This is a genomic window from Amycolatopsis sp. MJM2582 (genome assembly GCF_000754115.1).
Classification (GTDB): Bacteria; Actinomycetota; Actinomycetes; order Mycobacteriales; family Pseudonocardiaceae; genus Amycolatopsis; species Amycolatopsis japonica.
Genome location: NZ_JPLW01000003.1, coordinates 885,483 through 943,153 on the forward strand (window position 1 = coordinate 885,483; position 57,671 = coordinate 943,153).

Below are 57,671 nucleotides of genomic sequence, written 5' to 3' on the forward strand. Positions count from 1 at the left end.
TCGCGCCAGCTGATGGAACTGGCCGAACTGACCGGCATCCCCGTCGTCACCACGCTGATGGCGCGCGGCGCGTTCCCCGATTCGCACCCGCAGCACCTCGGCATGCCGGGGATGCACGGTTCGGTCGCCGCGGTCGCCGCGATGCAGCGGGCGGATCTGCTGATCGCCCTCGGCGCCCGCTTCGACGACCGCGTCACCGGGCAGCTGTCCTCTTTCGCGCCGGACGCCGCCGTCGTCCACGCCGACATCGACCCCGCCGAGATCTCCAAGAACCGCAAGGCGGACGTGCCGATCGTCGGTGACTGCGCGGAGATCATCACCGAGCTGATCGAGGCCGTCCGCGCCGAGACCGACAAGTCCGCGAAGCCGGACCTGAAGGACTGGTGGACGCAGGCGAGCGCCTGGCGCGACGACTACCCGGCCGGTTACGAGTGGCCCGAGGACGGGACGCTCTCGCCGCAGTACGTCATCGAGCGCATCGGTTCGCTCGTCGGCCCGGACGCGGTCTACACCGCGGGCGTCGGCCAGCACCAGATGTGGGCCGCGCAGTTCGTGAAGTACGAGAACCCGCGCACCTGGATCAACTCGGGCGGCCTCGGCACGATGGGCTTCGCCGTCCCCGCCGCGATGGGCGCCAAGTTCGGCGTGCCGGACAAGCAGGTCTGGGCCATCGACGGCGACGGCTGTTTCCAGATGACGAACCAGGAACTGGCCACCTGCGCCATCGAAGGCGCGCCGATCAAGGTCGCCGTCATCAACAACGGCAACCTCGGCATGGTCCGCCAGTGGCAGAACCTCTTCTACTCCGAGCGGTACTCCAACACCGATCTCGGTACCCACAAGCACCGCATCCCCGACTTCACCCTCCTCGCGGAGGCGCTCGGCTGCGCCGGGCTCCGCTGCGAGACCAAGGAGGACGTCGACGCCACCATCCGGCGCGCCATGGAGATCAACGACCGCCCCGTCGTGATCGATTTCGTGGTGGGGAAGGATGCCCAGGTGTGGCCCATGGTGGCCGCGGGCACCGGTAACGACGAAATCATGGCCGTGCGCGGGATCCGCCCGCTCTTCGACGACGACGAGGTCGCCGCCGAGGCGGAGCTGAACGCCGCGACAGAAGGAGACGCCCGATGAGCGTGCACACCCTGAGCGTTCTGGTCGAGAACAAGCCCGGTGTCCTCGCGCGGGTTTCCGGACTGTTCTCCCGGCGGGGTTTCAACATCGAATCCCTCGCCGTCGGGCCCACGGAGAATCCCGAGGTGTCCCGGATGACGATCGTGGTCGCCGTTGAGGAGCTACCGCTCGAACAGGTGACCAAGCAGCTCAACAAGCTGGTCAACGTCATCAAGATCGTGGAATTGGAAAAGTCCACAGCCGTGCAGCGTGAACTGCTGCTCGTGAAGGTCCGGGCCGACAACACCGTGCGCAGCCAGGTCCTCGAAACAGTGCAGTTGTTCCGCGCGAAGGTGGTGGACGTGTCTCCCGAGGCGCTCACCGTCGAAGCCACCGGGACCTCGGACAAGATCGGTGCCCTGCTCCGGATGCTGGAGCCCTATGGCATCCGTGAACTGGTCCAGTCCGGCATGGTCGCGGTCGGCCGGGGCTCCCGCTCGATCACCGCCACCTCCGCTCGATAACTTTGTTCGTAAGTCAGGAAAGGAAGTAGTACCCCTCATGGCAGTGGAAATCTTTTACGACGACGACGCGGACCTTTCGATCATCCAGGGTCGCAAGGTCGCCGTGATCGGCTACGGCAGCCAGGGCCACGCGCACTCGCTGAGCCTGCGCGACTCCGGCGTCGACGTCCGCATCGGCCTGCCCGAGGGCTCGAAGTCGCGGGCCAAGGCCGAGGAGCAGGGTCTCCGCGTGCTCACCCCGGCCGAGGCCAGCGCCGAAGCCGACCTGATCATGATCCTCGCGCCGGACACGAAGCAGCGCTTCATCTACGAGCAGGACATCGCGCCGAACCTCAAGGACGGCGACGCGCTCTTCTTCGGGCACGGCTTCAACATCCGCTACGACCTGATCAAGCCGCCGGCAGGCGTCGACGTCGCCATGGTCGCCCCGAAGGGCCCGGGCCACCTGGTCCGCCGTCAGTTCGTCGACGGCAAGGGCGTCCCGGCGCTCATCGCGGTCGAGCAGGACGCCTCCGGCAACGCGCAGGCGCTCGCGCTCTCCTACGCGGCCGCCATCGGTGGCGCCCGCGCCGGTGTCATCAAGACGACCTTCACCGAGGAGACCGAGACCGACCTCTTCGGCGAGCAGGCCGTGCTCTGCGGTGGCGCCTCCGCGCTGGTGCAGACCGGTTTCGAGGTGCTCACCGAGGCCGGCTACGCCCCGGAGATCGCCTACTTCGAGGTGCTGCACGAGCTGAAGCTGATCGTCGACCTCATGTACGAGGGCGGCATCGCGCGTCAGCGCTACTCGATCTCCGACACCGCCGAGTACGGCGACCTGACCCGCGGCCCGCGCGTCATCTCGCCGGCGGTCAAGGAAGAGATGAAGAAGATCCTCGGCGAGATCCAGGACGGCACGTTCGCCCGCGAATGGGTCGCCGAGGACGAGGCCGGGCGGCCGAACTTCACCAAGCTCGAGGAGCAGGGCAACCAGCACCCGATCGAGGAGACCGGCAAGAAGCTGCGCGACCTGATGTCGTGGGTGGACCGGCCGATCACCGAAACCGCCTAGTTCTCTGGCTGAAGGGGCCCTTCACCGCATGCGATGTGGTGAAGGGCCCCTTCGTTTTGCGTACCGGAAAGCGATAGCGTGGGCACCATGAGTGAGCAGCCGGTGGACGACAAGGCGCATATCCGGCCCGACCTGGACCTGAGCGACGCGGTGTGGATCCGGGGTGAACCGGAAGGCGCGAACCTCAAGGACGCCGTCGAGTACGCGCTGGTGCCGCACGTCGACGGGGTCACCTACACCGCGATGCGCCGGGTCGTCGAACCCGACGGTCACCTGCTCGTGTTCACACCTACTGAATGGGACGCGTTCTTGAAAGGCGTCCGGGACGGCGAATTCGATCTGCCTGCCTAGACCGGATGCCCGGGGCCGCTTTCCCGTGGTCTGATCAGTCCGGGTAGTCCACGCTCATTCCCCGCAGGTTCGTGGTGTCCGCGGGACAGTTCACCTTCGATTCCTCGTTCCTGTTCGCCCACGGGCCGAAGTACCACTGGTAGGTGGGCCGGGTGTAAGTGCGGCACTCCGCCGCGGCTCGATGTGCGCGTTGAGTGCATTTCGACGAAACCGCCCAGGAACCTGTGCTCCGCCATACCTTGCAGTCGGGTGGGATGGCCTGGGTCGACGCGGACACGGCCGGTGCCGCCGTCACCAGAAGGCCGGCCGCGATCGCCATCGCCGCCGCGACCGGCCTTCCCGCGCGTGCCTTCGATCGGATTCTCTTCATCGAGTCCTCCCTCAAAGTGGTGAGTCCGGAGGATCCGGACTCACCACCGGGTTCACGCGCTTGCCGACGAGGTCGTTGCCGCCCGGCGGGCATGGTCACCCGGATGGAGCCGCCCCGTCCGGCTAGACCCGGGAAATCAGCTCGTCGAGCCGGCCGGTCGCGGCCGCGATGGCGAGATGGTCGGCGTAGTCGCGCGATTCGACGATCAGTCCGTCGCGTACGCGCAGCACGAAGATGTTGGAAACGCGGAATTCCGCGCTGCCGCCCGCCGTCCCCTGGTAGTCGAACTCGCCGATCACGACCTCAGGGTCGAGGGTTTCGTGGATCACCAGATCACGGACCTGGAACCGGACCTCGCCCCGCTCTCCGAACTTGAAATGCTCACGCAGGTCTTCCCTCGATTTCAGGGTCTCCGCGCCGGGCAGAAACGGGTGCGTGACATGGGTTTCCTCGGCGTAGAGCTCCGGCAAACCGGCCCAGTCGCCGTCCGCGACACCGTAGGCGAGCCGTTCGAAAACGCCGCGCGGGCTCTTCGGATCCGCCGTCGACGCCGGGCGCGGCGGCACCGGCGTGAGCTCGCGCTCCGCGGTTTCGAAGCCCTTCTTCAGCTTCTCCAGGCCATTCTGTGCCGCGATGAGCGGCAGGTAGTCGTGGTAGTCGCGTGAATGGACGATGAGCCCGTCGCGCACGCGGAGCAGCTGGATGTTGGCGATGTCGAAGGACTTTCCGGTGTCCAGTGCCTCGCCGACATTGCGGTACTCGGCGACGATCACCTCTGGGTCGGTTGTCCCGTGAATCAGGACATCCGCCCTGTCCATGCGCACGTTCAGGCCGCCGCCGAAGTTCTTCCGTAGAGTCTCGCGACCCTCGTACCTGGACGGTACCGGTGGTCGCTGCGGGTTTTCGACGATGGCGTCTTCGGCGTAGAGCGCGAAAATCTCGTCCCAGCGCCGAGCGGTGATGCGTTCGGAAAGCGCGTCGAAGACGTCGCGGGGTGTGGTCATGAGGGTCTCCCAGGAGAACATAAACGGAGTCTGTAGTCCGCCTTTGACGATACGGACTACAGACTCCACTTGTCCACCGGGTCATTCCACGACGGAGAGCACGACCTTCCCCGTGGTCTTGCCCGTCGCCACGAGTTCTTGGGCCTTCGCGGCCTCTTCCAGCGGGAACACCGAGTCGATGGTCGGCTTGAGCCGGCCGCTGTCGACGAGTTCGGCCAGCGCGAGCAGGCCGGTGCGGTCCGGTTCGGCGAGGGTGAACCCGGCGATGACGCCGGCGGCATCGGCCAGTTCCGGCAGCCGCTCGTCGTTCGTGCGGGTGAGCTGGACGAGCCTCCCGCCGCGGCGCAGCGTCTTGAGCGATCGGGGTCCGTACTCCAGGCCGATCGTGTCGAGCACGACGTCGACGTCGCGGACCTCGTCGGCGAAATCCGTCGTGCGGTAGTCGACGAGTTCGTCCGCGCCGAGTCCGCGGAGGAACTCGTGTTTGGCCGCGCTGGCCGTCCCGATCACGTACGCGCCGCGCGCCTTGGCGATCTGGACCGCGAGATGTCCGACCCCGCCCGCCGCCGCGTGGATCAGGACCCGTTGCCCCGGCTGGAGATCCGCCGTGTCGACGAGGCTCTGCCAGACGGTCAGCCCCGCGAGCGGGACCGCGGCCGCGTGCACGTGGTCCAAAGTGGACGGTTTACGCGCGAAGTGACGGCTCGGCGCGGCGACGTATTCGGAGTACGCGCCCGCCTGGAACGGGAACGACGGCATGCCGAAGACCTCGTCGCCGGGGGAGAAGAGGGAAGCGCCCGCGCCGACCTCCTCGACCACGCCGGACACGTCCCAGCCGAGGATGAACGGCGGATCACCCATCGGGCCGATGCCGCCGGTCTCGCGGGTCTTCCAGTCGACCGGGTTGACGCCGGCGGCGTGCACCCGGACCAGGATCTGGGTCGGGCCCGGGGTGGGTCTTGCGACGTCGACGAGTTCGAGGACTTCGGGGCCGCCCAGGCGGTTTTGGCTGATCGCTCGCATGGGTCCATTGTTCGGCGAGCGTCGTACTTTCGGCGAGGGTCCGGCGGGCCAGGGGGCGTCAGGATCGGGACACGCCTCTCGCGGATGTCATGAAAGGGCCGTTCCTGACGTTTTTCGTCCTGAACGGCCCTTTCATGACACTCGGGGGACCGGCGTCCGGTGGGCCCCAAGGCTCAGGCGCCCCGCAGCACCGCCAGGATCTCGGTCTGCCCGAAGTGCTCGGCCCACCCCAAAGCCGACGACGAGTACAGCGAATCCTCCAGCGAAGGATCCGCCCCGACCTCCAGCAACGCCCGCACGGCGTCCACGTGTCCGCCCTGCACGGCCAGGTGCAGCGCCGTGACGCCCTCCCCGTGCGACAGTCCGCCGAACGTCCCCCGGTGGTCGACCGAAGCACCCAGCTCCGCCAAGGTCTTGATCGCCGAAGCCTTCCCCTGGGCGGCGGCCCACGTCAGCGCCGTACCCCGGTAGATGTCGGCGTCCACGCGGGCACCCCGCTCCACCAAGGTGCGCACGGCGGAAGACCGGTCGTTCCGCGCCGCCCACGAAAGCGCCTCGTCGACGATCTCGGCCGGCTCGTCGCTCGGCCGCCATTCCGGGAAACCGCTGTGCGGCCGGTGGAATTCGCGATGCGCGCCCGCCGCGGGGGCGAGCGTGCCGTCCGGCGCGAGCAGTTCATCGAGCAGGTCGGCGTGACCGAGCCCCGCCGCCACCCGGAGGTTGCCGGGCGAGAGGCTGCGCGAAGCCAGCAGCTCCGCGGCCTCCCGATGGCCCCAGAACAGCGCGACCACCAGCGGGGTCCCGCCGTCGCCCCGGGCCGGGACGTCGATGGGGGCGCCCGCGTCGAGCAGCATCGTGACCAGCAGCGGCGATCCGACGTACCCGGCCTGGTGCAACGCCGTCCAGCCGTGCACGTTGGCGGACGCCGGATCGGCGCCGTGGTCGAGCAGGATCCGGCACAGCCGCTCGTCACAGGTCGCGGCGGCCATGCCGAGCAGATCGTTCCCGTTCTTCCCGTGCGCGTGGACAAGCGTGGGCAGGTCGCCGATCAGGCGCGCGAGCCCCGCCAGGTCTCGCGCGTCGATCAGTTCCCGTGCGTTCTCGAAGGCGAGCTCAGCCGGTGACGTCACGCTCCCGCACGCTACCCCCGACCCCCGACAGAACCCGCCATTCGGCCAGCGGGATCCGTTCGTCCCCGGTCAGGACCTGCAGGCACACGTGGTCGGCCCCGGCGTCCAGATGTGCCTGGACCCGCGCGGAGATCTCGTCCTCCCCGACGGCGACCAGCGCGTCCACCAGCTTGTCGGAGCCGTAGTCCGCCTCGGTGAATCCGAACCGCCGCAGATTCGCCTGATGGTGGGCCGCCAGCTCCAGGTACGTCGACACGTGCCGCCGCGCGATCTCCCGGTCCGATCGCAGCACGACGGCCTGTTCGACGGCGAGGAACGCCGAAGGCCCGATGGCCTCCCGCGCCAGCGCGGTGTGCTCGACGGGGACGAAGTACGTATGCGCCCCATCGGTGCGTTCCGCGGCCAGGGCGAGCATCTTCGGTCCCAACGCGGCCAGCACACGCCGGCGTGGGGAGTCCGGTGTGGACAGTTCGGTCCCGTCCATCTCGTCGAGGTAGCCGCGCATCCCTTCCAGCGGTTTCGCGCCCGGGAGGTGCCCGCCGAGGCCGAGGACGAACCGGCCGGGATACGCCTCGGCGAGGGTCCGCTCGGCGGCGGCCGCCGCGACGGGTGCCCGATGCGAGAACCGCGCGATGCCGGTGGCGACGGTCAGCCGCGAGGTCGCCGCGAGCAGCAGACCCGCCTGGGTGAACGCCTCCCGGCCCAGGTACTCCCCGAACCACAACGTGTCGAAGCCGAGTTCCTCGACTTCCGCGGCCGCCTCGCGCACTTCGCCGATTTCCTTGCCGTCGAAAGAAAACGTCCAGATGCCGACGCTCACCGGGTCACCGCCGTCAGTGCCGGGGCGAGCCGTTCCAGCTGGTCCACGATGGACTTGAGATCGTCCCCGACCGGATTGACGAGCACGGTGTCCGCTCCGGCGTCGACGAGTTCCTTGAGCCGCCCGGCGATCCGCTCTTCGTCGCCCCACGCGGTCAGTCCGTCCACGAGCCGGTCGCTGACGTCGTCGATGTCCGCGTCGGTGTAGCCGAGCCGCTTCCAACCCTTGAAATAGTGCGGGATGCCGTACTGCTTCATCAGCCCGATATCCCTCGCCACGCTCTTCCGCGCCTGCTCACGGTCGCCGAGCAGAACCGAATGGGTGGGGATGAGCAGCTTGTCCGGGCCGAGGATCTCGCGGGAATACGGCGTGTGCTCGAAGGGCTGGGCGAACGGATGCGCCCCGTCCGTGAGGTCCCGCGCGAGTTCGAGCATCTTCGGTCCGACGGCGGCCAGGACCCGCGGGAACGGGACCGGCGAAGGGAATTCTTCCGCCGCCGCAGCCATGGCCGTGAGGTAGTCACGGGTCTGTTCCAGCGGCCGGTAGTCCGAGCCCGCTTTCTCCGCCTGGTACGAGTGCCCGATCCCGACGCCGAGCACGAACCGGCCGGGGAACGCCTGCGCGAGTGTCCGCCCGCCGCTGTGGGCGGTGTACGCGGGCCGCGACCAGATGTTCGCGATCCCGGTGCCGACCACCACTCGCTCGGTGGCCGCGAGGGTGATGGCGCTGTAGGCGAACAATTCCCGGTTGCCGGGCCCCTCACCACCCCAAACGGTGCGGTAACCCAGCTCTTCCAGGCGCCGGATCGCCCGCCGTTCTTCGTCGGGTGTCGGCGTGAACATGCCGACCGGCAGCCAGACACCCACCGGGCCCAGCCGCTCCCGGGTTTCTTCGATCAGGTCCATCACAGTCTCCCCAGCTAACATGAGGCAGCCTCCGCTTACGTGGTCCGACTATACGGAGGCTGCCTCCGATTTGTCGAGACTAGGCTTTGGAGTGCGATGGACACCGAGAAGAAGCCGCTGCGGGCGGACGCCCGGCGCAACTACGAGCGCCTCCTCGAAGAGGCGAGGCACGCCTTCGCCGCGAACGGCGTCGAGGCGTCGCTGGAGGAGATCGCGCGCCGGGCCGGAGTCGGGATCGGAACGCTCTACCGGCACTTCCCGACGCGGGAAGCGCTGGTCGAGACGGTGCTCCGCGAAGGCTTCGACGCGCAGGCCGAAGCGGCTCGCGAGCTGCTGGGCTCCTCGGAGCCGGTGGAGGCGTTGAAGGCCTGGTTCGCCGGGATGGGTGAACAGTCGGCGCGTTACCGGGGGCTGCCCGAGCTGATGGTCGACGTCCTCAACGACGAGACCTCGCCGCTGTACGCCTCCTGCCACGCGATGCGTGACCAGGTGTCCCAACTGGTGGAAAGGGCGAAGGCCTCGGGGGAGCTCCGGGCCGACGTCACAGTGCACGAATTACTGGTGCTGCTGCACGCGCTTTCCTGGGCCAGCGAACACCTTTCGGGTGACAAGGGCCTCGAACGGCTCCTCGATCTCGTTTTCGCGGGATTACGGGCGAGTTAACAATCCCCTGTCACCAGGTCTAAACTGCGGCGCAACCGGGCACAACGGCGTGACCGTCAACAGTGAGTCGCAGGCACAGACCAGATAGTGGGAGCCGTATCGTGACCAAGCCGAACAAGCCCGTCGTCCTCATCGCCGAGAAGCTCGCGCCCTCCGTGTTGAGCGTCTTCTCCGACGAGGTCGAGGTCCAGCATGTGGACGGCACGGACCGCCCCGCGCTGCTCGAAGCCGTGAAGACGGCGGACGCGCTGCTCGTGCGGTCCGCGACGAAGGTCGACGCCGAGGTCCTCGGCGCCACCACCTCGCTCAAGGTCGTCGCCCGCGCCGGCGTCGGGCTGGACAACGTCGAGGTCCCCGCCGCCACCGAACGCGGTGTGCTGGTGGTCAACGCGCCGACCTCGAACATCGTCTCCGCCGCCGAGCACGCCGTCGCGCTGCTGCTCGCCGTCGCCCGCCGGGTCCCGGCCGCGGACCAGAGCCTCCAGGGCGGCGCGTGGAAGCGCAGCGCCTACTCCGGCGTCGAGATCCAGGGCAAGACCATCGGTGTGGTCGGCCTCGGCAAGATCGGCCAGCTGTTCGCGCAGCGGCTCGCCGCGTTCGACACCAAGATCATCGCGTACGACCCCTACGTCTCGGCCGCCCGCGCCGCGCAGCTCGGCATCGAGCTGGTCACGCTGGACGAGCTGCTGGAGCGCGCCGACGCGATCTCCATCCACCTGCCGAAGACGCCGGAGACCAAGGGCCTCATCGGCGCCGAGGCGCTGAAGAAGACCAAGCAGGGCGTCATCATCGTCAACGCCGCGCGCGGTGGCCTCATCGACGAGCAGGCGCTGGCGGACGCCGTCAGCTCCGGCCACGTCGGTGGTGCCGGTATCGACGTGTTCGTCACCGAGCCCACCACCGAAAGCCCGCTGTTCGGCCTGCCGAACGTCGTCGTCACGCCGCACCTGGGCGCGTCGACCGCCGAGGCGCAGGACCGCGCCGGCACCGACGTCGCGAAGTCCGTGCTGCTCGCGCTGCGCGGCGACTTCGTGCCGGACGCGGTGAACGTCGCGGGCGGCGGCACGGTCGGCGAGCACGTCCGGCCGTACCTCTCGCTCACCCAGAAGCTCGGCACCGTGCTGACCGCGCTGAACCCGAAGGCCCCGGCCTCGGTCACCGTCGTGGTCAAGGGCGAGCTGGCCGCCGAGGACGTCAGCGTGCTGCCGCTCGCGGCCGAGCGCGGCGTGTTCTCCGGCGTCGTCGAGGACCAGGTCACCTTCGTGAACGCGCCGCGCGTCGCCGAAGAACTGGGCGTCCAGGTCGAACTGGTCACCGAGACCGAAAGCCCCAAATTCCGCAGCCTGGTCACCGTCCGCGCGGTCCACGCCGACGGCTCGACCCTTTCGGTGTCCGGTTCGGTCACCGGCAAGGACGAGGTCGAGAAGCTGGTCGAGGTCAACGGCCGTCACTTCGACCTGCGCGCCGAGGGCAACGTGCTGCTGCTCGAGTACCCGGACCGCCCGGGCATCATGGGCCGCGTCGGCACGCTGCTCGGCGAGGCGGGCCTCAACATCGAGGCCGCGCAGATCAGCCAGACCACCGACGGCGCGGACGCGGTGATGCTGCTGCGCGTCGACCGTTCCGTCGACTCGCACCTGCTGGAGCCGATCGGCGCCACCGTCGGCGCGCACACGATCCGCGCGGTCAACTTCGGCTGACCTGCGGGAATTGCACTGACGAAAGCCGCGTCCACGGACGCGGCTTTCGTTATGTGCCAACAAGTTGTTTGCGCTCTTCGCAAGTAGTCGACCACTCGCGAAGAGCAAGATTCAATAACGGTGAAAAATGCCTACTGAAGTCGGGCTGGTCCCCGGATAGGTTCTTCCGGCGAGGCCGAACCATCGCGCCGTCAAGGGCACGGCGCGGCGCCGGGGCTCACCGTCGGGGGTGTGTTCGAGCGGCAGGCAGGTTCCGAGTCGAGGCCTCGAGTGAGGGCACTTACTCATGAACAGATCCCGCGTACCCCGGTGGGCCATCCGCTCATCGGCCGCGGTCTTCGCCGCGTTGCTCGCGACGTCCGTGACCGGGGCGACCGCAGCCGCGCAGGATGTCCCCCTCGCGGACGGTGTCACACCGGCGAAGATCGACCGTAACGGATTCCAGGGGAAGGTCGAGCCGAAGCTCAAGGCCGCCCAAGGGCAGATCACCGCCTTCGTCGAGCTGGCCAAGCAGCCCGCCGTCGACGCCTTCAACGCCGAGCAGAACAAGGGCGCGGGCAAGGAGAAGGCGAAGAAGGCCGCGAAGGACGCCAAGGCCGCCGCGGCCGCGACGGTGAACTCCGTCGTCGGTCAGCTCAAGGCCGCCGACGCCGGCACCCAGCTGGTCACCCAGACCGCCAACGCGGTCGCCGGCGCGGTCGTCACGGCCGACGCGGCGAAGATCCGCGAGCTGGCGAAGCGGCCGGACGTCGTCTCGGTCAAGAAGGTGGTCCCCAAGACCCGCACCAACTCCAGCGCGGTCCAGCTGACCAACACGCTCGCGTCGTGGCAGCAGACCGGCCGCTACGGCGACGGCATCCGCGTCGGCGTGATCGACGACGGCATCGACTACACCCACGCCGACTTCGGCGGCCCGGGCACGGCCGAGGCCTACAACGCGATCAACCGCGACCAGGCCACCCCCGCCTTCCCGACCGACAAGGTCGTCGGCGGTATCGACCTGGTCGGCGACGCCTACGACTCGGGCAGCGACGACCCGGCCCTCAAGACCCCGAAGCCGGACCCCAACCCGCTCGCCTGCGGCCACCACGGCACGCACGTCGCGGGCACGGTCGCCGGTTTCGGTGTCGACGAAGCGGGCAAGACCTTCACGGGCGACTACAAGAAGCTCAACAAGAAGAAGATCGAAGCGATGCAGATCGGCCCGGGCACCGCGCCCAAGGCCCTGCTGTACGCGATCAAGGTCTTCGGCTGCGACGGCTCGACCAACGTCACCTCGCAGGCGCTCGACTGGTCGCTCGACCCGGACGGCGACGGCGACTTCACCGACCACCTCGACGTGGTGAACCTGTCGCTGGGCGGCGACTTCGCCACCCCGGACGACCCGGACTCGCTGTTCGTGCGCAAGATCGCCGCGAACAACGTCGTCCCGGTGTTCTCCGCGGGCAACGGCGGCGACCTCAACGACGTCGGCGGCGCGCCGGGCAACACGCCCGAGGCGCTGACCGTCGCCAGCAGCCGTGACGCGTCCGTCCTCCGCGACGCCGTCGAAGCCGTCGCTCCCGACGGCGTCAAGGGTGCGAAGACCGGCCAGTTCAGCCAGAACTACGCGACCTACGACACGCTCGACGTCACCGCGCCGGTGGTCACGCTGTCGGCCGACAACGCCGCCGGCTGCAAGCCGTACTCCGAGGCCGACAAGGCCAAGGCCGCGGGCAAGATCGTGTTCCTCGAATGGGACGACAACGACGCGACCCGCGCCTGCGGTTCGGGCGCCCGGTCCAACAACGCGCAGGCGGCCGGTGCCAAGGGCGCGCTGTTCTCCTCGACGCTGGAGCACTTCTCGGCGGGTATCGCGGGCAACGCGGCGCTGCCGACGTTCCAGCTGACCGGCAGCGCGACCGCTTCGGTCCGCCCGGCGGTGGCCGCGGGCACGCTGCAGGTCCGGATGACCGGCAAGGGCCGCGTGTCCGTGCCGACCTTCGATCAGTCCATTGTGGACACCCCGAGTTCGTTCACCTCGCGTGGCGGGCGTGGCCCGGCCGTCAAGCCGGACGTCGCGGCGCCCGGTGACTCGATCTCGTCGGCGCTGGCCGGCAGTGGAGCGGGCCGCCTGGTCATCTCCGGGACGTCGATGGCGGCTCCGCACACCTCGGGTATCACCGCCCTGATCCGTCAGGCACACCCGGACTGGTCGGTCGAGGAGGTCAAGGCCTCGGTCATCAACACCGCCGGCCACGACATCCACGACGCTTCGGGCCGCGTCTACGGTCCGCAGCGCGTCGGCAGCGGCCGGATCGACGCGAAGGCCGCGCTGGACAACCAGGTCCTGGCCTACGTCGTCGACAACCCCGGCTTCGTCTCGGTCAACTTCGGCGTCGTCGAAGCGGGCGGTCCGGTCACCCTGACCAAGACGGTCAAGGTGGTCAACAAGGGCATCAAGCCGGTCGAGTACTCGGTGGGCTACGAAGCCGTGAACGCGCTCCCCGGTGTCGAGTACACAGTGGACAAGCCGACGGTGAAGCTGAGCCCGCGCGGTATCGCGCTGGTGAAGGTGACCCTGAAGATCGCCGACCCCAAGGCGCTCCGCAAGGTCATGGACCCGACCATGGCGGCCACGCAGGTCGGCCTCGCCCGGCAGTTCGTGGCGGACGCCTCCGGCCGGATCGCGTTCACCCCGAAGAGCGGCACGACCGTTCCGCTGCGGCTCTCGGTGTACTCCGCGCCGAAGCCCGTCTCGTCCATCAACACCCCGGGCAACGTCAACTTCGGCGCCGGCCAGAACCAGGCCGTGCTGAACCTGACCGGCAAGGGCGTGGACCAGGGCTCCGGTGCGCAGCGGTACCGCTCGCTGATCAGCGTGCTCGAACTGCAGGCGGAATCCCCGCAGCTGCCCGAGTGCGACGGCGACGTCACCACCGACTGCACGCTGAACCAGACCGCCAAGGGCGCCGACCTGCGCTACATCGGCGCGGCGTCGACCGCTCCGCTGGCCAAGGCGCAGGGTGAGCCGGAGAACGCGTTGCTGGCCTTCGGTCTCACCACCTGGAGCGACCTGGCCAACCTGGGCAGCAACACCTCGCCGTTCGTGGACATCGACACCACGGGCGACGGGCAGCCGGACTTCGAGACCTATGTGACCAAGGTGACGTCGACCGACGTCCTCGTGGCGGTCACCGTGGCCCTGAAGCCGGGCTTCCCGCAGGTGGACATCCAGCCGATCAACGGCCAGCTCGGCGACGTCGACACGAACGTGTACGACACCAACGTCGTCGTGCTGCCGGTGAGCATCGCCGCGCTGGGGATCGACCCCAACGCCGCGTCGCACAAGATCAGCTACACCGTCGGGACCTCCGGGTTCTACGCGGCGCCGGGTGCGGACTCGTCGACGATCGACTACGTCGGCACGCCGCTTTCGTTCGACGCCTTGGCTCCCGCGTACACGGTCCAGGGCGGCGGCGACTCCGCGCTGGGCTACGTCGCGAAGCCGGGCACGGCGCTGGTGGTCAACCGCAACGCGGCCGCGCAGGACACCGTGCTGGGCCTGCTGGCGATCGAGCACCACAACGCCTCGGGCAACCGGGCGAACGTGGTGAAGATCCAGACGAACGCGGGTGGTGGCAACGCGGGTGTCGACCGGCCGGGCAACGGCGGGCGGCACACCGGACGTCAGCCGATCGGTGTGGGCTGACGCGATAGTGCGATAACCGGCGTTCGATGAGGTGAGGGACGCCCTGGCGGCATGCTTTGCGCCAGGGCGTCCCTTCTTGTTTTCACTCTTTCGGCTGTCTCGCTCTGTGGGAGGTTCCGGCATAAGGGTGGTGCGGCTACGGCTACCGGGCTACGGCCGGTAACCTTCCGCTGCTGGCGTTTTCTTGCGGATGGGCCATCCGGACTGCCGGTGGCCTGGTCTACGGAGGTGTGTGGATGCGGCTCGCGGTGATCCCAGGAGACGGGATCGGGCCCGAAGTGGTCTCCGAGGCGCTCAAGGTGCTCGGTGAGGTCGTACCGACGGCGGAGATCACGAACTACGACCTCGGCGCCGCCCGGTGGCACTCCACCGGCGAGCTGCTCCCGGAGTCGGTACTCGGTGAACTCCGTCAGCACGACGCGATCCTGCTGGGCGCGGTGGGCGACCCGACGGTGCCGAGCGGCATCCTGGAGCGTGGCCTGTTGCTGCGGCTCAGGTTCGAACTCGACCACCACGTGAACCTGCGCCCCGCCCGGCTGTACCCGGGTGTGCGCGGACCGCTCGCCGAGGCGGGCGAGATCGACATGGTCGTCGTGCGTGAAGGCACCGAAGGCCCGTACGCGGGCAATGGCGGCCTGCTGCGCAAGGACACCGAGAACGAGATCGCGACGGAGGTCAGCGTCAACACGGCGTTCGGCGTCCGGCGCGTGGTGACCGACGCGTTCAACCGGGCCGAGGCGCGGCCCCGCAAGCACCTGACGCTCCTGCACAAGACGAACGTGCTGGAGTACGCGGGCTCGCTGTGGTCGCGGATCGTCGAAGAGGTCTCGCTGGAGCACCCGGAGGTGACGGTCGCCTATTCCCATGTGGACGCCGCGACCATCCATCTGGTGACCGACCCGTCCCGGTTCGACGTCGTGGTGACGGACAACCTGTTCGGCGACATCATCACCGACCTGGCGGCCGCCGTGACCGGCGGCATCGGGCTGGCGGCGAGCGGGAACCTCGACATCACCCGGCGGAACCCGAGCATGTTCGAGCCGGTGCACGGCAGCGCGCCGGACATCGCGGGCCAGGGTCTCGCCGACCCGACCGCCGCGGTGCTCTCGGTCTCGCTGTTGCTGGACCACTTGGGACAGAAGGAAGCGGCGCGGCGGATCGAGGCCTCGGTGGCCTTCGACCTCGCGACCCGCGACCAGGCGTCGCCCGGTGCGACGCACGCGATCGGTGACCGGTTGGCGGCCCTGGTGTCGTCGAACGTGCGCCCGGTCACTCAGTAGTTTTCTTGGGCTGAAGGGGCCCTTCGCCGCATCTGATGCGGTGAAGGGCCCCTTCGCTGTGTTCGGTCAACCTGGACCGAACGGCGGCTGCGCGTGATCCGATGGACGACACGCGTGATCCGACGGACGACACGCGTGTCCAGAGGGGCGACGCGTCCGCTGCGACGCCCCGCCGCGAGTCGTCCGTCCAGTCACGCGTGTCGTCCCTTGGCTCACGTGTGTCGTCCATCCAGTCACGCGAGACCGCCAGTCGGTATCCAAGACGCCGTGGGCTCGCGCCATGAACGGTCCGTTCCTGGCAAATTTCGCAAGGAACGGACCGTTCATGGCATCCGGGATCGATCACCGGCTCCCAGAAAGTGGGAAGTCTCGCCCGGCTTGTGGACGCCTCGCGAAGCGTGTGCGATGATGCGTCCGTGACCTCCTGCACCATCATTATCGCCGAGCGCGCCGGGTAACAGCTCCACAAGAGCCCCCGGCGCGCAACCTCTCGCACCCATGCGGGAGGTTTTTTTGTTGCCTGAACACGTTTTGCCACCACCACGAGGAGATTCCCGTGACCCGCAAGGAGCCCGCCGATACACCGCTCGGCGACGCTTTCCACCTGTACGACACGACGTTGCGCGACGGCGCGCAGCGTGAGGGGATCTCCTACTCCGTCACGGACAAACTGGCGGTGGCGAGGCTGCTCGACGATCTCGGGGTCGGGTTCATCGAAGGTGGATGGCCGGGCGCGCTGCCCAAGGACACGGAATTCTTCGCCCGCGCCGCTTCGGGCGAACTGAAACTCCGCCACGCCGCGCTCGTCGCGTTCGGCGCGACGCGGAAGGCGGGCACCAAGGCCGAGCAGGACCAGCAGGTGCGGGCCCTGCTCGACTCGCAGGCACCGGTGGTCACGCTCGTGGCCAAATCGGATCTGCGCCACATCGAACGCGCGTTGCGGGTCGACGTCGACGAGGCGTGCGAGATGGTGCGCGACACCGTCGCGTTCCTCGTCGGTGAAGGACGCCGCGTCTTCCTTGACGCGGAACACTTTTTCGACGGCTACGCGTTCTCCCCGGACACCGCGCTGAAGGTGCTCGACGCGGGAGTGAACGCGGGCGCCGACGTCGCCGTGCTGTGCGACACCAACGGCGGGCAACTGCCGCTCGGCCTCGCGGAGACCGTCCGCGAGGTCAAGGAAAGGACCGGATTCCGGCTCGGAATCCATTGTCAGGACGACACTTCCTGCGCGGTGGCGAATTCCGTCGCCGCCGTGCAGGCCGGCGTGACGCACGTCCAGTGCACCGCCAATGGTTACGGCGAGCGGGCGGGTAACGCCGATCTTTTCGCCGTGACAGGGAATTTGGTGACCAAGCTCGGAATGGAGGTCCTCCCGACCGGAGGCGCCGCCGAGCTCACCCGGGTCTCCCATGCCCTTGCCGAAATCGCGAACATCGCCCCCTACACCCACCAGGCTTACGTAGGGGCGTCGGCCTTCGCCCACAAGGCGGGACTGCACGCGAGCGCGATCAAGGTGGATCCGTTGCTGTACAACCACATCGATCCAGCTTCCGTCGGCAACGACATGCGGGTACTGGTCACCGAGATGGCCGGCAGGGCCAGCCTGGAGCTCAAGGGACGTGAGCTCGGGGTCGACCTTGCCGGCCAGCCCGAGGCGCTGACGAGCGCCGTGAAGAAGGTGAAACGCCTCGAATCCGAAGGCTGGTCCTTCGAAGCTGCGGACGCTTCACTGGAACTGCTGCTGCGGCGGGAGGTCGACGGCCCGCAGAGCGACGTCCTCGACGAACCGCCGTTCGAACTCGAGTCGTACCGGGTCGTGCTCGACCACCGGTCCGACGGCGAGGTCGTCTCCGAGGCGACGGTGAAGGTGCACGTTGCCGGGCAGCGCGTGATCGCGACCGCCGAGGGCAACGGTCCTGTGCACGCGCTCGACGCCGCCTTGCGTGAGGCGCTCAGCCCGCATCTGTCCTGGTTGGACAGTGTCGAGCTGGCCGACTACAAGGTGCGGATCCTGCCCGGCCATCCGGGCACCGACGCCGTCACCCGCGTGCTCGTCGAGACCAGCGACGGCGAGCGCGAGTGGACCACCGTCGGTGTGCACGGCAACATCGTCGAGGCGAGCTGGCTGGCGCTGTGCGACGCGCTCGTGCACAAGTCCCTCAGCGAGGGCCCGGCGTGAGGAGTCGTACAGTGGGGGAGTGCGTCTAGCCCGAATTGCTCATCCCGGCGGTGTCGCGTTCGCTTCGATCGAAGGGGACGGCGACGACGCCCAGGTACTGGAAATCGCCGAGCACCCCTTCGGCAACCCCAACTTCACCGGCAAACGCTGGCCGCTCGCCGACGTCCGGCTGCTCGCGCCGATCCTGCCGTCGAAGGTGATCGCGGTCGGCCGGAACTACGCCAAGCACGCGGCCGAGTTCGGCAACGAGGTCCCGCAGGACCCGATGCTGTTCATCAAGCCGTCGACCACGGTGATCGGGCCGAACGTGCCGATCCGCCGTCCGCGTGGTGTCGGCCGCGTCGACTTCGAGGGCGAACTGGCGATCGTCATCGGCCAGCCGGTCAAGAACGTGCCCGCCGCCCGCGCGGCGAGCGCGATCCTCGGCTACACCGTGGCGAACGACGTCAGCGCGCGTGACCTGCAGAAGTCCGACGGCCAGTGGGGCAGGGCGAAGGGTTTCGACACCTTCTGCCCGCTCGGCCCGTGGATCGAGACCTCGCTCGACGCGGCCGATCTCGCGCTCAAGTCCGAGGTGGACGGTGTGCTGAAGCAGGACGGCCGGACGTCGGACCTGGTGCACAAGATCCCCGAGCTGGTCGAATTCGTGTCCGGGGTGATGACCCTGCTGCCCGGTGACGTCATCCTGACCGGCACGCCCGAGGGCGTCGGCCCGATCGAGGACGGCCAGTCCGTGTCGATCACCATCGAGGGCATCGGCACCCTGACGAACCCGGTCCAGGACATCTGACCTCAAGTGTCATGAAAGGGTCGTTCAGGACGTTTTTCGTCCTGAACGACCCTTTCATGACATCTGGAATCTAGCTACCGGCCGGTTCCATCGCCCGCCGCGCGAAGGCCGGGGCGTGCTCAGGCCGCAGCCCCAGGCCCAGCAGCCGCGCGGGGATGTAGGACAGCGTGGGGAACCGGCTGAACAGCTTCACCATCGGCGCGGGCGGGCCGTTGCGCTCGCCCGCCATCACCGGCCCCATCACGTTCTTGTGCAACATCCGCTGCAGCCCCTGCACCAGCATCGTGGGCGCTAGGCGGCGCTTGCGGACCTTCGCCAGATCCGCCACCGACGGCCTCCCGCGGCGCAGCGGTTCGGCGAGCAGGGTGGCGGCCGCGACCGCGTCCTGCACCGCGAGGTTGATGCCGACCCCGCCGACCGGCGACATCGCGTGCGCCGCGTCACCGATGCACAGCAGCCCGTCGAGATGCCACTTCCGCAGCAGGTTCATCTTGACGTCGAGGAATTTGACGTCGTCCGTCGTCTTCAGCTCGTCCACGCGGTCGGCCAGCTCGGGCAGGATCGCGGCCACGTTCTCCCGGAACGCCTCGATGCCCTGGTCGCGCAGGTCCTGGCCCTTGGGGCTGAGGTAGGCGATCTGGAAGTAGCCCTTGCGGGGCAGCGGCACGGCGAAGCGGCGATCGCGCATCTTCGGGGTCAGCATGCCTTCGCGTTCGCCGTCCCGCCGCGAGATCCGGAACCACCACGCGTCGAACGGGATGGGGTAGTCCTTCGTCGTCAGCCCGGCCTCGCGGCGGGCCAGCGACCAGCGTCCGTCGGCGGCGATCACCAGGTCGGCGCGCAGTTCGCCGGTCTTCCCGTCGGCGTCGCGGTAGCGGACCCCGCCCACCCGGCCGTGTTCGAAGATCAGCCCGGTCATCTCGGTGCTCTGGCGCAGCGTGAACGTGGGTTCCTTCGCGCCGGCGTCGGCGAGCAGGTCCAGGAAGTCCCACTGCGGGACCATGGCGATGTACGGGTGCGCCACCTTCAGCCTGGTCAGGTCGGCGAGGCGCATCATCGTGCCGTCCTCGGCGGGGAAGCCGGCGTAGGCGATCTCGCTGTGCGGCAGGCTGAGGAATTTCTCGCTGAGGCCCAGCTCGTCCAGCAACGTCAACGTCGACGGGTGCACGGTGTCGCCGCGGAAGTCCCGCAGGAAGTCCTGGTGCTTCTCCAGCACGGTGACCTCGACCCCGGCCCTGGCCAGCAGCAATCCGGCGACCATCCCCGCGGGGCCACCGCCGACGACCACGCAGTTCGTACGTTCGTTCATCCGTCCCACCCCTTCGAACCCTTATTCATCACTTGTTGAATAAGCTCAGGATGCACCCCTCCGGCGGGCGCGTCAAGCGCCATCCGGGCGGATACGCTGTTCGGGGTATGGCCCAGGTCTCACCGGACCGTGTGAGCCGGCGAGCTCCGCGACAAGTGTCCAAAAAGGACTTGAGTGGCGTTCGACCGTCCCGGAAGGACGGCGATCGCGGAAATGCCCTTGTGGACGGTCTCGCGACGTAAGCGGCACAAGGATTTCGTTGTCATCACAGGGTGTGCGCGCCGCGAATCGGATGGCGTGCCGCGTATCGACATTTCACCCGGCCGCCCGCGTTAGCCGTTGGCCGGTAACTAAAACACGTCATCTCACCAACTGGGAGTAGAGTGCCCGCGCCGGAACAGAGCAGCCTTAATCACCTCATCGGCAGAGTCGCGATCGCGCTGAGTGCCCTAGCCTCACTTGGTGGATTTCGCTCTCGTGCCCCGGACCTCGTCACGAACCACGCCGGACGCTCCGGACGGAGCCCCGTGGGAGCCGCCGGAGTTGCGATTGGTGTGCCTCGACATCGATGACACGTTGATCGACTGCACGGCGGCGATCCGCCTCAGCCTGAGCGCCCTCACCGGCCAGAACGACCTTTGGCCGCTGTGGGATCTCATCACCGAAGAGCATGTCGCGCTGGTGGTCGCGGGCGAAATCGATTACGCGACCATGCATTACAAGCGTACGGAATGTTTCCTCGCCGAGATCGGCATTTTGGCCGACGAAGAGCAGGTCAGCGGCTTCGAAAGACGCCGCCGTGAAATTCTCACTCGTTCGTGGCAATTGTTCGAAGATGTCCTCCCGTGCCTGGAATGGCTGCGGGCCGCCGGTGTTCTCGTCGCCGCGGTCACGAACGCCTCGGGCGCGCATCAGCGCAAGAAGATCGCCGACCTCGGCCTCGCCCGGTTCTTCGATCACGTGGCCATCGCCGGTGAACTCGGAGTAGCCAAACCCGACCCGGCGATGTTCCACTCGGTCTGCCTCGGCCTCGGCTGCGACCCGGCGCAGGCCGTCCACGTCGGCGACAAACTCGACACCGACGCCATCGGCGCACGCGACGCCGGCCTGGGGGCCGTCTGGCTCGACCGGGACGGCATCGCCGAGCGCGCCCCGGCGGGCGTGCACACCATCTCGGGCCTCGACGAGCTGCCTGAGCTGCTCGTTTCCGAGTTCGCGAAGCTCGGCGTGCCCGCTCAGCGCGCTAGTGAGACCCCCGCTTTCACGGTGCGGAACAGCGTGCTCTAGTATTCTTTCTCGTGCGGCACCGAGCCGGTCAAGATCGGAACGGTACCTCACTGGGGTATGGTGTAATTGGCAGCACGACTGGTTCTGGTCCAGTTAGTCTAGGTTCGAGTCCTGGTACCCCAGCTGGAGAACTCTCCGGAGTGAAACACAGAGTGACCCCCCTGCGAAGGCGGGAAACCCGGTCTGGTAAGTTTCTCCACAGCAACACAGCAGGTGAACAACTGAAAATCTCCTCCTGAAGGAGAAGATCCTAGCCCCCGTCGTCTAGCGGCCTAGGACGCCGGCCTCTCACGCCGGTAGCGTGGGTTCGAATCCCATCGGGGGTACCAGCAGCATCCATCCGAAAAGTCCCGACCGTAGCGGTCGGGACTTTTTGCATTTTCGGTGGGGTGCATCGGGTCGTTGTACAGCGGCGTCGAAGCCGTCGAGATCCACTTTGGACACAACCACCGGCGACGCGCCGGCCTTCCGCCTGAACGGCGCGCCGCATTCTCTACGTACCCTCACTTATCGCGTGCGGGCTGGTCACGGCCACTGTCCACGGAGATGCTGGAGAGGCTCAGGTACGGCGTCGAAGGGAAGAATGTGCCGGCCGTCGTCTCGCCCGCGTCCGTGGTTCGCGACAGCATCGTGGCCGCCGTCCTGGTCCGGATGAGCGCGGCCGCCGACATCGCGCCTTACCTGCGCGGGCCGGCGCTCGCGGTGGTGGTCCGGCTGACCCGGGAGGTGGTGTCGCGATGCGTCGACGCGCTGGATCCCGGCGCGGATCTCAGCGGGGGAGCGGACGCGCTGCACCCGGTGCCCGGGGAACCGGCGGCGGTCAGGGCGGTGCTGGCCCGTGTGCTGGGCACGTTCGCCTGGGAGCGGCTCGCCGAGGTCATCGGCCCGCACGACACGCCTCCGCACGCGGTGTGCCGCGCGGTCGAGTCGTTGTTCGACTCGCTCGTCGAGCTGGGCCGGTCACACTGACGTAAGGGGCACCCGCGGTGGAGAAAGCGCTGGAGCAGGAGATCGCCAAGCCGTCGGCCTTCATCGTGGTCGAAGGTGAGCCCGGCTCCGGGCGGTCGAGCCTCCTCGATCGGGTCGCACGGTCCGAGGGCCGGAACCGGACGGTGATCGAGGCCCGCTGCGCGCGAGAGCGCGATCCCGTGCCGCTGGCGCCGGTACTCGACGCGCTGGGAACCGCGGCGGGCGAATGGACGGGGATGGCCGATCGTCTGTCGCCCCTCGCCGGGGTTCTTCACCCGCTGCTTCCGGAGCTGAGACCCGTATTGCCGGATCCGCTCGGGTCCGATCGTCACCTGGTGCACCGCGCGCTTCGTGAGCTGCTGACCTTGCCCGAACGCACGCTTCTGATCGTCGACGACGCGGACGAGGCGGACGAGGAAACCCAGGAGTTCCTCCGCTACCTGGCGTCCAGGCCGTCCGAACGGCTGGTCGTCCTGACGAGCTCCGCGATCCGGTTGCGGCAACGCGAAGCCCGCGACTCGTGGTGGCCTCCCCGCGCCGGAGTTACGGCTCGGTTCACCCTGAAGCCGCTTCAGGTCGAGGACATCGCGGCGATGGCCGGTTCGCTGGAACTCGCCGAGCGGGTCCATCGCCGGACCGACGGCGTTGCCGCCGCGGTCACGGCGGTCCTGGAATCGGTCGCCGGACTTGACGCGCGGGCCGCGGTGAAACTCTCGGAGAAGGTCGTCCCCGGTGCTTGGGCGGCGGAACTCGCCGCGAGGTACGCCGTGCTGGACGAAGGCGCCGCGGCGATCGTGTCCGCCGCGGTGATCCTCGGGCGACCGGCGTGCGCCAAGACCCTCGCGGCCGTGGCCGGCTCGGACTGGGCCGGAATCGTCGACGACCTGCTTCAGGCGATGGCCGGGGGATTCCTGCGGGACCAGGGCAACGATCGTTATGCGGTGCGCAGTCCCTTGATCGCCGACGCGGTCCATGCCGCCGTCCCGGGCCCTCGGCGGTACCGGCTGCACTCCAACGCCGCGCGGTTCCTCGCCGGCTCGGACGAACCACGACCGGAAAGGATCGCGTACCACCACCGGGAGGCGGGTGAGCTTGACGAGTGGGCCCGGCGGGTCGCGGAATCCGTGGACCTGGCGACCGCCGAAGGCCGGCCGGAGGACGCCGTGCGTCTGCTCGAGGCCGCACTCGGGGACGCGGCTCTTTCCCGTGCGAACAGGGAGGACTTCGCCGTCCGCCTCAGCAGGGAGACGGCGTACGGGCTGATCGGCGAATCCACTCTGCGACTGCTGCGCACGGCGGCGCGCGAGTGGCCGATGAGCAAGGCCGCCCGCGGCGAGATCCGGATCAACCTCGGTCGTGTCCTCATCAATCAGGCCGGGCAGGTCGACGCCGGCCGTTCGGAGATCGAGCTGGCCATCACGGATCTCGCCGATCGGCGCCCGCTTCTCGCTCGCGGCTTGATCACCTTGGCGCTTCCGCACGTCGGGGCGGTTCCGGTCGAGGAGAACATGCGCCGGCTGGACGAGGCGGTGCGGGCCAGCAAGGGCACCCGTGACGTCGAACTGATCGCCGCGGTGACCGCGAACAGGGTTTCCGGGCGGATGCAGATCGCCGATCCCGGAGCTTGGCAAGACGTCGGTACGCTGCCGGCCTCGCCGCGGTCGGCCGAGGTGCGCAGGCAGGTCAGCCGGACCTACATCAACCTCGCCGACGCGGCCGCGTGGAACGGGTACTACCCCGTGGCGAGAACTTATCTGGCCACGGCCCGGAGGCTGATCCAGGACGAGGAACAGCCCTACTTGGAGGCGCTCGCCGCCGGGACGGACCTTCGGCTCGATGTCGCGATGGGGATCTGGCCGGAAGTGGAGACCGGCGTCCGCGAGTTGCTGGAGCGTGTCGGTGAGGGCGGTTCGCTCGCGGCGGAACCCTTGCTCGCGCTGGGCTGGCACCGGCTGGGCAACGGACGTCGCAAGGAGGCCTCACGGAACTTCGACGCCGCCTTCACACTCGCGGCGGGGAACGTGCCGCAGCAGGCTTCGGCGTTCGCCGGGCGGGTGACCGTCCTCCTCGCGGCCAAAGAACTTCCCACCGCCGCGCGGCTCGCGGAGAGCGGGCTCGAGACCATTCGCCGGAAGAACAACTGGGTCTGGGCGGCCGAACTCCTGCCGTCCGCCGTACGGGTTCTCGTCGCCTTGGCACAACACGAAGCGGCGACGCGGCTGGTGGACGAGTATCAGGAAGGGATCGCCGAGCGCGACGCGCCGCTCGCCCACGCCGCCGCCCTCTTCTGCCGAGGTCTGCTCGCCCGAAAACGACCGGGCGACGCGGCCGAATCGTTCGGCCGGGCGTCCCTGGCCTATCAGGCGTTGCCAAGGCCTTATGCCGCCGCTGTCGCGAGCGAACTCGCGGGTGAGTGTCACGCCGAACTCGGTGACCACCGGAAACTGCTGGGAGCGCTGACCTCCGCCGAAACCATTTACCGTTCTCTGAAATCCGCCGCGGATGCCCAGCGGTGCCGGCGGCTTCTGGCGCGCCACGACCCGACCACTCCGTCGAGGGGGCGTCGTGGATACGGGCAGTCCTTGTCGCCGCGCGAACTCGAGGTCGCGCGGCTTGCCGCGCAAAGCCTCAGTAACCGTGAGATCGCGGAACGGCTCTTCCTTTCCGCGAGGACGGTCGAAGTCCACATCGGCCGGGCGCTGACCAAGCTGGATCTGCCGTCGCGTGCGGTGCTCACCGAGGATCTGCTGCGCGAGCAGCGGGCCTGACCGTCACGAAAGAATGCCGATATCGCATCGTCGGGTATTCGGCATTTCATGAGGTCCCTTATTCAATGACACCACGGCACTGATCATAAAAAGGTGCGCTTTTAATTGAGTATCCGGCCGGGTGTGGTACCTATTGTTCTTCGCCGATTGAGAACTCACTGTTGTCACAACGTGGTTGTGGCCACGTTCGCACTGTCTCCCCGGTGTCGATTCCCTGCTTTCAGGAGTATTCAATGCGCGAAAATCTCCGACCCCGATGGGTGTCAGCCATCGCGGGCCTGTCGCTCGCCGTCTGCGCTTCGATGTCGGCGCTGCCCGCGGTCGCCTCGCCGGTAGGGCCCGCCGTCCAGGCCTGGGTGCCGGACGTCATTCCGGGCTCCTACCTCGTCACTTTCAAGGCATCGACGGTGACCACCGCCGATGCTCGCGCACTGGCGTCGGAGTACGGCGGACAGGTCACGCGCACCTATGACGCCGCGCTGCGCGGTTTCGCGGGCCGGATGACCGAGGCGCAGGCCCGGCGGCTCGCGGCGGATCCTGCCGTCGCCTCGGTCGAGCCGGATTCCCTCGCGCGTGCCACGGACACCCAGAACGACCCCACCTGGGGCCTGGACCGGGTCGACCAGAAGGACCTGCCGCTCGACAAGAAGTACGACTACGCCAACAAAGGCGACGGTGCCACGGTCTACGTGCTCGACACCGGCACCGACTATCGCCAGTCGGAGTTCGGCGGCCGCGCGAGCAGTGGCTACGACTTCGTGGACAACGACAGCGACGCCTCGGACTGCCAAGGCCACGGCACACACGTCTCGGGAACCGTCGGCAGCACGACGTACGGGGTCGCGAAAGGTGTGAAGATCGTCGCCGTCCGCGTGCTCGGCTGCAACGGCAGCGCGCCGTGGTCGACGATCGTGTCCGGGATCGACTGGGTCACCAAGAACGCCCGGAAACCTGCGGTGCTCACGATGAGCATCGGCGGCGGGGCGACGTCCACAGTGGACCAGGCGGTGCAAGGAGCGGTCCGGGCGGGTATCACCGTCACGGTCGCCGCGGGCAACGAGGGCCAGGACGCCTGCAACGTCTCGCCTGCCCGCACGCCCGAGGCGATCACGGTCGCCGCGAGCGACATCCAGGACAAGCGATCGATCTTCAACTCCTCGCAGTCCTCGAACTACGGGTCCTGCACCGACTTGTTCGGTCCGGGCAGCAACATCACGTCGACCCGCAACGGCGGCGGGACACAGCAGATGAGCGGCACCTCGATGGCCACCCCGCATGTCGCGGGCGCGGCCGCGCTCTACCTCACCGCGAACCCGTCCGCCACCCCGGCGCAGGTCACCAAGGCGCTGCTCGACAACGCCACGCCCGGCAAGATCTCCGACGCCAAGGGCTCGCCGAACAAGCTGCTGTACACCGGTTTCCTCGGCGGAACCCCGAATCCGCCGTCCTGCGCGGGTGGTACGAGCGCCGACGACGTCGCGATCCCTGACGCAGGCGACGCCGTGACCAGCACGGTGACCATCGGCTCCTGCGACGCCAAGGGAACTTCCGGCACTTCGGTGGCAGTGGCGATCAAACACCCGTACTCGGCCGATCTGAAGATCGACCTCCTGACGCCCAGCGGCAAGGTCGTCAACCTCAAGCAGGCCGGCGGCGTGAGCACGATCGACCTCTCCAAGACCTACACCGTCGACACCTTGGGGGAAAGCCGCACCGGCGACTGGAAGTTGCGTGTCCAGGACGTCTACCGGTTCGACACCGGCGTGATCGACAACTTCGCCCTGACGTTCTGATTTCTCCCCTGTGAAAGGAACCACCGTGAAGAAGAAGAGAATCGTAGGCCTGTTGGCACTGGGTGTGGCGGCCCTGTCGATCCCCGTCCTGGGCGGAACCGCCGGCGCCGCTCCCCAGCCGACCGCGTCGGCGATCGCGCCCACCGGTGACGTCCGGATCCCCGACGGCGCCCACGCCCAGGGCATCGGCGGCGTACCCGCCTCGGTGAAGGACTACCCGTTCGCCATCGCGGCCTTGCGCGAAGGTGGCTCCCGGCCCAAGGGGCAGAGCTGCAGCGGTTCGGTCGTGGCACCGCGCAAGGTGATGGTCGCGGCACACTGCAAGGAACTGGCAGGCGAAAAGACGGTCCTTTATGGACTGGACGACCTGGTGAGCACGGGCGGCACCCAGCTCAAGGTCGTCGACTACCGACTCCACCCGAAGTTCACCCAGCCCTGGAACGGATACGACGTCGCGATCATCACCACCGACGCGGACATCCCGGTCCCCGCGGGCGGTTACGCGAAGGTCGCCACCTCGGCCGACACCGGCCTCGAAACGCCGGGCAAGGACGGTTTCAGCCTCGGATACGGCAAGAAGACCCAGAACGACAGCCCGCCCGATGTCACGCTGCAGAAGCTGACCCTGCCGATCGTCGACCCGAACCAGTGCACCGGGGTCGAGAACGGCGTCGACCCGAAGACGATGATCTGCGCCGGGTACTCCGACGGCCGCAAGACCGTGCTCCCCGGTGACAGCGGTGGTCCGTTCATCGTCAACGGCGTGGTCGTCGGCATCACGTCGTGGAGCCGCAGCGACTTCCGGTGGTACAGCGTCTACAGCCGCCTGAACAACGAGATGGGGGACTGGGTCAAGCAGCAGATCGGTGACGTGCCCAGCGGTGACAAGTTCACCCTCGCGGCGTCCCCTGGCGCGGTGAAGACCGACCCCGGCAAGTACGTTTCGACGTCGATCACGAGCAAGGAAGGCAAGAACGGCAGCGAGAACGTCGCGCTGAGCGCGTCCGGACTGCCCGACGGTGCCAAGGCGACCTTCCAGCCTTCGTCCATCATGTCCGGCGACACCGCGAAGCTCACGATCGAGACCGCGGCGGGAACGCCGGAGCGGGACTACACGATCACCGTGTCCGGCAAGGGAACGACCGACACCGCGACCACCACGCTGACGCTGACCGTCGGCAAGGGCGGCAGTGAGCCGGGCGACCTCAAGGTCACGGTCAACCCCGGCTCGGGGACCGCACGGGCGGGCCAGTTCGTGAACGCGACGGTCTCCGCGACCGGTGGCAGTGGCTCCATCACGCTGTCGGCGTCCGGCTCGGGGCTGCCGATCGCGCCGTTCTTCAACCCGCAAAGCATCTCCAGCGGCGGCAGCTCGACGATGCAGATCTTCGCGCCGTTCCAACCCGGTACCTACCCGATCACCGTGACGGCGAAGGACGGCGCCGGCAAGACGTCGACCGCCACCTACACGCTCACCGTCCAGTGATCGTTCTTCCCACGGAGGTGATGTTCCATGCGTAACCACCGGAAATTGCTGCTGACCTTGGGCGCGTTGACCCCCTTGCTGGCACTGGGCATCGGAAACGCCGTCGCGGCCGAGGCCGAAGGCGTTGTGGTCCAGGCGAAACAGCATTACGCCGACCAGTACATCGTCGTGCTGAAGGACGGCGTCGCGACCGCGCAAGCATCGGCGACCTCGTTGACCGGGCGTTTCGGCGGCGAGGTGCGGTCGACGTGGTCCGCGGCCCTGAACGGCTTCTCGGTGAAGAAGATGACCGAGCGGCAGGCGAGGCGGCTCGCGGCGGATCCGTCGGTCAAGGCCGTCTACCAGGACGGCACCGCCCGCGGCACCGACACGCAGACCAACCCCACGTGGGGCCTGGACCGCGTCGACCAGAAGTCCCTGCCGCTGGACAAGAAGTACACCTACAACAACAGCGGCGAGGGCGTCACCGCGTACGACCTCGACTCGGGCATCAACCCCGACAACCCCGAGTACGAAGGCCGGGCCAGTATCGGCAAGGACTTCATGGGAGGTGACGGCAAGGACTGCAACGGGCACGGCAGTCACACCGCGGGCACCATCGCGAGCAAGACCTACGGTGTCGCCAAGAAGGTCAAGATCGTCGGGCTCCGGGTGCTCGGATGCAACAACACCGGTCCGGATTCGGGCATCATCGACGCCGTCGACTGGGTGACCGCGAACGCGCGGAAACCGGCCGTGGCGAACATGAGCCTCACGATGGACGCGCCCGGCGTGGGTGACGACGCGCTCAAGAAGTCGATCGCGTCCGGTGTCGTCTACGGCGTCGCGTCCGGCAACGCGTCGACCGACGCCTGCAACACCAGCCCCGCCCGGGTTCCCGAAGCCATCACGGTGAACGCCACGGACTCCGGCGACAATCGTTCGTCGTTCTCGAACTACGGTTCGTGCACGGACATCTTCGCCCCGGGCAGCAACATCACGTCGCTGAGCCCGAACAGCGGGAGTTCGGCGGTGATGAGCGGGACGTCCATGGCGACGCCGCACGTCGTCGGCGCGGCCGCGCTCTACCTGGCGGCCAACCCGTCCGCGACGCCGAAGCAGGTCCGGGACGCGCTGGTGAACAACGCGTCCGACGGGGTGGTCAAGAACCCCGGCAGCGGCTCGCTGAACAAGCTGCTGAACGTGTCGTTCATCGGTGGCGGAGGCCCGGAGCCGAAGTGCGGCGCCAAGTCGAACACCACCCCGGTGGCGATCCCGGACGCCGGTGCCGCGGTGACGAGCTCGGTGACCCAGGAAGGATGTGATGGCAAGGCGTCCTCGTCACTGCCGGTCAAGGTGGACATCAGCCACACCTACTCGGCCGACCTGACGGTGAGTCTCATCGGGCCCAGCGGCGCCACCTACCGGTTGAAGAAGGCGGGAGGGGTGGGCAGCCCCGCCGGTGTGCACGAGACCTACACGGTCGACGCCGCCACCGAGAACGCCAACGGCACCTGGAAGCTGAGCGTCCAGGACGTCTTCAAGTTCGACACCGGTTCGATCGACGGATTCACCATCACTTTCTGACCAGGTGGGGTGAGAGAGGTGGGGCCGGTCGCGATGACCGGCCCCACCTCGAGGGTTGGAACGACCATTGCCACTCACGACCTTCGGGCAGGCCAGGCCTCGGTGACGAGTCAGGTCTCGTAGTACGTCTGCACTGGAACCAAGGCCCACACCACTTTCCCCGCTTGTTCGGGTCGAACACCCCATTCGAGCGAAAGGTGACCGACAAGGCGGAGACCATGGGTGTCCCGGCAGCTTTCCGGCCCCAGATCCCCGGCATCGGCCTGATCATCGGTGACTTCGACCAGGATTCCCCGGGACTGTCTGGTGACTCGCAGTTCGCCGGGGTTGGTGGCGTGCACATAGGCGTTGGCCACCAGCTCGTCCACGACGAGCAGGAGCCCGCCCATGGGTTCTTGCTCGCTGCGACCGAAATTCAGGCGATCGGCCACCGTTGAGCGCACGCGGCGGAGCTCGGGACGTTGCGACAGGTCCAGCCTGAATTCCGCGGTCCAGGCGATCCGCTGGGTCAGCCGCTCGAGCTCGACGTCGATGTTCACCGAGAACAGCCGGTCGGGATCCTCGTCGTCGGCAAATCCTCGCGCCCCGTCCATCCCGCTCCTCAGTCGACTTCGTCGATCGAATTTCGAGGCTGCGGACGGCGTGGATGGGTCAGGGCGGCGAAATCACTCGATCGGTCGATCCCTGCGCCTCGCCGGCACGCCGCGCTTCCCGGTAGTCCGGATCGCCCATCGTCCCCGGATCGCCGCGGATTCCGAGGTGGACGCCGCCGGGTCCTAGGTGCGCGCGAGTACCCGGTAGGGGCGCACGACCGCTTCGACGAACGCCGTGACCTGTTCGTCGACGTGCGCCTTTTCCTCGGCGTCGTTCTCGACGAGGAACAGGCGGTTGGCGATGTTCTTCTGTGCCTTCAGCAGTGCGAAGTCGTCCCTGCTGTACAGGGTGTCCGCGGCGTTGCTGGGCAGCCGATGCTCGTCGGACACTTCGAGACTGATCGACTGGCCCGTCACCGAGATCTTCGGTGGCTCGCCTCGTCTGGCCAGCCGGGCGGAGCGCTTGGTGTCGGAGGCGCGGACGTGGATGATCTGCGACGCCGCCAGGACCTTGTCGCCGAACACCTGGAGCGCTCCGATCGTGTCGGCCCTGGCGAACTCGACGATCGTGATCGGGTTGCTCCGGCGGTTTTCCCAGACCCGGTGGCCGAGCGTGTGCAGGGCGGGCCGGAGATCGTCCTCGCGCTCCACTTGGAACGCACCACCCTGCTGGGCGCTGAAGCCCGTACCGCGACCGTCGCCGAGGAGCATCAAGGCGTGGAGGAATTCCTCGAACGCGTAGACGTAGTCGTTCAGCTCGTCGACCTGCATCCGCCACCGCCGAAGCTCTTCGGCGAGGGCACGCCGGACCAGTGACTTGCCGGCACCCGGCAGGCCGGTGACGAAGACGACCGGCGCGCGGTGGCGGAACGCCAGATGCCGCAGGATCGCGTCCTCCGCCTTGGCGGGCAGCTGGTACGCCGCGCGCTGCTCCCGGATCCGGTCCGCGAGGCCGGAGTCGGGCCCGGCCAGGAGTTGCCCGGCCAGGAACGATTCGATGGGTTCGGATTCGCTCCACGTCTCGTCGAAGTGGCTGCGGAACACCTTGGCGGCGGAGATTTCGTCCAGCCGTTCGGGCCGGTCCTTCCCGCCGTTGCGGCGGTTGAGCACCGTGTGGTGTTCCGAACCGGAGAACAGGTGGTACGACAGGTGATCCGCGGTCAGCGCGCGGGACACGCGAACCTCGATGCCCGCTGCGAGCAGCTCTGCCCCGGCGGTCAGGGAGGCGGGCTCGGTCCGGGTGATCACCCGGACGCCGCGCCGGCCGTTGATCTGCGTCCACGACTCCTGGATCTCGACGAGCACCGGGGAGCCTTGCGCCGGCAGCAGATTCGGGACCAGTGCGTCGAGCCGGTCGACGTTGTCGTTCTTGGAGATGACGAGCATCTCCGCCAGGTAGTTCCGCCGGGTCATCCGCTGGGACAGCCCGGTCGGCAGGCGGGTACGCCGCCACAGGAACCTGACGGTCGCCACGATGAGGGCGACGGACACACCGCTGGTCACGGGAACGAGGAGCTGACTCCAGTTCATCGGGTCACCTGTCCGCGATGTTGTCGGAACGCCTAAGCCAAAGTTTAGGCGTACCGAACTTTCATTTCAAGTACGACGGATCCTCGCAGGTGGCACAATATATCGGCTAGCGATATATTGTGCCCATGGCTGGTCGAACGATGACGGAGCAGGCGTTCTTCGTGCTCACCGCGCTGGTGGACACCCCGCGGCATGGGTACGGGATCGTCGGCGAGGTGAGCGGTCTTTCGGACGGCCGGGTGAAGCTGAAGGTCGGCACGTTGTACGGCGTGCTGGATCGGCTGGTCGCGGACGGTTTGGTCGAGCCGGATCGGGAGGAGGTCGCCAACGGGCGGCTCCGCCGGTACTACCGGCTGACCGAGGACGGCCGCACGGCGCTCGCGGCCGAGGTCCAACGGCAGGCTTCGAACGCCCGCGCCGCCTCGGAACGGCTGCGCGCGTGGCGGCCGGCGGACACCGGGGGCCTGGCGTGAACCGCCTGGAGGAGCGGTACCGGCGGGTGCTGCGGCTGCTCCCCGCCTCCTATCGTCAGGCGTGGGAGGAGGACATGGTCGCCACCTTCCTGCTCAGCGAGCTGCCGGAGGACGACGAGGAAGCGGAGTTCGCCGCCGATCATGGGAGGCCGAGCTGGCCGGAAGTGGCGAGTGTCGTGGCGCTGGCGGTCCGGCTGCGGCTGGGCGGTGACGGCGCGGCGCCCCGCTACCTCGTCTGGGGCGAGACGGTCCGGCGGCTGGCGCTGGTGGGGTTGCTCGTGCAGGCGGTGGCCGCGCTCGCCGGTATCGGGGCGTGGCTGTGGTCTCCCGGGATGACGAACGTGGTCGCCCCCGGCCAGGCGGCCGAGGTGCAGGCTCTTCTCGGCTTGCTGTGGGTGGCGGCCTATCTGTGCCTGGTGACGGGCCGGTGGCGCGTGGCGCGGCTGTTGGCGGCGCTGGCGCTGGTCCGAGCCGTGGTCTTCTTCGGCGTGGATCTCGCGGCCGTCGAGGGCGCGTTCGGGCTGTCCTGGACCATCGGGCTCCTGCTGGACGCGCTGCCGGTGCTGGCTCTGGTGGCGTTCCATCGGCAGGCCCCGCCGGTGAAAACGCGGCCGTGGCTCGTCGCGCTGGCGGTCGGCGTCGCCCTCCTGACGGTCGCGCTGCTGCTCACCTATGTCACTGTTCCGGTGCTCGTGGACTGGCCGAGCGTGGTCTGCGCGGCCGTCTTCGCCGCCGCGGTCGTCTACTTGAGTGTGCCTCGCCTGGGGTGGCGACGTGCCACGGTGTCCTGGTCGACGGCGCTGGCCTCGCTCGCGCTCGCCGCCCTCGTGCAGCGTGTCGTGACGTTGATGGACTACCTCCGGTTCGCCGCTCGCACCGAGGAACTGGACGTCATGATCACGATGGGCGCCGGGCAGGCCGTGGCGGTTCTGGCGATATCGGTGCCGCTCGCGGTGCTCGCCGTCAAGTCCGTGCGCGCGCTGCCGCCGGTCGCGGCCCGGTGATGCGGACGAAAGGCTGACGCCCCCGCCTACTTCCGTCGGCGTGGCCGTAGGAAGGTCTTCGGCGTGGTCCTCGGGAAACAGGTATACGTGCCACCGTGCGCCAGGTAGTGGTCGACGATCAGTCCGCCCGGTTCGGCCGGTGCGATGACGTTGTCGGGCACGTACCGCCCGCCGAGATCGGCGCCGGACCGGTACCGGCCGTGTGTCAAGAGCCGGAGCAGGATCGCCGGTGCCTCTTGGCAAAGGGCGTAGGGGGCCGCGTTGACGGACAACGGTTTCCGTCCGCGTTCGTAACCCTGGAGCAGATGAGTGAGGCGACGGGACAGCCCTTCGACCTCGGCTCTCAGCCAGACTCGCGCCTCGGCGCTGTCATCTCCTTGCAGAGTCCGCGTCAGCAGCTCCGCGGCGACTTCGAGCCCGCGGCCCTGGCTGAGCGCGATCAGGACGTGCTCGAGCCGAGCGGCCGCGTGGATGGGCAGTGAGGCCTCGACGGCGAGCTTGCGCGCGAGCACCACACCCAGTACGACGCTCAGGCCGCCGCGGCCGGACGCCGTCTCGACCTGCTCGACGGGAATCGCCACCAGGCACGTCTCGACCTGGTTCCGGCGTTCGGCGAGCCCGGTGACGACGCAAGTGTGCTGCACGTCGGCGGCGAGGGACCCGGCCAAGCCGGTCACCCGGCGGAGGGTTTCGGGATTCCATTGACCGTGGTCGCCGGCGACCAGTTCGAACTGGGTGCCGCCGGCGAAGCCGAACACGACCGGATTCACGAACACCGGCATCACTCACCTTCGCCGGTGACGAGGGATCTGGCGACACGGTCACGGAGATCTTGGATACTCCAACCACGTTTCGAGCTGCCGATGATGAACTGGAACGGGACTCCCGCGGTCTGGCAGTCCTTGCGCATGGCGCGGATGACCTCGCCGAAGGTCTGTTCCGCGTCCACCCTGACGGTTTCGCTGTTCGAGTCCCACGGGTCATGGCTGGAGAGAAGATCGAATTTCGTCAGGAACAGAACGACCAAGCGTGGTCTCAGACGCTTGTCCCGCGCGCCCAGGATGGCTCGGGGGAAGTTGGCGTACCCTCGTTGCTCGACGACGAATTGATGATCGTAAGCGACATCGGTCGCCGTGTTCTGGCGACGTGCCGAAATCACGAACACGATCACTCGTCGATTCCGGCGGCGTGATCTCCTGATGGAGTTGAGCATGCTCGCCGGATCCGATCCGGCGCCGTCGATGACGCACGGATCCATCGTGAACTCCCCGTACCGCACAGGCCGCAGGCTGGTGGACGTCGTGATGGCGGTGGTCGGCTTCGCGTCCGCCTTCGGGGCCATGTTGTCCCGCCATGCGGTCCAGAGGTCGGTCTTGCCGGCGCCGGGAAGGCCGGTCAGGAGCACATCGACCCGCCAGCGGTGCCGCCATCGATCGATTCCCTTGGCGAGCCAAGGAACGCTTACGATCGCGAGCAGGAGACCGAGGAGCGCGAGCCAGTTCTGACCGAGCCAGGAGACGAATCGGCTCCAGTCACTGACGCCGGCCGGGTTCGGGGCCGGGGGTGGTGCCGCGGCCGTGCTCCAGATGCCCGCCTTGTCCTTCTTGCCTTTGGCTTCAGCGGCTTTCTCCGCTTCCACCGGGGTGGCCGAAGTCAATTTGGCGCAGCCGAGCTCCAGGAGGTCGACACGAATGCTCGCGGTATCGGGGGTACCCCTGAACTGCCATTTCCGGGCGCAAGCGATATCCACGTCCAGTCCGCCGACATCGATGATCTCGTCCTTGCTCGACTCGACGCGTACCACCCGGAGCTTGGTCGGGTCGTCGAGAGCGTCGAATTGCACGTACGGCGGACGTGAAAGTTTCGACGGCGTCGGAGGCGCGGACGTCTCGGATGCGACGGCCGTCGACCGGTCAAGAGAACCCGAGAGGGAAAACAACAGCATGAGCAATACGGCGCATGCCGTACTCCTGTGCCCGGTGGCTTCCATCAACCGATGAGTCGAACGGCTCGGAGAGGTCGTTACGGATTTCGAAATCCCGCTTTCGCGTGCAGGCGGGGATGGTCTTCGTCGTTTCGTGGCCACGCGCGGACGGCCGTGACGAAGCCGATGACGCCGAGTGCGCCGAGGACGAGCCAGGTGACGGTGAATCCGGCGTCGGTGGCGAGCCGTCCGGCGATCGGGTAGGCGAGGAGCCAGCAGGCGTGGGAAAGGGAGAACCGGGCGGCGAAGATCGCGGGCCGGTCGGCGGGACGGCTGGATCTGCGCAGGACCCGGCCGACGGGGGTGAGGACGAGTCCGGTGCCGAGGCCGATGACGGCCCATACGACCGGCGCCGCGGCTCCGGACTCCACTGTGGACAGTGCGATGGCGCCGGTCAGTCCGGCGAGCAGGGTTCCGCCGCCGGTGAGCATGACGGTGCGGTCGCCGATCCCGTCGAGCACGCGGGGGAGCAGGAGCGCGGCCAGGATGGTGCCGGCGCCGTTGGCCGCCAGGAGCAGGGCGACGTCGGACTGTGTTCCGCCGAGGGAGTCTCGGACGTAGTTCACGGTATTGACCATGACCACGGAGCCGGCCGCCGCGACCACCAGGTCGAGGCCGAGGGTGCCCCGCAGGCGCGGGGTCGCGACGTACATCTTGATCCCGGCCATGGTGCGCTCCCAGGCCCCGCCGCGGTCGCCACGCGCCGCGTCCGGGATCCGGGTGCTCAGCACCAGCGCGGCGGAGGCCGCGAAACCGAGCGAAGTACCGGTGAACAGCCAGTGGAAGGACACGAGACTGAGCACGGCGGCGGCCAGGAGCGGGCTGAGGAGGCTCTCCATCGTCGAGGCCAGCTGGGACAGCGACAGTGCCTTCGTGTAGTCGCGTTCGCCGGGAAGGAGGTCGGGGAGTACGGCCTGGAACGCCGGGGTGAACGAGGCCGACGCCGACTGGAGGACCACGATCAGGACGTAGATCTGCCAGATCTGGTCGACGAAGGGCAGGACGAGCACCACCAGCGCGCGGACCGTGTCCAGGGTGACGAGGAGGAAACGGCGCGGCACCCGGTCGGCGTAGGCGACGGAGAGCGGAGCCACCGTGACGTAGGTGATCATCTTGATGGCCAGCGCGGTGCCCAGGACGGCGCCCGCGTCGGACCCCGCCAAGTCGTAGGCCAGCAGCCCGAGCGCTACGGTCGTCAATCCAGTGCCGAACAGCGCGACCAGTTGCGCCCCGAACAGATGCCGATAGTCACGATGACCGAACAGCGACACGTTTCGCGGCTCCTCTCGTGCGGCCTCCTTTCCATGATAGGTGCTCATGTACGCACATGACGAATCAGGCGACCAGTGGTCCCAGCTGCCGCCGGACGACCAGGTCGAAGCCGCGTCCACGGCGTTGCGGATGCTCGCGGATCCCACCCGGATGCGGATGCTGTGGCTGATCAGCGGCGAGGAGTACGACGTCGCGTCACTGGCGGCCGCGGTGGACATCGCGCGTCCGGCGGTGTCCCAGCATCTGGCCAAGCTCAAGCTGGCCGGATTGGTCACCCAGCGCAGGGACGGCCGCCGGATCCTCTACCGGGCGCGCGGCGGGCACGTCCGGCGTTTGCTGGCCGAGGTCATGAACGCGGCCGATCACCATCTCCACGGGATCCCCGACCACGACTGACCACAGTGGACGGTCCGGACGCGACGCGGTCCTTTTGCCCGCCGGATTCCAGCGGTATGGTCGGACGAAGGCGACCGCGGCTGTGGCGGGAGACGATTTGCTGGACATCATCGGTCTGAACGAAACCGACGTCGAGGTCTACGATGCCTTCGCCGGCACCGGTTCGCTGACCGTCGCCGAAATCCGGCAACGCACCGGGCTGCCGCGGCAACGGCTGCTCCGCGTGCTGGGCGCGCTGACGGAAAAAGGTTTACTCGTCAGGCTTCCCGGCCGCGCGGAGGCGTATTCGGCGGTGCGGCCGGAGATCGCGCTGGAGGCGATGCTCCGGCTGAAGGAACAGGAACTGGCGAGCGCGCGGCTTGTCGCCGACCGGTTGCGCGAGCGGTACCGCGCGACGTCCGGCGAACGCCCGGTCGATCTCATCGAGGTGATCCACGGCGACGCGCTGATCGCCGAAAGGGCGGATCAGCTGTTGCGCTCGGCCGAGCGGGAGGTCGCCTTCGTCGACAAACCGCCTTACGCGCAAACACCGAGCGTCCTGCATCCCGCCGAACGTGATCTCCTCGGCCGGGGGGTGCGCTTTCGCGGGGTTTACGAGCGCAGCGCGCTGGAAATGCACGACCTGTCCTCCGATCTGGAGGCGGGTCTCGCCCTCGGCGAGGAGGCCCGCGTGGTCACCAGCGCCCCGCTCAAGATGATCGTGGTCGACCAGCGCGTCGGACTGGTGCCACTGCGGTCCGATCTCCCCGAGGTCGGCGCGGCCTTGGTGATCCACCCGTGCGCGTTGCTCGACGCGCTCGGCGCGGTCTTCGCTTTCCTTTGGCAGAGCGGGCTTCCGCTACGCCTGCCCGGTTCGGCCGAACTGGCGGACGTCGCCCCTTCCGACGACGCCCGCCTGCTCGCCTTGCTGACCACCGGCCTGCCGGACCGGAGCATCGCCAAACAACTCGGCATGAGCTACCGGACGTTCCAGCGACGGCTCCGCGACCTCATGACCGCGCTCGGCGCGACCACCCGGTTCCAGGCCGGGCTTCAGGTCGCCACGCGGGGCTGGGTCACCTTGCCGTCGACCCAACCCCCGATCGAGGACGACGTCAGCGAGCGCGCGGGTTCGCCTTCGCCACGTCCGTGAGCGCGTAGGCCCGCTGGACCGTCTGCGTCACGGTGTTGCCCGAGCTGTCCCGTGCTTCCGAGCGCAGCCAGACGAACCCGTCCGTCGCCGCGAGTGGCGGGTGGGCCACCGTCACCGACCACAGCCCGTTCGCGCCCGGCCGGACGGTCGCCGCCGCCCACGTGCGCCCGCCGTCCGTCGACGCCGACACCTGCAGCCGCGTCACCGGTCCGCCGCCCCGCGCGCCGCTGTGCGAGCCGGCGGACACGTCGAAGGTGAACGGGCGCCCGGCCGGGGCGCGGCCGCCGAGATCCAGCGGCAACCGGTGGTCCAGCTGGATGAGCGGCTGGAAGGAACACGACTTGCCCGCGTTGTGGCAGGAGAAGCCGAGCGGTGCCGGAGCGTCCGACCGCGCCGAGGCGAACGTCCACGACGTGTCCGTCCTCGGGGCGTGCTGGAACAGCGCCCCGCTCGGGATGCCGACCTGAGCCGGGCCGGGCATCACGTCGGTCACGTCCAGCCGGTAGGTGGCGGGGGCCGGTGCGAGCCGGAACTCCGGGATGAGCGCGAGCGGATCGTCCGCATTGGACCGCGGGATCTCGGTCCCGTCCCGGAACAACCGCGCCGTGGTCGCCGCGAAGTACCGCGCGTTCTCGTAGGGATTCGCGTAATGCCCACCCGAACCCGCCCCGGTCGTGCCGTCCATCCACTGCAGGCCGGGGACGAACAGATCGGGATCCGTGCCGCCACGGCACATCGAGCACAGCACCGCCCAGCCGGAGGCCGTCGCCGGATACCGGGCCGGATGATCGGCGGGCAGTTCCACCGAGCCGCTGTGCAGTGGTGCGCGGAACCAGAACTCGTCCGGTCTCGACCGCTCGCCCGCGCGGTAGACGTTCTGCGCGTTCATGCTCAGCGCGGCGCGACGCCCCGCGGTGTCGTTGCCGGACAGGGTGACGACCCGTTTCCAGACCAGCCGATCGTCCGCCGGGCCGGTGTATTCGGTCCAGGAGCCGGGAACCGGGATCTTCGTGCCCTGCACCGCCTGCGTCTTCCACAGGCCGGTCGGGAAGGCGTACCAGTTCTTCTGTCCGGTCAGTCCCGGTTTTTCGGCCTGGTAACCGGTTTTCGTGGCGACCAAGGTCTTCCGGTCGACCCGCCGGACGAGCTCCTTCGGCACGCCGTTGGCGTCGAGGTAGCTGAGGTTGTACATCGCGTCCGGAGCCGCGCGCACCAGCAAGCGCACCGAAACGGCACCGGCGGTCCGCAGCTTTTCGCCTTCGTCCCAGCCGAGGGACAAGGTCGGCACCACCGCGCTGCTGAGGCCCGGAACGCTCAGCGAACCCGGCGAACCGGCGTAGGGGATCAACGCCGCTCCGCCCGCGGCGGACACCGCGCGTGCCGCGTTCGCGATGCCCGCGGAGACCGCGCTCACCGGGTCCGGTGCCCCGGGCGGGACCGGAATCCTTACCAGGACGGCCTTTCCGCGGACGTCGAGACCGGTGAGATCACCCGCGCCGCCGAACACGACCGGCAGCGTTCGCTCACCGGGTGACTTCGTCGTCAACGTCGGCACGTCGTACGCCGGGTTCAGCACGGCCGAACCGCCATCGGCGATCCGCATCTCGACCGCGGTCTGGGACAGTGTCGCGCTGTCCTGCAACGAAATCGCGCCCGCCGAGGTGGCGGCCGCTGGGGTCACGCGCACCTCCCAACCCGCGCCCGAGGCCAGCCCGGCTTCGCCGACGTAACCGTTCACACCCGCTCCGCCGGGGATCACGCGCCGCAGCATCACCGTGCGGTCGCGCAGATCGGTGGGAGTGGGCATGATCAGCCCCGCCGGGACGGCGCTCGCCGCGTTCAGCGCGATCTCCGCCGGGCCCGTGACGGCGACCTGCGTCGTGCTCATCGCCGACCAGCGGCGCACCGTCAGCCCGCGCTCCATCGCCCAGCCGAGCGCCGAATAGCGTCCGGCGGGCACGAGCACCCGGCCGACCCCGTCGACCAGGCCGATCTGCTGGCTGACCTGGTCGAGGAACGGGTCGTTGCGGTTACCCGCACCGGCCGCGTCGTCGATCAGCTGAGCCGACGCGGACTGGGCGGGCCCGCCCGCCGAGTCCCGGACCCGGATCGTCACCGGGAACAGTTCGGCCGCGTTGTAGGTGCTCACGGGCGTCCGCACCGCGTTGGTCCCGTCCGCGGTCGTGGCCACCACGGCACCGCCGTAGACGCCCGCCGTTCCTTCGTTCGGGTTCACGGCGAGGTCGACGGTGGCACTCGACTTCGGCGGGATCGACAGATCCGTCTTCGCCAGGCGCATCCCGGTGCCCGGCGCGGCGCCGCCGTCCCAAGGTCGCACGGTCAGCTTCAGGTTCAGGTTCAGCGGCTGGTCCCCGGTGTTGGTGTAGGACAACTGCCGGACGACCTGTGCCGAGGCGTTGGTCGTCCGCTCGTTACGGCCGAAGCTCGCGACCGCGGTGCCGGTCGCCTTCTGCGACACGGCCCGCGCGACGTCGAGGAGTCCGGCGCCTTGCTCGAACCAGCGAAGGCCGACGTCCTTGGCCGTGGTGACGAGGGTGTTCTTCAGCGCCTGCCCGGTCAATTCCGGTCGCTGCTGCAGCAGGATCGCCGCGGCGCCCGCCACGTGCGGAGTCGCCATCGAGGTGCCGGACGCGGCGGTGTAGGAGGCGTCCACCGGCTCGCCCAGCGCCGTGTCCGCGGCCCTGGCGGCGACGATCCCGACACCCGGCGCGGTGATCTCCGGCTTGACCGAGGCGTCCCGCAACCGCGGGCCGCGGCTGCTGAACCACGCGATCTTGTCCTCCCGGTCGACCGCCCCGACGGTGAGCGCGGACGTCGCCGCACCCGGCGTCGTGACAGTCCGGTCGCCCGGTCCGGAGTTCCCGGCCGCGACCACGAACAGCGTGCCGGACTTCGCCGAAAGCGAGTCGATCTGCTCGCTCATCGGGTCGGCCCCGTCGCTGACGCCGGCGCCGAGGCTGAGGTTCACGATCTTCGCGCCCTGCGCGACGGCCCAGTCGACCCCGGCCATCACCTGTGCGGTGTCACCCTCGCCGGAGGCGTCGAAAACCTTGGCCACCACCAGATTCGCGTCCGGCGCCACGCCTTTGTACCGGCCGCCCGAGGCCGCGCCGGTACCGGCGACGATCGACGCGACGTGCGTGCCGTGGCCGTGGCGGTCCACGACGTCGCCTTCCCCGCTGAAGTCCGCGGAGGCGACCGTCTTGCCCGCCAGGTCGGGATGGTTCTCGTCGATCCCGGTGTCCACCACCGCGACCGTGGTCCCCTTCCCGGTCCACCCGCCGCTCCACGCCGACGGCGCACCGACCCGCGCGGTGCTCTTGTCCAGTGTCACCCGGACCTTCCTGTCCAGCCGGACTTGCGCGATCCCTTGGTTCAACACGGGTTTCCCGCCCGGATCGAATCCGACGAGGGAACGCCAGAATTCGCCCGTCCCCGCCTTCTTGACCTGAACCCCCACTCCGTTGGCCGTGACCAGCGGGGTGAGCCGCTGGGTCTGCGGAAGCGCCTTCGCCTTCGCGTCCAGAGTCCGGGCGGACAGCCCCGGCCGGTCGCCGTAACGCACGATGACAGGAATCGTGGTGCTCGCCGCGTCGTCACGCCGGTCGCCGACGAGCGTGGTGACGTTGAACAGCTCCGGGCTCAGCAATCCCTTGCCGACGAACGGAAGCGCGTCCGACGGATACACCATCAGCCCTTCGGCCGTAGTGGTGATCTGGAACGCCGGGCTCGGCCGGTCCGGCCGCACCGCCGGTTCGACCTGTGCGGTGCCGTGCCCGGCTCCGTCTCGTTCGTAGGTCACCACGTCGCCGGTGAGCAACGTGACGCGATGGACGTCCGGCCGCCCGGTGACGGGAGCGGGGCCGGATACGGCGGCGGTCGCGGTGGTCGCGATCACCGGCAGGGGGATGAGGGCGACCAGTGCGGAGGCCGCCAGGATCGCCACCGGGTGCCAGGGGTGTCTCGTCAGGTGAGGGGAACGGGGGAACATCGAGCCTCACTCTCCTCGGATAGTGAGAAGCGGCCGTGGGCACGGCCGCCGCGAAGATGGAGTTTCCCGAGGATGAGGCAGGAGTTCCCGGATGAACACAATTATCGTTGGCGGTATGTCGCCGTTGGCGAGATACCGCCAGGGAAGGGCCCGGACCGCCGACGGCGGCCCGGGCCCGGTCGAGAGACGGGTCGGTGCTGGGGGACTTACAGACCCGGGGTGCGCAGCTGCAGCGAGAAGTCCTGCCGGTTGTTGTCGGTGTCGGTGCTCAGGATGTTGCGGGTGTTCGCCGCGTTGAGCTGATCGGTGACGGCGTTCTCCGGGATCGCGGCCTGGCCTTCACGCGGGGTCACGACCGCGTTGCTGAAGGCCACACCGTCGATCTTCGCGCTCGCCATGTTCTGCAGCGAGAGGCCACCGGCGGTCGGGATGCCCTCGGCGCCGGTCAGCGTGAAGGGGATGACGTAGGTCTGGTCGACGATGGTGCCGGAGAAGTTCTGCCCGACCAGCACCGCGTACTGGCCCGCGTTGCCCTTCGGCTGCAGGATCGTGCCCGCCGGCAGGACGATCGTGTCGGTCACGACGTTCGACGGCGAGTAGATCCGGATCACGTAGCCGCTCACGTCCTGCGGCTGGTTCGAGACGTTGCGCAGCTCGATGAACTCGTCGAGCAGACCGTTCACGCCGCGGGTCGAAACCTCGTTGATGACCACGGTGGACGAGACGAGCGGGGCGGCCTCGGTGCCCTCGCTCTCGCCCGCCGCGTTCGCGACACCACCGGCCATACCCATCGCCAGCATCGCGAATACCGCCGAAACGCCCAGAATTCGTCGCACGGGAAATTCCTTTCAGCTTGGTTTTCCGGGGGATTTTCCGTCGGACCGGAATCCTTTCCCGCCGGTGCCGACACCGACAATCATCCGAGAATCGGGGTGCCGCCGGGAAGGGGCCAGTTTTCCGGTACTTTCGCGTCACGCGATAATGCTCCGGCGCCGCCTTCTGGCGACCGCGGCGGCGAGTTCGAGCTCGCGGCTGGAGGTGTCCAGCACAGCGCTGAGCCACTGCCGCCAATAGGGACCGGGAATGCGTTTTCCCCGCTCCCAGCGGGAAATCTCTTCCCTGGTCACACTGTCGTTGCCGGAGCGGATGTGCAACCTCACGACCAGATCGCCTTGTGACCATCCTTTCGCGATTCGTTGTTCGGCGAGCAGTTCGCACAGCGGGGTCGCGTCCCCGCGTTCGCTGTTCGCGGTCACGACCGCACCTTTCTCGTACCGGTGGTGTGCTTTCAGTCGGCCGGCCGTACGCAACCGAAGTCGGCCTTGTTGTTGTCGGTGTCGCGGCTGACGGCGTCCCTCGACTGGGCGAGCCCGGGGCAGGGGACGGCGGCCTGGTTCTCGCGGCAGGGCGACGACGGCGCCCATCCGACGCTGTCGGCCTTGGCCCCGCGCCGGTCCAGCAGCATCTCGCCGTCCCCGACGATCGCCTCGACGACCAGTTGCTGCGCCGTCCCGCCGAAACCCTGTGCGGTGATGAGGAAATGGTCACCGGCGGGGATCTCGCTCCCGGCGGGCATGGTGGCCAGTTCGACGGGCGTCGCCTCGCCCGTGCACGCCTGAACGGACCAGCCGCCGATGTCGAGGGTGGTGGCGCCGGTGTTGTGCAGGTCGATGTAGCCTGCCGGGCCGCCGAGCACCTCGTGGATCTTGGCCGACGAAGCCCGCACGGTGTCCGGGGCGGGGGTTCCGGCGAGCACGAGGAGCAGGAACAGGGAACCTGGCTTCGTCATGACAGCAACGCTAGAAAAACGATCTCGGTGCCACAGGATACGGCGGGTACCGAACCTCGTCCGGTCTCGGTACTCCCGGTACGCCGCTCGCCCGGCCGGGCTAGCCCCGGTACCCGTCCGCGGTGTGCAACTCGCCTTCGCGTTCGGTCGTCTCCAGCCGCGGCAACGGGTTTCCGCCCGGCCGGAAACGCAGCGCCCGGAACAGGTCGCGCCTGCTGCCGAAGCCCAGCTTCTGCAGGATCCGGCTGACGTAGTTCTTCACGGTCTGCGTCGCTAGGTGCAGTTCTTCGGCGATCTCGTCGTTCGACCACCGGTAGAGGATCAGCGCGAGGATCTCCTCCTCCCGTCTGGTCATCGCGCTCGCGTAGCGCACGGCCTCGGTGACCGCAGGCGGGGTTCCGCCCGCCTGCACGCAGACTCGCTGCCCGGCGAGCGTCGAGCGCACCGCCGACATCACCTGGCCGCCGCTGGCCGACTTGTGCACGAAGCTGTCGGCGCCCGCGTTCAGCGCCATGGCGATGGCCGATGGCGACGAATCACCGGCGAAGACCAGGACGGCCGCGCGTTCGAACTGTTCCTTCACGAACCGGCAGATCGCGGTCCCGGCGGGCTCACCCCAGATCGACAGTTCGGTGATGACCATGTCGGGATGGCTCTTTTCGCACTGCCACAACGCTTCCGGCTCACTCGCGGCTTCGGCCACCGCCCCCACCCCCGCCGAATCCCGCAACAGCCTGCTGAGCGCGTATCTGATGAGGGGTTGATCGTCTACTACGAGCGTGGTGACGCGGTTCATGGTTCCCCTTGGGGTATCGACGGGCGCCCGGTGTGGCCCGGGCCGTGCGGTCGGCCCGGGCCGGGCGGCGCTCGCATTCGCCGAGAACAGGTTCGCTCGCTCGGGCGATCCGTCGAACCGACCGTCGCGGCGACGTCGGTACTCATTTTTCGCCGAATCCTCTTTCGTCGCGGTCCGGCAGTGATCTTCCCGCTTATCCGCGCGGGTGAGGACCAGCAATCGGGTGACAAGGGCGAAAAGCCGCCACGCGGGGCGCCGGATTTGGGCCGGACGGCGGAACGGGGATACAGATTCCGAACGCGCCGCACCGGACGCGTGGAAAGCCAGGATCCGGCGCCCGGCGTAACGGACTGGTTGATTTCGTTGGAAAACCCGATGCGTCCGATATCGACTTCGTGAAGTCGTTTTCCGGGCTCGCTCCGGCGATTCACCGTGGGGCCATTGTGGATGGACCGGCCCCGGGTGCGACGCTGTAGGCCGTTGGTATGACAGAAAGGCAAGCCCGTCATGGACGACTCTTACCGCCTGGAAGCAGGCTCCCCGTCGGTCGACGACTACCTGCGGCTGCGCCGCGAGGCCGGTCTCAGCGAACCGCCGAGGGAACAGGCGGAGCGCGGGGTCGGCGGCGCCTGGACGTCGGTCCGGGTGATCCACCGGCCCACCGGTGAGACCGTCGGGATGGGCCGGGTGATCAGCGACGGCGGGTGGTACTTCCACATCGTCGACATGGCCGTTCTGCCCGCCCACCAGCGCCGCGGCATCGGGGACGCCGTCCTCGAGGCCCTTCTCGCGGCGATCGACGCCGCGGCGCCGGGTGCGTACGTCAATCTGCTCGGCGATCCACCCGGATGGCGGCTCTACGAACGCCACGGTTTCGTGGAGACCGCTCCCGGGACCATCGGCATGCGGCGCCGAAACGCCGGATAGGGCGTCCGGGAATCGTGCGCCGATATCGGTCGGGCGCGCTGGGCGAAATGGCCCTGCCGATTGAGCCTTTCACCGCGCGGTGGCGCGCATCCGGTAATTGCGGCGCACGCTCGTTCCCTTGCTCAGGTCGGCGCCGTACACGTGCAAGGTGATAGCGACGGTGTCGCCCGCGTTGTGCACCTGGTGGATGTCGTCGGGCGGCGCGACGCCGCTCACCGACCCCGCCGGGCGTTGCCGCTGGGCCTTCCGGACCAGCCGATCGTCGTCGATGTCGAAGATGGTCTCGGTCTCGGTTCCTTGCAGGACAAGGAAGGTACACCACACCAGATGATCGTGGATCTCGGTGAGCTGACCGGGCTGCCACACCAGGGCGACGATCGAAAAGGCGGACTCGGCGTGCAGGGTGGTGCGGGTGTAGCCGTCGGGGGAGCCGGCGCGTTCCGCCGCGGTGAGCAGCTGCGGGGTCGGGCGGAGTTCGGTGAGAACATTCGCGACGGCTTGTGCGGTGACAAGGGGTTCGGATGGTCTCCCGGTGCATTGGCTCAGACGTTTAATCAGCTCCGGAAGGCCTGGTCTGAGGGTGGTGACGGTCATTTTTCGTTCTCCCTTCTCGTCGTTTCTCATCGTGGTCCGCCGTCCGGGCGGCGTCCAATGACGACGTTCTTTCCTTGATATAGATATTCTTTATCCATGCTGAATCTGGTGCAGCTCACGGTGCTGGCGGCGGTCGCGCGGCACGGTTCGATGACCGCGGCGGCGAAGGAACTGCACTACACACAGCCGGCGGTGAGCCACCATCTCGCGAGGTTGGAGGCGGCGACGGGCGCGAAGCTGGTCCAACGGATCGGCCGCGGCATCCGGCTCACTCCCGAAGGGGAACTGCTCGCCACCCGCGCCGCCGAGATCGTCGGCCGGGTCGAAGGCGCCGAAGCCGAGCTGGCGGCGCAGGTGGGCTTGCGCGCCGGGCGGGTCCGGATGGCGGGTTTCCAGTCGATCCTGAGCACGATCGTCCCCGACGCGGCCGCGACGCTGGCCCGCGCGCATCCCGGACTCGAACTGGGGCTGGTGGACGAACATCCGGGCGAGGCGCTGCGCATGCTGCGGGAAGGGCGGATCGACGTCGCGCTGATCTTCCGGTACGCGGACACGCCCCGTGAGGAGCAGGGGCTCCGGCTCGTGCACCTGCTGGAGGACCCGATCTATCTGCTCACCAGCGAACCGGGGCAGACCATCGCCGATCACCGTGACTCGACCTGGATCGGCGGCTGCGCCCGCTGCCAGGACGAACTCGTCACGATCTGCGGGCGGGCCGGGTTCGCCCCGCGTATTTCGATGGTCAGCGACGACATCGTGGTCATGCAGGCGCTGGTCGCGGCCCGGATGGGCGTCACCACGCTGCCCCGGCTGGCGCTGCGCGCGCATCGGATGCCCGGGGTGCACGCCACCGAACTGGCCGAAGACCCACGTCAGATCTACGCCGTCACCTACGGCGATCCGCCCGACCCTCCGGCTGCGGCGGCGCTGATCGACGCGCTTCGGGCCAGCATCCGGGCTTAGGTAGTGGTTCTGAAGTACATGAAGGCCCCCTTGCTTGCGCTAGACGCAAGGAAGGGGGCCTTCATGTACTTGGAGGGCCTTCACGTGCGGCCGCTGTGGCTGCTGGTGCTTATGGGGCACAGGCAGCGCTCCTGAAGGTAGTGAAGGCCTCCTTCACTACCTTCAGGGTAGGCAAGGAGGCCTTCACGGACCTGACCCGCGATCGACGTTCGCCCGCCAGTCGCGAAAGCCACTTTCGCGACGTCTGATGTCCCGAAAGTGGCTTTCGCGACACGCGGGCAGCCGCCCTTCATGGACCTCTACAGAACCCGCTCGACGAAAGCCCCCACGCCCAGCAACTTCCGGTCGTCCCCGACCAGACCGTCGAGTGCCAGCCCGGCGGGAAGGCCGTCGCGTGCGCGCCCCATCGGGACGGTCAGGCCGGGGAATCCCGCGATACTGCCGGGCTGGCAGTTGCGGATGAAGGTGGGGAACGTCGGCACCTCGCGCCCTCGGTGCACGAAGCTCCCGACGGCCGAGAAGTCCCGGGCCGTCGCCGGTGTGGTGGGGAAGGCCAGCGCGTCGATGCCGTTCTCGTCGAAGATCTTCGCGTAGGCGCGGCGCAAGGCGGAGCGGGTGGCGAGGGCCGCTTCGTAGACGGCGGGCTCGACGCCCGGCACGACCGCCTCGGCGAAGATAGCCCGGACGTCGGGTGCGGCGATCTCGCGAACGAGCCGCTCGAACGAGACCTCGGGTACGTGCTCGGCGAGGTAGGACCGGAGCCCGACGCCTGCTTCATGGATCACCAGCGGCATTCCCTGATCGACGACGAGTTCGGCGAGGGGCGTGTCGTCGAGCGGCACCAGGGTGACGCCTGCCGCGCCCAAGCGGGCGAGCGCGGCCTCCCAGAGTTCTTCGACGTCTTCGGACAGGTCGCCGGTCAGGAAACCGTGCGGCACACCCAGCCGGATCGACGTGCGCTCGCTCAGCGGTGCCGGCTCTTCCGCCGCGAGGACCGCGTCGAGGAGCGCGAGATCGGTGACCGTGCGGGCGATCGGTCCGGCCGTGTCCCGCGTGCTGCTCAGCGGCGTCATGCCGTCGGACGGGTAGCGGCCCGTGGTGGGCCGGAAACCGCAGACCCCGTTGAGCGCGGCGGGAACCCGGGCCGAACCGCCGGTGTCGGTGCCCAGGCCGGCCGGCACGATGCCCGCCGCGACGGCGACCGCGGTCCCGCCGCTGCTGCCCCCGGCGAACCGGGACGGGTCGCACGCGTTGCGCAGCGGGCCGAGCGGCGTCGTGTCGCAGGTGATGCCGAGGGCGAGTTCGTGCATGGTCGCCTTGCCGACGACGACGGCGCCCGCGTCGGTCAGCCGCCGGACCACGGTCGCGTGCTCGCGCGGAACGTGATGCGCCAGCGCCGGGGTCCCCGCGGTGTTCGGCATCCCGGCGACGTGGATGTTGTCCTTGACCACCAACGGGATCCCGCTGAGCGGGCCCGCCTGCGCGGTCGCGTGATTGTGCGGCGCCAGATGGCCGATCGCGTTGAGATGCCGCACTTCTTCCGCTCGCGCGCGGCTTTCCGAAGCGCTCCAGGGTCCACTCACGGCCGCCAGCCTAGCGTGACAAGGGCCACAGTCATCGATAAAGACAATCATTTTCATTAAGCTGCGGCGCGCCACCTTCCCACGAGAAAGGTCGATCGTTCATGAGCTCCGGTCCCTCGCTGCACATACTCACGCGCTCGGATCTGCACAGCCTCGAACTCACCCCTGGCGAGGCGATCACGATGGTCGAAGACGGCTATCTGGCCTACGCGGCCGGGGCGTCGCGGAACCCGGCGAAGCTGATGGTGCCGATGCCGGACCCCGCGCGGGACGCCGTCGCGTACTCGATGCTCGGCTACGACGGTTCCCTCGAACAGGCCGCGTTCAAGACGAGCTACCGCCAGGGCAGCACGTCGGCCGAGAAGTACTACACGACCATCACCCTGTACGACGACACCACGGGCCTGCCGTTCGCGCTCATGGACTGCCACCGCGTCGGCGCCACCCGCACGCCCGCGAGCACCGCGTTGATCGCGCGGTCCTGCGCTCGGCCGGGCGCGCGATCCGCGCTCATGGTCGGCTCCGGTGCGCAGGGGATCCGGACGCTGCCGTACCTGCTCACCGCCCTGCCGGAGCTGGAGCGGCTGCGGCTGTTCGGCACGCATCCCGACGGTCTTCGCGACAGCGTCGCCGCGCTGAAGGAGCGCTTCCCCGACCGCGAGGTCGAACTCGTCGACGACGTGGAGGCCGCGGCGCGCGAGTCCGACATCGTGGTCGCCGCGTCGGGCCGGGCGGCCCACCCGAAGATCCGCCTCGGCTGGCTGCCGCCGGGCGGCCTGCTGATCTCGGTCGCCAGCAAGGGAGTCCAGGAAGGCACGCTCGCCGAGGCCGACTACACGGTGGCCACCAGCGGCGCGCAGGTCGAGGTGACCGGGCAGCGGATGGCGGGTCCGGACGGCGTGTTCCGCATCGACGCCGAACTCCCGGAGATCCTCGCGGGCAAGGCCCCCGGCCGCCGCGGCGACGAAGACCGGGTGTTCGCCTTCAGCAGCGGCATGATCATCACCGACATCCCGGTGGCGCACGCGCTGGCCGCGCGTGCCATCGCCGCCGGCCGCGGCCGCGAGGTGGCCCTGTGGACCTGATCGACACCCTGTCCCCGCCCCTGCCCGCGCTCGAACGTCCCTGGGCGCACCGGTTGCGTGACTCCGAGACGCTGTGGGAGATCGCCCGCGGGGTCGGCGGCGGTCCGTTCCACGTGATCCATCCGGCCACCTTCGCCGAGAACCTCGCGGGAATGGTCGACGCGCTCGCCGCCGAACGCGTCGAAGGCACCGTTTACTACGGGAAGAAGGCGAACAAGGCGGCGGCCTGGCTGCGGGAGTGCACGCGTCCCGGCACGGGGGTCGACGTCGCGAGTGTGCCCGAACTGGTGCACGCCCTCGGAAACGGCCTGCGCGGCGAGTCGATCGGGGTCACCGGCGCCGCCAAACCCGACGGACTCCTTTGGCTCGCCCTACGGCATCGCTGTCTCATCGCGGTGGACGCGGCCGACGAGCTGGAACGCGTCGCCCGGCTCGCCACCGAACTGGGGGAGACCGCCGAAGTGCTGCTGCGGGTGCGGCCGCCGTCCGCGCCGGAGAGCCGGTTCGGTTTCGCGCCCGACGCGGTGAAAGCGGCGGTGCGACAGTGCGGCGGCCCGGTTGTCCTGCGGGGTTTCTCGTTCCACCTCGACGGCTACGACCCCGTGCCACGGGCGGAACTCGCCGCGTATCTGATCGATCTGTGCCACGACGCCCGCGCGCTCGGGCATCCCGCGTCCAAGATCAGCGCGGGCGGCGGGATCGCCGTGTCCTATGTGGACGCCGGTGACTGGGCGCGGTTCGAGTCCGGCAGGCACGACGGCTGGTTCCACGCCGGCCGCAATCCGGCCAGGACGTACCCGTACCACCAGGCGCCGACCGGGGCGGCGATGGTGACCGCGATCCTCCGGCACGAGATCGCCGGGAAGACACTGGCGGAGCGCCTGCGCGCGGCCGGGATCGAGCTGCTGCTCGAACCCGGCCGGGCCCTCGTCGACGGCGCCGGGTTCTCGGTGTTCCCGGTGCTGGGCTGCAAACCGGGCGGAGACCACCTGATCACCACGGTCGCGGGCCTGTCCATGAGCCTGTCCGAACAGTGGAAGGGCAGCGAGTTCCTGCCCGACCCGCTGCTCGTGCGCCGGGACGGGCCGGGCGGCACGCCGGTGCGGACCATCGTCGCCGGGTCGAGCTGCATGGAGTACGACGTGCTGACCTGGCGTGCGGTGGAGCTGCCCGCGCGGCCGAGGACCGGCGACCTGCTCGTGTACCCCAACACGGCCGGCTACCAGATGGACAAGAACGAGAGCGGTTTCCACCAGCTTCCGTTGCCGCCGAAAGTGGTGGTCGACGGCGATCGCTGGCACCTCGACACCGACCACCCGATCCAGGAGATCCGATGACGATCGTCCGGCGCGCGTCCGACCTGATCGGGAACACGCCGCTGCTGGAGCTCGCGCGCACCGGCACCGGCACGCGCCTGCTGCTCAAACTCGACCACCTCAACCCCACCGGCTCGTGCAAGGTGCGCATGGCCAGGCAGATGATCGACGAGGCGGAGCTCGACGGACACCTGCGGCCGGGCGGGCATATCGTCGAACCCACCTCCGGCAACACCGGGAACGGGCTCGCGCTGGTCGCACTGGAACGCGGCTACCGGTTCACCGCCGTGGTCGATCACCACGCCGCCCGCGAGAAACTCGGGATGCTGCGCGCGCTCGGCGCGGAACTGGTGTTCGTCGACTGCCCGCCGGACGGCGGGGTCAGTTCGGTCCAGCGGCGGCGGGTGGCGGCCCGCATCGCCGCGGAAACCGGTGCCTACCATCCCGATCAGCACAACCATCCCGGCAACGGCAACGGCTACACCGGGCTGGCGCGGGAACTCCTCGACCAACTCGGCGACGTCGACGTGCTCGTCGCGGCGATCGGCACGGGCGGCTCCCTGTGCGGTACGGCCCGCGCCTTGCGCGCGGCGGGTGCGGGCACCCACGCGGTGGCGGTCGAACCCGTCGGCTCGATCATCTTCGGTGGCGCGCCGGGGATCTACCACCAGACCGGGGCGGGCAGCCCGGCCGGTTTCCCGATCGGGGACAACGTCGACCGGTCGGTGATCGGCGAAGCCCACCGCGTTTCCGACAGTGACGCGTTCGCCGGGGCCCGCGTCGTCGCCCGGCGGACCGGGGTACTGGTCGGCGGGACCACCGGCGGCGCGATCCACGTCGCGCTGCGACGGCTTTACGCGTATCCGGCCGGAAGTGTCGTCGTGGTGCTGTGCAACGACGCGGGGGAGAAGTACCTCGACTCGGTGTACGACGACGAGTGGCTGCGCGCCAGGGGCGTACTCGACGAACTGGCCCACCGCCGGATGGACCGCTGGTTCGCCACCTACGCCGAATCCGTGAAGGTCGCCACGCGCGACCGGGCGGTGCGCCGGACCCCGGTGGCGGTGGGCGGATGAGCACGGCGGTGACGACCCGCGGCTACCGGGCGCTCGCCGGGCTGGCCGCGCCGATCGCGGGGATCCAGCTGGCACAGGTCGCGCTCACCAGCGTCGACCTGGCCATGCTCGGACTGCTCGGGGTGACCGCGGTGGCGGCGGGCGGGCTGGCGATCCTGCTCTACAACCAGATCCGCACCATGTGCGTCGGCATGGTCACCGGCGTCGGGAACCTCGTGGCGACGGCGGCCGGGGCCGGGGAACTCCGCACCGGCACCGGCGAACTCGACGAGCGGGCGCGGGACGAGATCCGGTCGCTCCTGCGGTCGGCGCTGCTCGTCGCGACCCTGACCGCGGCACTCGGCGCGGCCGTCCTTTGTGGACTCGCCGTCGCGTTGCCCTCGCTCGGCCAGAAACCGGAGATCGTGTCGCTCGCCGGTCCGATGATGTTCGCGCTGGCCGGCGGGCTGTTCCCGATGGTGTGGCTCAACGTGGTGCGCCAGTTCGCCGTCGGGTTGCGGCGGCCGGGTTCGCTCCTCGCCGTGACGCTGGTGTCGATCGCGGTCAACGCCGCCCTCAACGCCGCCTTCGTCTACGGGTGGGCGGGCCTGCCCGAGCTGGGCGTCGCCGGTATCGGCCTGGCGACGACGTTGGTCCAGTTCTTCACGCTCGCCGTGTTCGCCTCGGCCCTCCGGCGGGATCCGCAGTTGCGCCCCATGGTGTCCCTCGCGCTGTGGCGCGCCGACCGGGCGGTGGTCCGGCGCATCGTCCGGCACGGGACGCCGATCTGCTTCACCTACGGTTCGGAAGCGGCGATCACCTCGATCGCGACGATGCTGATGGGTGCGTTCGGCCCCGCGATGCTCGCCGCGTCGAACGTCGCGAACCAGCTCGCCTACATCGTCTACCAGGCCAACATCGGGCTGTCGCAGGGATCGTCCATTTTGGTCAGTCGCGCGGTCGCCCACGGGGACCGGGATCGCGCACCGGTGATCGCCCGCCAGGCGCTCACCCTCTCCTGGTCCTTGATGGCGGTGGTGAGCCTGGCATACCTGCTGGTGCCGCAAGTGCTGCTGTGGCCGTTCCTGCGCGACGAGACCGACGCGGTGGTGCTCGGCACGGCGTCGACCCTGCTGGTGTTCGCCATCGCGCAGCAGTACAGCAAGGGAACGCAGAACATCCTCGTCGGCCTGCTGCGCGGGCTCGGTGACACCGTTTCCGGCCTCCGTTGCACTCTCGTGGGGTACTGGGCGGTGGGCGTGCCCGCGATGTTCTTGTGCGCCTACGTGTTCGCCTGGGGCGGGTGGGGGGTCTGGGGCGGGCTGTGTCTCGGCTTCGCGGCGACCGCGATCCTGCTCGGACGACGTTTCGCCGGTCAAGGAGCCGGTTCGGCGCGATAGCGGTCGATCCGGGCGAGCAGGTCGCGGGAGGCCGGATCGGCGTCTCCGCGCAGAAGTGCCGCCAGCGGCGCGAGGCGGTCCTTGGTACGGGTGGAACCGAGGCCCCGCGCGAGGTCCAGCGCCTCGTCGCCGATGCGGACGGCTTCGTCGAAATCGCCTTGGAGCGCGTGGTTCTGCGCGAGCATGATCAGGGTGAGCGCGAGGCTGCGGGACATGTCGACGCCATAGCCGTCGACGGCGTCGCGTAGCCGCACGATGGCTTCTTCGCTGTGCCGCGCGGCGACCGTCCTGGCCAATTCGGTCAGGACGGTCCCGCGCATCGCGGCCATGTCCGTGGTGCCGAAGAAGGCTTCCCACGGCCGTGGCGCTGCCCAGGTGCCCGCGTTCTCGAACTCGCACTCCGCCCTCGCCAGGCTCGTGAGGGCGGCGCGCTCGTCGCCCGCCTTGGCCAGTGCCCACGCCTCGTTGACCGTCAGGATCGCTTGTGCCCGCAGGGAACCGCAGCGGTGGGCGGCGGCTTGGCCCTGACGGAGATGGTCCAGCCCGCCTTCGACGTCGTCGTGGTGCAGTGCCAGCCTGCCGAGGCGGTAACAGATGTTGGCCATGAGATCGTCGTTGCCCGCCGCGGCGGCGAGGCCGAGCGCGCGGTCGAACCGGAGCCGTGCCGGGACGGGGCGGCCGATGTCGAATTCCGTCCAGCCCAGCAGATTGTGCAGATCCGCGAGCACGGTCAGCAGCCGGGACCGGAGCCCGCCGGGGACGGCACCCCAATTGAGCAGCAGGCTGACCGACTTCACGACGTGCACCGCGTCGCGGGAAAAGGCGCCGCCCTGCCGGTAGTCCAACGCGCGCAGCGTATCGACCGCGTTTTCGAGACATTCGACGTCGGCGACACCGATCCGGCCGGTCGTTGTCATGAACTCACCTCACGCAAGTCATGGCTCGGTCCACGGCTACCCGGTGTCAGCGCGTTCGAAACCGGCCTTCACTCCCCGGGGTTCTTGATTTGACCCGTTCCAAAGACGCTCTTATCGTCCTTGGTGATGTCCGACTTCGAGGCACAGCTGCGAGCGGTTTCGTTGCGCGTGACGCGGCCTCGGCTGGCCGTGCTCGCGGCGCTGCGCGACCATCCGCATGTCGACACCGAAACGGTGATCACGCTGGTGCGGGCCGATCTGCCGACGGTCTCGCACCAGGCGGTGTACGACGTCCTGCGAGCGCTCACCGAAACCGGTCTGATCCGGCGGATCCAGCCCGCCGGCGCGCTCGCCCGTTACGAGACCCGGGTGGGGGACAACCATCACCATGTCGTGTGCCGTTCCTGCGGGGCGATCGCGGATGTCGATTGCGCCGTCGGCCATGCCCCCTGTCTCACCGCTTCGGGCGATCACGGGTTCGTGATCGACGAGGCGGAGGTCGTCTACTGGGGCCTGTGCCCCGGCTGTGCGGCCGAACCTGTCCAGTGATGAATTCGCCTGCTCGGAAGGAAAGAAATTGAGTGACAACCCGGAGAAGGGCTGCCCGGTGGCCCACGACTCCGTGACCGCGCACGGTAGCGAGAGCGAGAACCCGGCGATCGACTCGCCGACGCCCAAATCGGGCGGCCGCCCGCGCACCAACAAGGACTGGTGGCCCAACCAGCTCGACCTCTCGGTGCTGCACGCCCACTCGTCGAAGTCGAACCCGCTCGGCGTGGACTTCAGCTACGCCAAGGAATTCGCCAAACTCGACGTCGAGGCCCTCAAACGCGATATCACCGAGGTGCTCACCACCTCGCAGGACTGGTGGCCGGCCGACTTCGGCCACTACGGCGGCCTGATGATCCGGATGAGCTGGCACGCCGCGGGCACCTACCGCATCCACGACGGCCGAGGCGGCGCCGGTGACGGCGCGCAGCGGTTCGCCCCGCTCAACAGCTGGCCCGACAACGCCAACCTCGACAAGGCACGGCGGCTGCTGTGGCCGGTCAAGGAGAAGTACGGCCAGCAGATCTCGTGGGCCGACCTGCTCGTGCTCGCCGGGAACGTCGCGCTGGAGTCGATGGGGTTCAAGACGTTCGGCTTCGGTTTCGGCCGCGTGGACACCTGGGAGCCCGAGGAGATCTTCTGGGGTCCCGAAGACACCTGGCTGGGTGACGAGCGTTACGCGAGCGACACCGAGATGGTCCCCGACGTCGGCGCGACCGAGATGGGCCTCATCTACGTCAACCCCGAGGGACCGCGCGGCAACGCGGACCCGGCCGCCGCGGCGCATTTCATCCGGGAGACCTTCGCCCGGATGGCGATGAACGACGAGGAGACCGTCGCGCTCATCGCCGGAGGCCACACCTTCGGCAAGACCCACGGCGCCGGTATCGCCGACGACCACGTCGGCCCGGAGCCCGAAGCCGCCCCGCTCGAGACGCAGGGCCTCGGCTGGCTGAGCACCCACGGCAGCGGCAAGGGCGCGGACACGATCACCAGCGGCCTCGAGGTGACGTGGACCGACAAGCCGACGCAGTGGAGCAACCGTTTCTTCGAGATCCTCTTCGGCTACGAATGGGAGCTCACCACCAGCCCCGGCGGCGCCAAGCAGTACGTCGCCAAGGACGCCGAGGCGATCATCCCGGACGCCCACGACCCGGCCAAGAAGCACAAGCCGACCATGCTCACCACGGATCTGGCGCTGCGCGTCGACCCGGAGTACGAGAAGATCTCGCGCCGCTTCCTGGAGAACCCGGACGACTTCGCGCTCGCGTTCGCCAAGGCCTGGTACAAACTGCTGCACCGCGACATGGGCCCGGTCAGCCGTTTCCTGGGGCCGTGGGTGCCCGAACCGCAGCTGTGGCAGGACCCGGTGCCGGACGTCGACCACGAACTCGTGGGGGACGCCGACATCGCCGCGCTCAAGACGAAGGTGCTCGAGTCCGGGCTCACAATCGAGCAGCTGGTCGGCACGGCGTGGGCGTCCGCTGCGAGCTTCCGGTCCACCGACAAGCGCGGCGGTGCCAACGGGGCCAGGATCCGCCTGGCGCCCCAGCGTGACTGGGAGGTCAACCGGCCGGAGGAGCTCGCGAGCGTGCTGGAGACCCTGGAGGGCATCCAGCGCGAGTTCAACGACGCCGGTGGCGCCAAGATCTCGCTGGCCGACCTGATCGTGCTGGCGGGCACGGCCGCCGTCGAGAAGGCGGCGCGCGACGCGGGCGCCGACGTGACCGTGGCGTTCCACCCCGGCCGCACCGACGCCACCCAGGAGGACACCGACGTCGAGTCGTTCGCGCTGCTCGAACCGCGTGCCGACGGGTTCCGCAACCACCTGCGTCCCGAGGAGAAACTGCAGCCGGAGGTCCTGCTGGTCGAGCGCGCCTACATGCTCGATCTGACGGCGCCCGAGATGACCGTCCTCGTCGGCGGCCTGCGTGCGCTCGGGATCACCGCCGGCGACACCCGGCACGGCGTCTTCACCGACCGGCCCGGTGTGCTCACCAACGACTTCTTCACCAATCTCCTCTCGCCGGGCACCCGGTGGAAGGTGTCGGAGTCCGAGGAGAACGTGTACGAGATCCGCGACGCCGGCACGGACGCGGTGAAGTGGACGGCGACCGCGGTCGACCTCGTTTTCGGCTCCAATTCGCAGCTGAGGGCACTGTCCGAGGTCTATGCGGGTCAGGCCGGGCGGGAGCGGTTCGTCGCGGACTTCGCCAAGGCGTGGACCAAGGTCATGGAACTGGACCGGTTCGACCTCGACTGACGCCGGTACAGCTGGACGTGACTCGCGTGAAGGCCTCCTTCCCTCGGCTCAGCCGAGGGAAGGAGGCCTTCACGCGCATCAAGGGGTGTCGAGTTCCGAATGCCGGCTGGCCAGGGTCTGGGCGACTTCGGCGAGTTTGACGTTGAGGTCCTGGGAGGTCCGGCGCAGCAGGTCGAAGGCCTCGTCGGCGGTCAGGCCGCGACGTTGCATGAGGATCCCTTTCGCCTGTCCGATGACGTCGCGCGATTCGACGGCCCGCCGGA

At 68.8% G+C, this 57,671-nt stretch carries 49 protein-coding genes and 2 tRNA genes (2 of these 51 cut by a window edge); 30 read left to right on the top strand and 21 right to left on the bottom strand.

Features of this window, described 5'->3' with window-relative positions; genetic code table 11:
* From ED92_RS23025 to ED92_RS23040, 4 genes are all read left to right on the top strand, one after another.
* Positions 1-1,134: the 3' portion of an acetolactate synthase large subunit gene (locus ED92_RS23025; RefSeq protein ID WP_037341934.1), read on the top strand. It extends 741 nt beyond the left edge of the window; the window shows 1,134 of its 1,875 coding nt (coding positions 742-1,875); its start codon lies off the left edge, out of view; its stop codon occupies positions 1,132-1,134.
* The gene (ilvN, locus tag ED92_RS23030; protein WP_005162051.1) at positions 1,131-1,637 is read left to right on the top strand and encodes an acetolactate synthase small subunit; all 507 of its coding nucleotides are present in this window, start codon (positions 1,131-1,133) and stop codon (positions 1,635-1,637) included. Before ED92_RS23025 ends, ilvN begins: the two co-directional genes overlap by 4 nt.
* A 37-nt stretch (positions 1,638-1,674) precedes the next feature.
* A complete protein-coding gene (gene ilvC, locus ED92_RS23035; protein WP_037341937.1) occupies positions 1,675-2,688 on the top strand; it encodes a ketol-acid reductoisomerase in 1,014 nt (337 codons plus the stop codon).
* A gap of 87 nt (positions 2,689-2,775) precedes the next feature.
* A complete protein-coding gene (locus ED92_RS23040) occupies positions 2,776-3,039 on the top strand; it encodes a DUF397 domain-containing protein (protein ID WP_037342562.1) in 264 nt (87 codons plus the stop codon).
* Between the two features lie 34 nt (positions 3,040-3,073).
* On the opposite strand, the gene ED92_RS23045 is transcribed toward ED92_RS23040, so the two are convergent.
* From ED92_RS23045 to ED92_RS23070, 6 genes are all read right to left on the bottom strand, one after another.
* Positions 3,074-3,409 carry a hypothetical protein gene (locus ED92_RS23045; RefSeq protein WP_037341939.1) on the bottom strand — a complete coding sequence of 112 codons (336 nt, stop codon included), beginning with the start codon at positions 3,407-3,409 and terminating at the stop codon, positions 3,074-3,076.
* A gap of 122 nt (positions 3,410-3,531) precedes the next feature.
* Positions 3,532-4,413 (bottom strand): nuclear transport factor 2 family protein, encoded by an 882-nt coding sequence (locus ED92_RS23050; protein WP_037342564.1) that lies wholly within the window; start codon positions 4,411-4,413, stop codon positions 3,532-3,534.
* An 81-nt stretch (positions 4,414-4,494) separates the two neighbouring features.
* Positions 4,495-5,436 carry an NADP-dependent oxidoreductase gene (locus ED92_RS23055; RefSeq protein ID WP_037341940.1) on the bottom strand — a complete coding sequence of 314 codons (942 nt, stop codon included), beginning with the start codon at positions 5,434-5,436 and terminating at the stop codon, positions 4,495-4,497.
* 173 nt (positions 5,437-5,609) lie between these two features.
* A complete protein-coding gene (locus ED92_RS23060; protein WP_037341941.1) occupies positions 5,610-6,566 on the bottom strand; it encodes an ankyrin repeat domain-containing protein in 957 nt (318 codons plus the stop codon).
* Entirely contained in the window at positions 6,550-7,386 is an 837-nt protein-coding gene (locus tag ED92_RS23065) for a TIGR03620 family F420-dependent LLM class oxidoreductase (RefSeq protein ID WP_037341942.1), read from the bottom strand. Before ED92_RS23065 ends, ED92_RS23060 begins: the two co-directional genes overlap by 17 nt.
* Positions 7,383-8,291 (bottom strand): TIGR03620 family F420-dependent LLM class oxidoreductase, encoded by a 909-nt coding sequence (locus tag ED92_RS23070; RefSeq protein ID WP_037341943.1) that lies wholly within the window; start codon positions 8,289-8,291, stop codon positions 7,383-7,385. Before ED92_RS23070 ends, ED92_RS23065 begins: the two co-directional genes overlap by 4 nt.
* 96 nt (positions 8,292-8,387) lie before the next feature.
* On the opposite strand from ED92_RS23070, the gene ED92_RS23075 reads away from it, so the two are divergent.
* The 6 genes from ED92_RS23075 to ED92_RS23100 all read left to right on the top strand — a co-directional run bounded on the left by ED92_RS23075 (position 8,388) and on the right by ED92_RS23100 (position 18,597).
* A complete protein-coding gene (locus tag ED92_RS23075; protein ID WP_037341944.1) occupies positions 8,388-8,954 on the top strand; it encodes a TetR/AcrR family transcriptional regulator in 567 nt (188 codons plus the stop codon).
* Between the two features lie 101 nt (positions 8,955-9,055).
* On the top strand, positions 9,056-10,654 hold the full coding sequence (serA, locus tag ED92_RS23080; protein WP_037341946.1) for a phosphoglycerate dehydrogenase: 1,599 nt from the start codon (positions 9,056-9,058) through the stop codon (positions 10,652-10,654).
* 286 nt (positions 10,655-10,940) lie between these two features.
* On the top strand, positions 10,941-14,345 hold the full coding sequence (locus tag ED92_RS23085; protein ID WP_037341948.1) for a S8 family serine peptidase: 3,405 nt from the start codon (positions 10,941-10,943) through the stop codon (positions 14,343-14,345).
* A 236-nt stretch (positions 14,346-14,581) separates the two neighbouring features.
* Positions 14,582-15,625: a 3-isopropylmalate dehydrogenase gene (locus tag ED92_RS23090; protein ID WP_007031599.1), complete on the top strand. Its 1,044-nt coding sequence runs from the start codon at positions 14,582-14,584 to the stop codon at positions 15,623-15,625.
* Between the two features lie 556 nt (positions 15,626-16,181).
* A complete protein-coding gene (gene cimA / locus ED92_RS23095) occupies positions 16,182-17,807 on the top strand; it encodes a citramalate synthase (RefSeq protein WP_037341950.1) in 1,626 nt (541 codons plus the stop codon).
* 19 nt (positions 17,808-17,826) lie between these two features.
* Positions 17,827-18,597, top strand: a complete 771-nt coding sequence (locus ED92_RS23100) for a fumarylacetoacetate hydrolase family protein (RefSeq protein ID WP_037341952.1) — start codon at positions 17,827-17,829, stop codon at positions 18,595-18,597.
* A gap of 70 nt (positions 18,598-18,667) precedes the next feature.
* Here ED92_RS23100 and ED92_RS23105 read toward each other — a convergent pair whose 3' ends face one another.
* Positions 18,668-19,906 (bottom strand): FAD-dependent oxidoreductase, encoded by a 1,239-nt coding sequence (locus tag ED92_RS23105; protein ID WP_037341954.1) that lies wholly within the window; start codon positions 19,904-19,906, stop codon positions 18,668-18,670.
* 552 nt (positions 19,907-20,458) lie between these two features.
* Here ED92_RS23105 and ED92_RS23110 point away from each other — a divergent pair.
* The 8 genes from ED92_RS23110 to ED92_RS23145 all read left to right on the top strand — a co-directional run bounded on the left by ED92_RS23110 (position 20,459) and on the right by ED92_RS23145 (position 29,775).
* Positions 20,459-21,193, top strand: a complete 735-nt coding sequence (locus ED92_RS23110) for an HAD family hydrolase (RefSeq protein ID WP_037342565.1) — start codon at positions 20,459-20,461, stop codon at positions 21,191-21,193.
* A 51-nt stretch (positions 21,194-21,244) separates the two neighbouring features.
* Positions 21,245-21,316: transfer RNA gene (locus ED92_RS23115), tRNA-Gln, on the top strand.
* A gap of 130 nt (positions 21,317-21,446) precedes the next feature.
* Positions 21,447-21,522: transfer RNA gene (locus ED92_RS23120), tRNA-Glu, on the top strand.
* Between the two features lie 217 nt (positions 21,523-21,739).
* Entirely contained in the window at positions 21,740-22,162 is a 423-nt protein-coding gene (locus ED92_RS23125; RefSeq protein WP_037341956.1) for a hypothetical protein, read from the top strand.
* Between the two features lie 17 nt (positions 22,163-22,179).
* Positions 22,180-24,930, top strand: coding sequence for a LuxR C-terminal-related transcriptional regulator (locus tag ED92_RS23130; RefSeq protein ID WP_052120814.1), 2,751 nt, complete (start codon positions 22,180-22,182; stop codon positions 24,928-24,930).
* 233 nt (positions 24,931-25,163) lie between these two features.
* Positions 25,164-26,723 (top strand): S8 family peptidase, encoded by a 1,560-nt coding sequence (locus ED92_RS23135; protein WP_081975892.1) that lies wholly within the window; start codon positions 25,164-25,166, stop codon positions 26,721-26,723.
* A gap of 25 nt (positions 26,724-26,748) precedes the next feature.
* Entirely contained in the window at positions 26,749-28,209 is a 1,461-nt protein-coding gene (locus tag ED92_RS23140) for a trypsin-like serine protease (protein ID WP_037341958.1), read from the top strand.
* A gap of 27 nt (positions 28,210-28,236) precedes the next feature.
* Complete coding sequence (locus ED92_RS23145) at positions 28,237-29,775, top strand: S8 family peptidase (RefSeq protein WP_037341962.1); 1,539 nt, start codon at positions 28,237-28,239, stop codon at positions 29,773-29,775.
* A gap of 110 nt (positions 29,776-29,885) precedes the next feature.
* On the opposite strand, the gene ED92_RS23150 is transcribed toward ED92_RS23145, so the two are convergent.
* Entirely contained in the window at positions 29,886-30,368 is a 483-nt protein-coding gene (locus ED92_RS23150; protein WP_052120816.1) for an ATP-binding protein, read from the bottom strand.
* A gap of 183 nt (positions 30,369-30,551) precedes the next feature.
* Positions 30,552-31,898: a hypothetical protein gene (locus tag ED92_RS23155; RefSeq protein ID WP_037341963.1), complete on the bottom strand. Its 1,347-nt coding sequence runs from the start codon at positions 31,896-31,898 to the stop codon at positions 30,552-30,554.
* Between the two features lie 125 nt (positions 31,899-32,023).
* Between ED92_RS23155 and ED92_RS23160 the strand changes: the two genes are divergently transcribed.
* Together ED92_RS23160 and ED92_RS23165 are read left to right on the top strand one after the other, a co-directional pair.
* Positions 32,024-32,371 (top strand): PadR family transcriptional regulator, encoded by a 348-nt coding sequence (locus ED92_RS23160; RefSeq protein ID WP_321167114.1) that lies wholly within the window; start codon positions 32,024-32,026, stop codon positions 32,369-32,371.
* On the top strand, positions 32,368-33,375 hold the full coding sequence (locus ED92_RS23165) for a hypothetical protein (RefSeq protein ID WP_152610989.1): 1,008 nt from the start codon (positions 32,368-32,370) through the stop codon (positions 33,373-33,375). The genes ED92_RS23160 and ED92_RS23165 overlap by 4 nt, the downstream gene beginning before the upstream one ends.
* Positions 33,376-33,401: 26 nt before the next feature.
* Here ED92_RS23165 and ED92_RS23170 read toward each other — a convergent pair whose 3' ends face one another.
* The 3 genes from ED92_RS23170 to ED92_RS23180 are packed head-to-tail and all read right to left on the bottom strand — an operon-like array spanning position 33,402 to position 36,630.
* A complete protein-coding gene (locus tag ED92_RS23170; protein ID WP_037341969.1) occupies positions 33,402-34,157 on the bottom strand; it encodes a hypothetical protein in 756 nt (251 codons plus the stop codon).
* Positions 34,157-35,365, bottom strand: a complete 1,209-nt coding sequence (locus ED92_RS23175; RefSeq protein ID WP_152610990.1) for a hypothetical protein — start codon at positions 35,363-35,365, stop codon at positions 34,157-34,159. The genes ED92_RS23170 and ED92_RS23175 overlap by 1 nt, the downstream gene beginning before the upstream one ends.
* A gap of 32 nt (positions 35,366-35,397) precedes the next feature.
* On the bottom strand, positions 35,398-36,630 hold the full coding sequence (locus tag ED92_RS23180) for an MFS transporter (RefSeq protein ID WP_235213350.1): 1,233 nt from the start codon (positions 36,628-36,630) through the stop codon (positions 35,398-35,400).
* Between the two features lie 46 nt (positions 36,631-36,676).
* Between ED92_RS23180 and ED92_RS23185 the strand changes: the two genes are divergently transcribed.
* On the top strand, positions 36,677-37,027 hold the full coding sequence (locus ED92_RS23185; protein WP_037341973.1) for a metalloregulator ArsR/SmtB family transcription factor: 351 nt from the start codon (positions 36,677-36,679) through the stop codon (positions 37,025-37,027).
* A gap of 97 nt (positions 37,028-37,124) precedes the next feature.
* Positions 37,125-38,159, top strand: coding sequence for a helix-turn-helix domain-containing protein (locus ED92_RS23190; protein WP_037342575.1), 1,035 nt, complete (start codon positions 37,125-37,127; stop codon positions 38,157-38,159).
* Here ED92_RS23190 and ED92_RS23195 read toward each other — a convergent pair.
* The 5 genes from ED92_RS23195 to ED92_RS23215 form a co-directional block, all read right to left on the bottom strand.
* Positions 38,122-42,171 carry a S8 family peptidase gene (locus tag ED92_RS23195; protein ID WP_235213351.1) on the bottom strand — a complete coding sequence of 1,350 codons (4,050 nt, stop codon included), beginning with the start codon at positions 42,169-42,171 and terminating at the stop codon, positions 38,122-38,124. The genes ED92_RS23190 and ED92_RS23195 overlap by 38 nt on opposite strands.
* A gap of 206 nt (positions 42,172-42,377) precedes the next feature.
* Complete coding sequence (locus tag ED92_RS23200) at positions 42,378-43,007, bottom strand: lamin tail domain-containing protein (protein WP_037341976.1); 630 nt, start codon at positions 43,005-43,007, stop codon at positions 42,378-42,380.
* Between the two features lie 135 nt (positions 43,008-43,142).
* A complete protein-coding gene (locus tag ED92_RS23205; RefSeq protein WP_037341979.1) occupies positions 43,143-43,427 on the bottom strand; it encodes a helix-turn-helix transcriptional regulator in 285 nt (94 codons plus the stop codon).
* A 32-nt stretch (positions 43,428-43,459) separates the two neighbouring features.
* Complete coding sequence (locus tag ED92_RS23210; protein WP_037341982.1) at positions 43,460-43,960, bottom strand: lamin tail domain-containing protein; 501 nt, start codon at positions 43,958-43,960, stop codon at positions 43,460-43,462.
* A gap of 100 nt (positions 43,961-44,060) precedes the next feature.
* Positions 44,061-44,756: a response regulator transcription factor gene (locus tag ED92_RS23215; protein ID WP_081975893.1), complete on the bottom strand. Its 696-nt coding sequence runs from the start codon at positions 44,754-44,756 to the stop codon at positions 44,061-44,063.
* A 507-nt stretch (positions 44,757-45,263) separates the two neighbouring features.
* Here ED92_RS23215 and ED92_RS23220 point away from each other — a divergent pair.
* Entirely contained in the window at positions 45,264-45,683 is a 420-nt protein-coding gene (locus tag ED92_RS23220; protein WP_037341984.1) for a GNAT family N-acetyltransferase, read from the top strand.
* Positions 45,684-45,752: 69 nt separating this feature from the next.
* Here the strand turns inward: ED92_RS23220 and ED92_RS23225 are convergent, their stop codons facing one another.
* On the bottom strand, positions 45,753-46,277 hold the full coding sequence (locus tag ED92_RS23225) for a cysteine dioxygenase family protein (RefSeq protein WP_037341985.1): 525 nt from the start codon (positions 46,275-46,277) through the stop codon (positions 45,753-45,755).
* Between the two features lie 96 nt (positions 46,278-46,373).
* Between ED92_RS23225 and ED92_RS23230 the strand changes: the two genes are divergently transcribed.
* Entirely contained in the window at positions 46,374-47,240 is an 867-nt protein-coding gene (locus ED92_RS23230; protein WP_037341987.1) for a LysR family transcriptional regulator, read from the top strand.
* Positions 47,241-47,539: 299 nt separating this feature from the next.
* Here ED92_RS23230 and ED92_RS23235 read toward each other — a convergent pair whose 3' ends face one another.
* Positions 47,540-48,823 (bottom strand): amidase family protein, encoded by a 1,284-nt coding sequence (locus ED92_RS23235; protein WP_037341989.1) that lies wholly within the window; start codon positions 48,821-48,823, stop codon positions 47,540-47,542.
* Positions 48,824-48,924: 101 nt separating this feature from the next.
* Between ED92_RS23235 and ED92_RS23240 the strand changes: the two genes are divergently transcribed.
* From ED92_RS23240 to ED92_RS23255, 4 genes are read left to right on the top strand one after another with little or no spacing between them, the layout of a single operon-like run.
* Complete coding sequence (locus ED92_RS23240; RefSeq protein WP_037341991.1) at positions 48,925-49,908, top strand: ornithine cyclodeaminase; 984 nt, start codon at positions 48,925-48,927, stop codon at positions 49,906-49,908.
* Positions 49,899-51,245 (top strand): alanine racemase, encoded by a 1,347-nt coding sequence (locus ED92_RS23245; RefSeq protein ID WP_037341992.1) that lies wholly within the window; start codon positions 49,899-49,901, stop codon positions 51,243-51,245. The genes ED92_RS23240 and ED92_RS23245 overlap by 10 nt, the downstream gene beginning before the upstream one ends.
* On the top strand, positions 51,242-52,300 hold the full coding sequence (locus tag ED92_RS23250; RefSeq protein WP_037341994.1) for a PLP-dependent cysteine synthase family protein: 1,059 nt from the start codon (positions 51,242-51,244) through the stop codon (positions 52,298-52,300). The genes ED92_RS23245 and ED92_RS23250 overlap by 4 nt, the downstream gene beginning before the upstream one ends.
* On the top strand, positions 52,297-53,679 hold the full coding sequence (locus ED92_RS23255; protein WP_037341995.1) for an MATE family efflux transporter: 1,383 nt from the start codon (positions 52,297-52,299) through the stop codon (positions 53,677-53,679). The genes ED92_RS23250 and ED92_RS23255 overlap by 4 nt, the downstream gene beginning before the upstream one ends.
* Here ED92_RS23255 and ED92_RS23260 read toward each other — a convergent pair.
* Entirely contained in the window at positions 53,655-54,596 is a 942-nt protein-coding gene (locus ED92_RS23260; protein ID WP_037341996.1) for a hypothetical protein, read from the bottom strand. The genes ED92_RS23255 and ED92_RS23260 overlap by 25 nt on opposite strands.
* 126 nt (positions 54,597-54,722) lie before the next feature.
* On the opposite strand from ED92_RS23260, the gene ED92_RS23265 reads away from it, so the two are divergent.
* The gene (locus ED92_RS23265) at positions 54,723-55,145 is read left to right on the top strand and encodes a Fur family transcriptional regulator (protein WP_037341998.1); all 423 of its coding nucleotides are present in this window, start codon (positions 54,723-54,725) and stop codon (positions 55,143-55,145) included.
* Between the two features lie 28 nt (positions 55,146-55,173).
* Positions 55,174-57,408 (top strand): catalase/peroxidase HPI, encoded by a 2,235-nt coding sequence (gene katG, locus ED92_RS23270; RefSeq protein WP_037342578.1) that lies wholly within the window; start codon positions 55,174-55,176, stop codon positions 57,406-57,408.
* 78 nt (positions 57,409-57,486) lie between these two features.
* Here the strand turns inward: katG and ED92_RS23275 are convergent, their stop codons facing one another.
* Positions 57,487-57,671, bottom strand: partial view of a GAF and ANTAR domain-containing protein gene (locus tag ED92_RS23275; protein WP_037342579.1) — the final stretch only. It continues 595 nt past the right edge of the window; 185 of the gene's 780 nt are visible here — the last part of the coding sequence; the start codon falls outside the window, past its right edge; the stop codon is at positions 57,487-57,489.

Excerpts from the sequence above, each read along its gene's own strand:
- ilvN (WP_005162051.1), top strand. The coding sequence starts at position 1,131 with ATGAGCGTGCACACCCTGAGCGTTCTGGTCGAGAACAAGCCCGGTGTC.
- ilvC (WP_037341937.1), top strand. The coding sequence starts at position 1,675 with ATGGCAGTGGAAATCTTTTACGACGACGACGCGGACCTTTCGATCATC.
- ED92_RS23040 (WP_037342562.1), top strand. The coding sequence starts at position 2,776 with ATGAGTGAGCAGCCGGTGGACGACAAGGCGCATATCCGGCCCGACCTG.
- ED92_RS23045 (WP_037341939.1), bottom strand. The coding sequence starts at position 3,409 with ATGAAGAGAATCCGATCGAAGGCACGCGCGGGAAGGCCGGTCGCGGCG.
- ED92_RS23050 (WP_037342564.1), bottom strand. The coding sequence starts at position 4,413 with ATGACCACACCCCGCGACGTCTTCGACGCGCTTTCCGAACGCATCACC.
- ED92_RS23055 (WP_037341940.1), bottom strand. The coding sequence starts at position 5,436 with ATGCGAGCGATCAGCCAAAACCGCCTGGGCGGCCCCGAAGTCCTCGAA.
- ED92_RS23070 (WP_037341943.1), bottom strand. The coding sequence starts at position 8,291 with ATGGACCTGATCGAAGAAACCCGGGAGCGGCTGGGCCCGGTGGGTGTC.
- ED92_RS23075 (WP_037341944.1), top strand. The coding sequence starts at position 8,388 with ATGGACACCGAGAAGAAGCCGCTGCGGGCGGACGCCCGGCGCAACTAC.
- ED92_RS23085 (WP_037341948.1), top strand. The coding sequence starts at position 10,941 with ATGAACAGATCCCGCGTACCCCGGTGGGCCATCCGCTCATCGGCCGCG.
- ED92_RS23090 (WP_007031599.1), top strand. The coding sequence starts at position 14,582 with ATGCGGCTCGCGGTGATCCCAGGAGACGGGATCGGGCCCGAAGTGGTC.
- ED92_RS23105 (WP_037341954.1), bottom strand. The coding sequence starts at position 19,906 with ATGAACGAACGTACGAACTGCGTGGTCGTCGGCGGTGGCCCCGCGGGG.
- ED92_RS23125 (WP_037341956.1), top strand. The coding sequence starts at position 21,740 with ATGCTGGAGAGGCTCAGGTACGGCGTCGAAGGGAAGAATGTGCCGGCC.
- ED92_RS23135 (WP_081975892.1), top strand. The coding sequence starts at position 25,164 with ATGCGCGAAAATCTCCGACCCCGATGGGTGTCAGCCATCGCGGGCCTG.
- ED92_RS23145 (WP_037341962.1), top strand. The coding sequence starts at position 28,237 with ATGCGTAACCACCGGAAATTGCTGCTGACCTTGGGCGCGTTGACCCCC.
- ED92_RS23150 (WP_052120816.1), bottom strand. The coding sequence starts at position 30,368 with ATGGACGGGGCGCGAGGATTTGCCGACGACGAGGATCCCGACCGGCTG.
- ED92_RS23155 (WP_037341963.1), bottom strand. The coding sequence starts at position 31,898 with ATGAACTGGAGTCAGCTCCTCGTTCCCGTGACCAGCGGTGTGTCCGTC.
- ED92_RS23160 (WP_321167114.1), top strand. The coding sequence starts at position 32,024 with ATGGCTGGTCGAACGATGACGGAGCAGGCGTTCTTCGTGCTCACCGCG.
- ED92_RS23170 (WP_037341969.1), bottom strand. The coding sequence starts at position 34,157 with ATGCCGGTGTTCGTGAATCCGGTCGTGTTCGGCTTCGCCGGCGGCACC.
- ED92_RS23175 (WP_152610990.1), bottom strand. The coding sequence starts at position 35,365 with ATGGAAGCCACCGGGCACAGGAGTACGGCATGCGCCGTATTGCTCATG.
- ED92_RS23185 (WP_037341973.1), top strand. The coding sequence starts at position 36,677 with ATGTACGCACATGACGAATCAGGCGACCAGTGGTCCCAGCTGCCGCCG.
- ED92_RS23195 (WP_235213351.1), bottom strand. The coding sequence starts at position 42,171 with ATGTTCCCCCGTTCCCCTCACCTGACGAGACACCCCTGGCACCCGGTG.
- ED92_RS23210 (WP_037341982.1), bottom strand. The coding sequence starts at position 43,960 with ATGACGAAGCCAGGTTCCCTGTTCCTGCTCCTCGTGCTCGCCGGAACC.
- ED92_RS23215 (WP_081975893.1), bottom strand. The coding sequence starts at position 44,756 with ATGAACCGCGTCACCACGCTCGTAGTAGACGATCAACCCCTCATCAGA.
- ED92_RS23220 (WP_037341984.1), top strand. The coding sequence starts at position 45,264 with ATGGACGACTCTTACCGCCTGGAAGCAGGCTCCCCGTCGGTCGACGAC.
- ED92_RS23225 (WP_037341985.1), bottom strand. The coding sequence starts at position 46,277 with ATGACCGTCACCACCCTCAGACCAGGCCTTCCGGAGCTGATTAAACGT.
- ED92_RS23230 (WP_037341987.1), top strand. The coding sequence starts at position 46,374 with ATGCTGAATCTGGTGCAGCTCACGGTGCTGGCGGCGGTCGCGCGGCAC.
- ED92_RS23240 (WP_037341991.1), top strand. The coding sequence starts at position 48,925 with ATGAGCTCCGGTCCCTCGCTGCACATACTCACGCGCTCGGATCTGCAC.
- ED92_RS23250 (WP_037341994.1), top strand. The coding sequence starts at position 51,242 with ATGACGATCGTCCGGCGCGCGTCCGACCTGATCGGGAACACGCCGCTG.
- ED92_RS23255 (WP_037341995.1), top strand. The coding sequence starts at position 52,297 with ATGAGCACGGCGGTGACGACCCGCGGCTACCGGGCGCTCGCCGGGCTG.
- ED92_RS23260 (WP_037341996.1), bottom strand. The coding sequence starts at position 54,596 with ATGACAACGACCGGCCGGATCGGTGTCGCCGACGTCGAATGTCTCGAA.
- ED92_RS23265 (WP_037341998.1), top strand. The coding sequence starts at position 54,723 with ATGTCCGACTTCGAGGCACAGCTGCGAGCGGTTTCGTTGCGCGTGACG.